This is a genomic window from Streptomyces sp. NPDC059255 (assembly GCF_042752355.1).
Taxonomy (GTDB): Bacteria; Actinomycetota; Actinomycetes; order Streptomycetales; family Streptomycetaceae; genus Streptomyces.
Genome location: NZ_JBHYZP010000006.1, coordinates 72,964 through 122,983 on the forward strand (window position 1 = coordinate 72,964; position 50,020 = coordinate 122,983).

The 50,020-nt window shown below is 70.9% G+C and carries 54 protein-coding genes and 4 tRNA genes (1 of these 58 cut by a window edge); 38 read left to right on the forward strand and 20 right to left on the reverse strand.

Annotation, left to right across the window (positions count from 1 at the left end; translation table 11 throughout):
- Positions 1-950: the 5' portion of a peptide MFS transporter gene (locus ACFXKG_RS10655; protein WP_384835474.1), read on the reverse strand. 556 nt of this gene lie to the left of the window's left edge; 950 of the gene's 1,506 nt are visible here — the first part of the coding sequence; the start codon lies at positions 948-950; the stop codon falls past the left edge of the window.
- Positions 951-1,105: 155 nt separating this feature from the next.
- On the opposite strand from ACFXKG_RS10655, the gene ACFXKG_RS10660 reads away from it, so the two are divergent.
- The 4 genes from ACFXKG_RS10660 to ACFXKG_RS10675 all read left to right on the forward strand — a co-directional run bounded on the left by ACFXKG_RS10660 (position 1,106) and on the right by ACFXKG_RS10675 (position 5,842).
- Positions 1,106-2,116: a polyprenyl synthetase family protein gene (locus tag ACFXKG_RS10660; protein WP_382894994.1), complete on the forward strand. Its 1,011-nt coding sequence runs from the start codon at positions 1,106-1,108 to the stop codon at positions 2,114-2,116.
- A gap of 344 nt (positions 2,117-2,460) precedes the next feature.
- Entirely contained in the window at positions 2,461-3,786 is a 1,326-nt protein-coding gene (locus ACFXKG_RS10665) for an outer membrane lipoprotein carrier protein LolA (protein WP_384835478.1), read from the forward strand.
- 141 nt (positions 3,787-3,927) lie between these two features.
- Positions 3,928-4,893, forward strand: a complete 966-nt coding sequence (locus ACFXKG_RS10670; RefSeq protein WP_384835481.1) for an ATP-binding cassette domain-containing protein — start codon at positions 3,928-3,930, stop codon at positions 4,891-4,893.
- On the forward strand, positions 4,880-5,842 hold the full coding sequence (locus tag ACFXKG_RS10675; RefSeq protein ID WP_384835484.1) for an ABC transporter permease: 963 nt from the start codon (positions 4,880-4,882) through the stop codon (positions 5,840-5,842). Before ACFXKG_RS10670 ends, ACFXKG_RS10675 begins: the two co-directional genes overlap by 14 nt.
- Before the next feature lie 126 nt (positions 5,843-5,968).
- Here the strand turns inward: ACFXKG_RS10675 and ACFXKG_RS10680 are convergent, their stop codons facing one another.
- Positions 5,969-6,991 carry a M28 family metallopeptidase gene (locus ACFXKG_RS10680; RefSeq protein WP_384835487.1) on the reverse strand — a complete coding sequence of 341 codons (1,023 nt, stop codon included), beginning with the start codon at positions 6,989-6,991 and terminating at the stop codon, positions 5,969-5,971.
- 230 nt (positions 6,992-7,221) lie between these two features.
- Complete coding sequence (locus ACFXKG_RS10685; RefSeq protein ID WP_384835490.1) at positions 7,222-8,217, reverse strand: helix-turn-helix transcriptional regulator; 996 nt, start codon at positions 8,215-8,217, stop codon at positions 7,222-7,224.
- Between the two features lie 161 nt (positions 8,218-8,378).
- Here ACFXKG_RS10685 and ACFXKG_RS10690 point away from each other — a divergent pair, with 161 nt between their 5' ends.
- Together ACFXKG_RS10690 and ACFXKG_RS10695 are read left to right on the forward strand one after the other, a co-directional pair.
- On the forward strand, positions 8,379-8,801 hold the full coding sequence (locus tag ACFXKG_RS10690) for a VOC family protein (protein ID WP_384835493.1): 423 nt from the start codon (positions 8,379-8,381) through the stop codon (positions 8,799-8,801).
- A 240-nt stretch (positions 8,802-9,041) separates the two neighbouring features.
- Complete coding sequence (locus ACFXKG_RS10695; protein WP_384835496.1) at positions 9,042-10,157, forward strand: winged helix DNA-binding domain-containing protein; 1,116 nt, start codon at positions 9,042-9,044, stop codon at positions 10,155-10,157.
- Between the two features lie 11 nt (positions 10,158-10,168).
- Here ACFXKG_RS10695 and ACFXKG_RS10700 read toward each other — a convergent pair whose 3' ends face one another.
- Both ACFXKG_RS10700 and ACFXKG_RS10705 read right to left on the reverse strand, forming a co-directional pair.
- Complete coding sequence (locus ACFXKG_RS10700) at positions 10,169-10,378, reverse strand: DUF397 domain-containing protein (RefSeq protein ID WP_384835499.1); 210 nt, start codon at positions 10,376-10,378, stop codon at positions 10,169-10,171.
- Positions 10,375-11,205, reverse strand: coding sequence for a Scr1 family TA system antitoxin-like transcriptional regulator (locus ACFXKG_RS10705; protein ID WP_384835502.1), 831 nt, complete (start codon positions 11,203-11,205; stop codon positions 10,375-10,377). Before ACFXKG_RS10705 ends, ACFXKG_RS10700 begins: the two co-directional genes overlap by 4 nt.
- A gap of 104 nt (positions 11,206-11,309) precedes the next feature.
- On the opposite strand from ACFXKG_RS10705, the gene ACFXKG_RS10710 reads away from it, so the two are divergent.
- From ACFXKG_RS10710 to ACFXKG_RS10720, 3 genes are read left to right on the forward strand one after another with little or no spacing between them, the layout of a single operon-like run.
- On the forward strand, positions 11,310-11,546 hold the full coding sequence (locus ACFXKG_RS10710; RefSeq protein WP_384835505.1) for a hypothetical protein: 237 nt from the start codon (positions 11,310-11,312) through the stop codon (positions 11,544-11,546).
- Complete coding sequence (locus ACFXKG_RS10715) at positions 11,543-11,779, forward strand: hypothetical protein (protein ID WP_384835508.1); 237 nt, start codon at positions 11,543-11,545, stop codon at positions 11,777-11,779. The genes ACFXKG_RS10710 and ACFXKG_RS10715 overlap by 4 nt, the downstream gene beginning before the upstream one ends.
- The gene (locus tag ACFXKG_RS10720) at positions 11,776-12,261 is read left to right on the forward strand and encodes a hypothetical protein (RefSeq protein ID WP_384835510.1); all 486 of its coding nucleotides are present in this window, start codon (positions 11,776-11,778) and stop codon (positions 12,259-12,261) included. The genes ACFXKG_RS10715 and ACFXKG_RS10720 overlap by 4 nt, the downstream gene beginning before the upstream one ends.
- A 41-nt stretch (positions 12,262-12,302) precedes the next feature.
- Here the strand turns inward: ACFXKG_RS10720 and ACFXKG_RS10725 are convergent, their stop codons facing one another.
- From ACFXKG_RS10725 to ACFXKG_RS10735, 3 genes are all read right to left on the reverse strand, one after another.
- On the reverse strand, positions 12,303-12,752 hold the full coding sequence (locus ACFXKG_RS10725; RefSeq protein WP_384835513.1) for a VOC family protein: 450 nt from the start codon (positions 12,750-12,752) through the stop codon (positions 12,303-12,305).
- A 51-nt stretch (positions 12,753-12,803) separates the two neighbouring features.
- Positions 12,804-13,835, reverse strand: a complete 1,032-nt coding sequence (gene rarD / locus ACFXKG_RS10730) for an EamA family transporter RarD (protein WP_384835924.1) — start codon at positions 13,833-13,835, stop codon at positions 12,804-12,806.
- A 137-nt stretch (positions 13,836-13,972) separates the two neighbouring features.
- Positions 13,973-14,833, reverse strand: a complete 861-nt coding sequence (locus ACFXKG_RS10735) for an SDR family oxidoreductase (protein ID WP_384835516.1) — start codon at positions 14,831-14,833, stop codon at positions 13,973-13,975.
- Positions 14,834-14,988: 155 nt separating this feature from the next.
- On the opposite strand from ACFXKG_RS10735, the gene ACFXKG_RS10740 reads away from it, so the two are divergent.
- Positions 14,989-15,327 carry a winged helix-turn-helix transcriptional regulator gene (locus ACFXKG_RS10740; protein ID WP_382895035.1) on the forward strand — a complete coding sequence of 113 codons (339 nt, stop codon included), beginning with the start codon at positions 14,989-14,991 and terminating at the stop codon, positions 15,325-15,327.
- Positions 15,328-15,381: 54 nt separating this feature from the next.
- On the opposite strand, the gene ACFXKG_RS10745 is transcribed toward ACFXKG_RS10740, so the two are convergent.
- The 5 genes from ACFXKG_RS10745 to ACFXKG_RS10765 all read right to left on the reverse strand — a co-directional run bounded on the left by ACFXKG_RS10745 (position 15,382) and on the right by ACFXKG_RS10765 (position 22,653).
- Entirely contained in the window at positions 15,382-16,455 is a 1,074-nt protein-coding gene (locus ACFXKG_RS10745) for a 2-oxoacid:ferredoxin oxidoreductase subunit beta (RefSeq protein WP_384835517.1), read from the reverse strand.
- The gene (locus tag ACFXKG_RS10750; protein ID WP_384835520.1) at positions 16,448-18,523 is read right to left on the reverse strand and encodes a 2-oxoacid:acceptor oxidoreductase subunit alpha; all 2,076 of its coding nucleotides are present in this window, start codon (positions 18,521-18,523) and stop codon (positions 16,448-16,450) included. Before ACFXKG_RS10750 ends, ACFXKG_RS10745 begins: the two co-directional genes overlap by 8 nt.
- A gap of 321 nt (positions 18,524-18,844) precedes the next feature.
- Positions 18,845-19,516: a response regulator gene (locus ACFXKG_RS10755; RefSeq protein WP_382899200.1), complete on the reverse strand. Its 672-nt coding sequence runs from the start codon at positions 19,514-19,516 to the stop codon at positions 18,845-18,847.
- 231 nt (positions 19,517-19,747) lie between these two features.
- Complete coding sequence (locus ACFXKG_RS10760) at positions 19,748-21,061, reverse strand: sensor histidine kinase (protein WP_384835524.1); 1,314 nt, start codon at positions 21,059-21,061, stop codon at positions 19,748-19,750.
- A 362-nt stretch (positions 21,062-21,423) separates the two neighbouring features.
- Complete coding sequence (locus ACFXKG_RS10765) at positions 21,424-22,653, reverse strand: sensor histidine kinase (protein ID WP_384835527.1); 1,230 nt, start codon at positions 22,651-22,653, stop codon at positions 21,424-21,426.
- A gap of 192 nt (positions 22,654-22,845) precedes the next feature.
- Here ACFXKG_RS10765 and ACFXKG_RS10770 point away from each other — a divergent pair, with 192 nt between their 5' ends.
- The 13 genes from ACFXKG_RS10770 (at position 22,846) to ACFXKG_RS10830 (ending at position 34,636) form a co-directional block, all read left to right on the forward strand.
- On the forward strand, positions 22,846-23,265 hold the full coding sequence (locus tag ACFXKG_RS10770) for an NADH-quinone oxidoreductase subunit A (protein WP_384835927.1): 420 nt from the start codon (positions 22,846-22,848) through the stop codon (positions 23,263-23,265).
- On the forward strand, positions 23,256-23,999 hold the full coding sequence (locus ACFXKG_RS10775; protein ID WP_384835530.1) for an NADH-quinone oxidoreductase subunit B: 744 nt from the start codon (positions 23,256-23,258) through the stop codon (positions 23,997-23,999). Before ACFXKG_RS10770 ends, ACFXKG_RS10775 begins: the two co-directional genes overlap by 10 nt.
- Positions 23,996-24,922, forward strand: a complete 927-nt coding sequence (locus tag ACFXKG_RS10780; RefSeq protein ID WP_384835533.1) for an NADH-quinone oxidoreductase subunit C — start codon at positions 23,996-23,998, stop codon at positions 24,920-24,922. Before ACFXKG_RS10775 ends, ACFXKG_RS10780 begins: the two co-directional genes overlap by 4 nt.
- Entirely contained in the window at positions 24,919-25,887 is a 969-nt protein-coding gene (locus ACFXKG_RS10785; RefSeq protein ID WP_365806947.1) for a complex I subunit 1 family protein, read from the forward strand. Before ACFXKG_RS10780 ends, ACFXKG_RS10785 begins: the two co-directional genes overlap by 4 nt.
- 2 nt (positions 25,888-25,889) lie before the next feature.
- Positions 25,890-26,441, forward strand: a complete 552-nt coding sequence (locus tag ACFXKG_RS10790) for a NuoI/complex I 23 kDa subunit family protein (protein WP_384835536.1) — start codon at positions 25,890-25,892, stop codon at positions 26,439-26,441.
- Positions 26,438-26,989: an NADH-quinone oxidoreductase subunit J gene (locus ACFXKG_RS10795; protein ID WP_384835539.1), complete on the forward strand. Its 552-nt coding sequence runs from the start codon at positions 26,438-26,440 to the stop codon at positions 26,987-26,989. Before ACFXKG_RS10790 ends, ACFXKG_RS10795 begins: the two co-directional genes overlap by 4 nt.
- Positions 26,989-27,357 (forward strand): NADH-quinone oxidoreductase subunit NuoK, encoded by a 369-nt coding sequence (gene nuoK, locus ACFXKG_RS10800; RefSeq protein ID WP_384835542.1) that lies wholly within the window; start codon positions 26,989-26,991, stop codon positions 27,355-27,357. The genes ACFXKG_RS10795 and nuoK overlap by 1 nt, the downstream gene beginning before the upstream one ends.
- Positions 27,354-29,357, forward strand: coding sequence for an NADH-quinone oxidoreductase subunit L (locus ACFXKG_RS10805; RefSeq protein WP_384835545.1), 2,004 nt, complete (start codon positions 27,354-27,356; stop codon positions 29,355-29,357). The genes nuoK and ACFXKG_RS10805 overlap by 4 nt, the downstream gene beginning before the upstream one ends.
- Positions 29,358-29,384: 27 nt before the next feature.
- Positions 29,385-31,025, forward strand: a complete 1,641-nt coding sequence (locus ACFXKG_RS10810) for a NuoM family protein (RefSeq protein WP_384835930.1) — start codon at positions 29,385-29,387, stop codon at positions 31,023-31,025.
- Positions 31,022-32,605, forward strand: coding sequence for an NADH-quinone oxidoreductase subunit N (locus ACFXKG_RS10815; protein WP_384835548.1), 1,584 nt, complete (start codon positions 31,022-31,024; stop codon positions 32,603-32,605). The genes ACFXKG_RS10810 and ACFXKG_RS10815 overlap by 4 nt, the downstream gene beginning before the upstream one ends.
- Before the next feature lie 227 nt (positions 32,606-32,832).
- A complete protein-coding gene (htpX, locus tag ACFXKG_RS10820) occupies positions 32,833-33,696 on the forward strand; it encodes a zinc metalloprotease HtpX (protein WP_365806960.1) in 864 nt (287 codons plus the stop codon).
- A complete protein-coding gene (locus ACFXKG_RS10825; RefSeq protein ID WP_365806962.1) occupies positions 33,693-34,085 on the forward strand; it encodes a YccF domain-containing protein in 393 nt (130 codons plus the stop codon). Before htpX ends, ACFXKG_RS10825 begins: the two co-directional genes overlap by 4 nt.
- 281 nt (positions 34,086-34,366) lie before the next feature.
- Positions 34,367-34,636, forward strand: coding sequence for a GlsB/YeaQ/YmgE family stress response membrane protein (locus ACFXKG_RS10830; protein ID WP_384835551.1), 270 nt, complete (start codon positions 34,367-34,369; stop codon positions 34,634-34,636).
- Here ACFXKG_RS10830 and ACFXKG_RS10835 read toward each other — a convergent pair.
- From ACFXKG_RS10835 to ACFXKG_RS10845, 3 genes are all read right to left on the reverse strand, one after another.
- Positions 34,622-35,362, reverse strand: a complete 741-nt coding sequence (locus ACFXKG_RS10835; protein ID WP_384835554.1) for an alpha-ketoglutarate-dependent dioxygenase AlkB family protein — start codon at positions 35,360-35,362, stop codon at positions 34,622-34,624. The genes ACFXKG_RS10830 and ACFXKG_RS10835 overlap by 15 nt on opposite strands.
- On the reverse strand, positions 35,359-35,880 hold the full coding sequence (locus tag ACFXKG_RS10840; RefSeq protein ID WP_384835557.1) for a methylated-DNA--[protein]-cysteine S-methyltransferase: 522 nt from the start codon (positions 35,878-35,880) through the stop codon (positions 35,359-35,361). Before ACFXKG_RS10840 ends, ACFXKG_RS10835 begins: the two co-directional genes overlap by 4 nt.
- Positions 35,881-36,019: 139 nt before the next feature.
- Positions 36,020-36,508 carry a YajQ family cyclic di-GMP-binding protein gene (locus ACFXKG_RS10845; protein ID WP_365806968.1) on the reverse strand — a complete coding sequence of 163 codons (489 nt, stop codon included), beginning with the start codon at positions 36,506-36,508 and terminating at the stop codon, positions 36,020-36,022.
- Between the two features lie 220 nt (positions 36,509-36,728).
- Between ACFXKG_RS10845 and ACFXKG_RS10850 the strand changes: the two genes are divergently transcribed.
- Positions 36,729-36,810: transfer RNA gene (locus ACFXKG_RS10850), tRNA-Tyr, on the forward strand.
- Between the two features lie 128 nt (positions 36,811-36,938).
- Here ACFXKG_RS10850 and ACFXKG_RS10855 read toward each other — a convergent pair.
- Positions 36,939-37,598 carry an SDR family oxidoreductase gene (locus ACFXKG_RS10855; protein WP_384835560.1) on the reverse strand — a complete coding sequence of 220 codons (660 nt, stop codon included), beginning with the start codon at positions 37,596-37,598 and terminating at the stop codon, positions 36,939-36,941.
- 67 nt (positions 37,599-37,665) lie between these two features.
- The gene (locus tag ACFXKG_RS10860; RefSeq protein ID WP_384835563.1) at positions 37,666-38,946 is read right to left on the reverse strand and encodes an amidohydrolase family protein; all 1,281 of its coding nucleotides are present in this window, start codon (positions 38,944-38,946) and stop codon (positions 37,666-37,668) included.
- A 258-nt stretch (positions 38,947-39,204) separates the two neighbouring features.
- Here ACFXKG_RS10860 and ACFXKG_RS10865 point away from each other — a divergent pair.
- The 6 genes from ACFXKG_RS10865 to ACFXKG_RS10890 all read left to right on the forward strand — a co-directional run bounded on the left by ACFXKG_RS10865 (position 39,205) and on the right by ACFXKG_RS10890 (position 41,888).
- Positions 39,205-39,277: transfer RNA gene (locus tag ACFXKG_RS10865), tRNA-Thr, on the forward strand.
- A 47-nt stretch (positions 39,278-39,324) separates the two neighbouring features.
- Positions 39,325-39,397: transfer RNA gene (locus tag ACFXKG_RS10870), tRNA-Met, on the forward strand.
- A 93-nt stretch (positions 39,398-39,490) separates the two neighbouring features.
- Entirely contained in the window at positions 39,491-39,655 is a 165-nt protein-coding gene (gene rpmG, locus ACFXKG_RS10875; RefSeq protein WP_003956487.1) for a 50S ribosomal protein L33, read from the forward strand.
- Between the two features lie 100 nt (positions 39,656-39,755).
- A complete protein-coding gene (locus ACFXKG_RS10880) occupies positions 39,756-40,208 on the forward strand; it encodes a MaoC family dehydratase N-terminal domain-containing protein (RefSeq protein WP_384835565.1) in 453 nt (150 codons plus the stop codon).
- A gap of 5 nt (positions 40,209-40,213) precedes the next feature.
- The gene (locus ACFXKG_RS10885) at positions 40,214-40,642 is read left to right on the forward strand and encodes a MaoC family dehydratase (RefSeq protein ID WP_384835568.1); all 429 of its coding nucleotides are present in this window, start codon (positions 40,214-40,216) and stop codon (positions 40,640-40,642) included.
- 190 nt (positions 40,643-40,832) lie between these two features.
- A complete protein-coding gene (locus ACFXKG_RS10890) occupies positions 40,833-41,888 on the forward strand; it encodes a UDP-N-acetylmuramate dehydrogenase (RefSeq protein WP_384835571.1) in 1,056 nt (351 codons plus the stop codon).
- A gap of 68 nt (positions 41,889-41,956) precedes the next feature.
- Here ACFXKG_RS10890 and ACFXKG_RS10895 read toward each other — a convergent pair whose 3' ends face one another.
- Both ACFXKG_RS10895 and ACFXKG_RS10900 read right to left on the reverse strand, forming a co-directional pair.
- Complete coding sequence (locus ACFXKG_RS10895; protein WP_384835574.1) at positions 41,957-42,988, reverse strand: adenosine deaminase; 1,032 nt, start codon at positions 42,986-42,988, stop codon at positions 41,957-41,959.
- A gap of 156 nt (positions 42,989-43,144) precedes the next feature.
- The gene (locus ACFXKG_RS10900; RefSeq protein ID WP_384835576.1) at positions 43,145-44,371 is read right to left on the reverse strand and encodes a pyridoxal phosphate-dependent aminotransferase; all 1,227 of its coding nucleotides are present in this window, start codon (positions 44,369-44,371) and stop codon (positions 43,145-43,147) included.
- Positions 44,372-44,667: 296 nt separating this feature from the next.
- Here ACFXKG_RS10900 and ACFXKG_RS10905 point away from each other — a divergent pair.
- The 8 genes from ACFXKG_RS10905 to rplL all read left to right on the forward strand — a co-directional run bounded on the left by ACFXKG_RS10905 (position 44,668) and on the right by rplL (position 49,862).
- Positions 44,668-44,740, forward strand: a tRNA-Trp gene (locus ACFXKG_RS10905).
- Between the two features lie 108 nt (positions 44,741-44,848).
- Positions 44,849-45,133 (forward strand): preprotein translocase subunit SecE, encoded by a 285-nt coding sequence (gene secE, locus ACFXKG_RS10910; RefSeq protein WP_365638679.1) that lies wholly within the window; start codon positions 44,849-44,851, stop codon positions 45,131-45,133.
- A 72-nt stretch (positions 45,134-45,205) separates the two neighbouring features.
- A complete protein-coding gene (nusG, locus tag ACFXKG_RS10915) occupies positions 45,206-46,075 on the forward strand; it encodes a transcription termination/antitermination protein NusG (RefSeq protein ID WP_384835580.1) in 870 nt (289 codons plus the stop codon).
- Between the two features lie 165 nt (positions 46,076-46,240).
- A complete protein-coding gene (gene rplK, locus ACFXKG_RS10920; RefSeq protein ID WP_030351419.1) occupies positions 46,241-46,675 on the forward strand; it encodes a 50S ribosomal protein L11 in 435 nt (144 codons plus the stop codon).
- Positions 46,676-46,758: 83 nt separating this feature from the next.
- Complete coding sequence (rplA, locus tag ACFXKG_RS10925; protein ID WP_384835584.1) at positions 46,759-47,481, forward strand: 50S ribosomal protein L1; 723 nt, start codon at positions 46,759-46,761, stop codon at positions 47,479-47,481.
- 152 nt (positions 47,482-47,633) lie between these two features.
- Positions 47,634-48,566, forward strand: a complete 933-nt coding sequence (locus ACFXKG_RS10930) for a hypothetical protein (protein WP_384835588.1) — start codon at positions 47,634-47,636, stop codon at positions 48,564-48,566.
- A gap of 247 nt (positions 48,567-48,813) precedes the next feature.
- On the forward strand, positions 48,814-49,374 hold the full coding sequence (gene rplJ, locus ACFXKG_RS10935) for a 50S ribosomal protein L10 (RefSeq protein ID WP_365806988.1): 561 nt from the start codon (positions 48,814-48,816) through the stop codon (positions 49,372-49,374).
- A gap of 104 nt (positions 49,375-49,478) precedes the next feature.
- On the forward strand, positions 49,479-49,862 hold the full coding sequence (rplL, locus tag ACFXKG_RS10940; protein WP_382888637.1) for a 50S ribosomal protein L7/L12: 384 nt from the start codon (positions 49,479-49,481) through the stop codon (positions 49,860-49,862).
- Positions 49,863-50,020 lie beyond the last annotated feature (158 nt).

Consider the following 50,020-nt stretch of genomic DNA (forward strand, 5'->3'; position numbering starts at 1 on the left):
GAGTACGCCTGGAAGAGGATGAAGTTGAAGAACACTGATGCCAGGAACAGCACGACATAGGGGCGGAGCCGGCCGCGTTCCTCCGCCGTCACGCGCGGGCTGCGGAACATCACCGCGAAGTAGACGACGGGGGAGATCACCGAGAGCACGGTGAGGATGTCGGCGAAGCGGGCGATGGTGAGCCAGCCGGCCAGCGCGAGCGCCACGGCCACCAGGGCCGTCACCACCGCGCCCACGATCATCAGCCGCCCGGCACGGCGCATCGCGGCAGGGGCCAGCGCGAACTCGGCGGCGTGTTTGCGCCCCGCGAGATGGCGTCTGCCCGCCACGTACTGGATCAGCCCGAGCGTCATCCCGACGGCGGCGGCGGAGAACGCCCAGTGCCAGCTCGCGTGGTCGCCGAGCCACCCGGTGACGAGCGGGCCGAGGAAGGCGCCGATGTTGATGGCCATGTAGTAGAGGGCGAAACCGGCGTCCCTGCGCTCGTCCTCCGTACGGTAGAGCTTGCCGACCATGGCGGAGACGTTCGGCTTGAGCAGCCCCGTACCCGCGCTGATCAGGCCGAGCCCCACCCAGGTCATGGCGGCCGTGGGGACCGCCATGGCGTAGTGGCCGACGGCGATCAGCACGCCGCCCCACAGGACCGCGCGGTACGAGCCCAGGATGCGGTCGGCGAGCCAGCCGCCGGCCACGGAGAGCAGGTAGACGAGGGTCCCGTACGCCGCGGAGACGGAGGCGGCGGCGCCGGGCGCCATCCCCAGGCCCCCGTCGTGGACGGTGGCGACGAAGTAGAGGACGAGGACCGCCTGCATGCCGAGGAACGAGAAGCGCTCCCAGACCTCCAGCCCCGAGAGGGTTCCCAGCCCGCGCGGGTGGCCGAGGAAGGCGCGGTCGTCGCGGGGCGGGGGTTGCTCGTCGTTCACTTCGGGGCCGGCCGCTGTTCCGGACAAAAGGTCCACTCCTGATCGAAAGGTCGATCCCGAACATACCGGCGAAGCCGGGAAGGCGCCCATGGTGATCGAAAGGCGACCGGATACGCTGACTTGAGTGATGGCAGCGACGCATCGACAATCCGTGTGATCGTCAGCAGACAGGAGTACCTCTCGTGACCGTCGTGGGGCCGTTCGGGCTGAGCGTGCGGGACCAGGCTCTTGAGGCCGATGTCCAGACCGGATTGGCGGCCGTCGAGGCCGGACTGCTCGAAGCCACCAAGAGCGAGGTGCCGTTCATCACGGAGGCCGCGCAGCACCTGGTGCGGGCCGGTGGCAAACGATTCCGGCCGTTGTTGGTCATGCTCGCGTCACAGTTCGGGGATCCGTACGCGCCCGGGGTCGTCCCGGCTGCCGTCGTCGTCGAGCTGACGCATCTGGCGACGCTCTACCACGACGACGTGATGGACGAGGCCGAGGTCCGCCGCGGTGTGGAGAGCGCGAACGCCCGGTGGGACAACTCGGTCGCCGTCCTCACGGGTGACTTCCTCTTCTCCCGCGCGTCACACATCCTGGCGGATCTGGGCCCCGAGGCCGTCCGTATCCAGGCGGAGGCGTTCGAACGGCTGGTGACGGGCCAGATCCTGGAGACCGCGGGCCCGCGCGAGGGCAGCGACCCGGTCAGTCACTACCTCGATGTCATCGGCGGCAAGACGGGCTCGCTGATCGCGGTGGCGGGGCGCTTCGGCGCGATGATGTCCGGCGCCGACGAGACGGTGGTCGACATCCTCACCCAGTACGGGGAGCGGCTCGGCATCGCCTTCCAGCTCGCCGACGACTTCCTCGACATCGCCAGCGACTCCCACGAGTCCGGCAAGACGCCCGGCACGGACCTGCGCGAGGGCATCCCGACGCTCCCGGTGCTGCTGCTGCGCGCCCAGGCGCAGGAGCACGGCAGGCCGGAGGACCTGGCCCTGGTCGAGCTGCTGGACGGCGATCTGGCGGACGACGAGCGCCTCGCCGAGGCCCTGCGGCTGCTGCGCGCCCATCCGGCACTGGAGCAGGCGCGACTGGACACGGTGCGGTACGCGGAGGACGCGCGCGGGACCCTGGCCCCGCTGCCGGAGTGCTACGCGAAGTCGGCGCTGCTGGAGCTCTGCGACGCGGTGGTCCACCGGGCCGGGTGACCGCCGGTCATCGGGCCGGGTGACCGCCGGTCACTCTTCCGGGGCCTGTGCGGGCCGGGTGACGGCCGGTCACTTCTCCGGGGCCTGTGCGGGCCGGGCGTGGTCACTCGCCCGGCTCAGCCGTCCCTCTTCCGTCGCACCGTCCCCTACGGGACAGGGCCAGGCATCTCATCCGTATGTCATCCCAGAGCAGTACGGGAAGTTGCGCCCCGGGTCTGACGCTTCGGCGGCCCCGATTTGGTCATATGGACAACACCACTCCTGACCAATTCGGGTGAGAATGGCGGCGAGGGGTGGACAAGTGCAACGGACGGATGGCCGCCGACCACGGAGGTAGGGCACACATGGCACCGAACGACAGCGCACCGGCGACCGAGGAGGACAGGGAGCCCGGCGCCCTCCGCCGCAAGGCGGCACGTTACGCGCTCCCCGTCGCGGTGGCGGGGGTGGCCGCGGCGACCATCGGACTCGTCCCGGCGCTCGCCGCGACCGGTGATCCGGAACTGCCGAAGATCAGCGCGCAGCAGCTCATCGAGAAGATCGCCGCGTCGGACACGGAGCAGCTCTCCGGCACGGTGAAGATCACCACGGACCTCGGGATCCCGGGCCTGGACAAGCTGGGCGACCTGGCGGGCTCGTTCGCCCCCGACGCCAAGGACCAGGGCGGCGGCTCGGAGACGGCGGACCCGGGCACCAGGCTGACGGAGCTGGCCACCGGCTCGCACACCCTGCGGGTGGCGACGGACGGCCCCGACAAGCAGCGGCTGTCGATCCTCGACGACACCGCCGAGTACAGCCTGATCCACAACGGCGGCGAGGTGTGGGCGTACGACAGCGGCTCCAACGCCGCCTACCACGCCACCGCGCCGAAGGACGCGCAGCACGGCGAGGGCGCCGCGAAGGGCGGCCACGGTTCCGCGGGCAAGGACAAGGGTGCGCCGGAGGGCGCACCGGCCACCCCCAAGGACTTCGCCGAGCAGGCGCTGAAGGCCGCCGGGGACACCACCTCGGTGACCGTCGGCGGGACCGCGCGGGTGGCCGACCGGGACGCGTACCAGCTGGTGATCAAGCCCAAGCAGAGCGGCTCCACGGTCGGCTCCATCACGATCGCCGTGGACGCGAAGACGGGCACGCCGCTCAAGTTCACGCTGGCGCCGAGCAGCGGCGGCAAGGCCGTGGTCGACGTCGGCTTCACGAAGGTCGACTTCGCCAAGCCCGCCGCCGGGACCTTCGACTTCACGCCGCCCAAGGGCGCGAAGGTGACGGAGCAGGGCGACGCCGGCAAGGCGGACGGCGCGGACGCCTCCCACGGGGCGGACAAGGGGCTGCCCGGTGCGCCCGGTGCCCTCGGCGAGCTGGGCGCGCTCGGCGGCGGCTCCGACGACGCCAAGGTCATCGGCAAGGGCTGGAACGCGGTGTACGTCCTGACGTCACCCGAGGGTGGCGCGGGCGCCGGCGAGGACGCGAAGGGCGGCTCCGCCGACTCCGGCTCGGAGGCGCAGGCGCAGCAGTTCATGGACGCGCTCGGCGACAAGGTCACCGGGAAGTTCGGCTCGGGGACGGTCTTCGAGACCCGTATCGTCAACGCCCTGATGACCGACGACGGCAAGGTGTACGTCGGCGCGGTCACCAAGGACGCGCTGGTCAAGGCGGCCGACCAGGCCAAGTGACGCCGTAGTGGACCGCCCCGCCGCGTGAACCGCGCGGCGGGGCGGAACGCTGACCGGGGCCGGTCCGTTCTCGGGAGGGCGCCACGGTGCGGGAGGGCGTCGCGGCGGTAGGGCCCGCCGGAGAAAGGGAGGGGGACGGGGATGACAGCGGTTCCGGTGCCCGCGACGGTCATCGAGACGCGCGGCCTGACCAAGCGTTACCGCGGCGGTCAGCTCGCCGTCGACCATCTCGACCTGACGGTGCCCGTCGGCAGCGTCTTCGGCTTCCTCGGGCCCAACGGCTCGGGCAAGACCACCACCATCCGGATGCTGATGGGCCTGATCGAGCCCACGGCCGGCTCGGCCACGCTCCTCGGCCACCGGATGCCCCGCGCCGCGCGCACGGTGCTGCCCCAGGTGGGGGCGTTGATCGAGGGGCCCGCGCTGTACGGGCACCTGAGCGGCCGGGACAATCTCGTCCGGTACGACTCCGCCGACCCGACGGCCGATCCCCGGACCCGCGCCGCGCGGGTCACCGCCGCGCTGGAGCGGGTCGGGCTGACGGCGGCGGCGGGCAAGAGGGCGAAGGCGTACTCCCTCGGGATGAAGCAGCGGCTCGGGCTGGCCTCGGCGCTGCTGCGGCCGCGCGCCCTGCTGGTGCTGGACGAGCCGACCAACGGGCTCGACCCGCAGGGCATGCGGGAGATCAGGACGCTGGTGCGGGAGCTGGCCGCGGACGGCACGACGGTCTTCCTCTCCTCGCACCTCCTCGACGAGATCGAACAGGTCTGCAGCCATGTCGCCGTGATGACCCAGGGGAAGCTGATCACCCAGGGGACGGTCGCCGAGCTGGCCGCCGGGACCCGGGGCAGACTCGCCGTCACGACCCCCGACCCGGGCGAGGCGGCCCGGGTGCTGAAGGAGCACGGGGTCACGGACGTGGTGGTGACGGGCGACCGGGTCACGGGTGAGCTTCCGGTGGGCGAGGCGGAGCCGGTGGACCCCGCGGATCTGAACGCCGCGCTGGTCGGCGCGGGGGTGCGGGTCCGCGCCTTCGGCCAGGAGCGCGTCTCGCTGGAGGACGCCTTTGTCGCGCTGACGGGGGAGGGCTTCGATGTCGCGGGCTGAAGTGGACGCGGGTGCGGGTGCGGCCTCGGGTGTCGGTACGGGGCCGGAGTCGGGTACGGGGCGGGGGAGCGGACCGGGCGGTGCGGCCGGGGCGCCGGGTGCCGAGGTCCGGGGGCGACGGCTGCTGTGGACGTTCGGGCTGCTCCGCTCCGAGCTGACGGTCACCTTCCGGCGCTGGCGGACCCTCGCCCTGCTCGGGGTGCTCGCCGCCGTCCCCGCCCTCATCGGCATCGCGGTGAAGATCGAGACGGGCGGCGGAGGGGGCGGGGGCGGCCACGGCCCCGCCTTCGTCGGGCAGGTCACCAACAACGGGCTCTTCCTGGTCTTCGCCGCGCTCGCCGCGACGCTGCCGGTCTTCCTCCCGATGGCGGTCGGCGTCATAGCCGGCGACGCGATCGCGGGCGAGGCCAACGGCGGGACGCTGCGCTATCTGCTCGTCGCGCCGGCGGGGCGTACCCGGCTGCTGCTGGTCAAGTACGCCTCCACCCTGGCGTTCTGCCTGGTCGCCACGGTGGTCGTGGCCGTCTCCGCGCTCGCCGTCGGCGCACTGCTCTTCCCGCTCGGTGACGTCACCACGATCTCCGGCGTCCGGATCTCCTTCGGCGACGGGGTGGCGCGGGCCGGGCTGATCGCCCTGGTCGTGGCCGCCTCGCTGATCGGGTTCGCGGCGCTCGGGCTCTTCATATCGACCCTGACCAACAGCGGGATCGCGGCGATGGCGGCGACGGTCGGGCTGCTGATCACGGTGCAGATCCTGGACGCGATCCCGCAGCTCCACGCCGTACAGCCGTATCTCTTCTCGCACCACTGGCTGTCCTTCGCGGACCTGCTGCGCGAGCCCGTCCTCTGGGACGGCATCACCGAGAACCTGGGGCTCCAGGCGCTGTACGCGGCGGTGTTCGGCTCGGCCGCGTGGGCGCGCCTCACGACGCGGGACATCACGACCTGAGGCCGCCGGGCGCCGGGCCCTGGGCCCCGGGCCCCGGAGCTCGCGAGGCCTCTCCCGTACGCGCGTACGGGAGAGGCGAGCCGCGACGTGGAAGGAGCGGCGGGGGCGCGGAGGTGGGGCGAAGGGCTACGCGGCGCCGGACAGCGTCCAGACCGCGTAGGCGACGGCGTCGCTGTTGCGGTCGAGCGCGGTGTCGTTGATGTTCGACAGGCTGTCGCACGAGCGGTGGTAGCAGGTGTCGAAGGCGCGGCCCGAGGTGCCGCCCCACTTCTGTGCCTGCGCGGCGGTCTTGATGTAGTCGGCGCCGCTGAAGAGGCCACCGACCGGTATGCCCACGTTCTTGAACGGGGCGTGGTCGGAGCGGCCGTCGCCCTCGGTCTCGATCTCCGTGGCGATGCCGAGGCCCGCGTAGTAGTTCTTGAACGTCTGCTCGATCGTCGGATCGTCGTCGTAGACGAAGTAGCCCGGGTTCGGGCTGCCGATCATGTCGAAGTTCAAGTAGCCGTTGATCTTCGCGCGCTCGGCGGTCGGCAGGTTGTTCACGTAGTACCGCGACCCGACGAGCCCCAGCTCCTCCGCGCCCCACCAGGCGAACCGGAGGTGCTTCGTCGGCTTCAGTTGCGCGCGGGAGACGGCGAGCGCGGTCTCCAGGATCGCGGCCGAGCCGGAGCCGTTGTCGTTCATCCCGGCGCCCGCGGTCACGGAGTCGAGGTGCGAGCCGGCCATGATCACCTGGTTGGCGTTGCCGCCCGGCCAGTCGGCGATCAGGTTGTAGCCGGTGGCGCCGCCGGACGTGAACTGCTGCACGGAGGTGGTGAACCCGGCGGCGTCCAGCTTGCCCTTCACGTAGTTCAGCGAGGCGAGATAGCCGGCGCGGCCATGGGCGCGGTTGCCGCCGTTGGCGGCGGCGATCGACGAGAGCTGGGTGAGGTGCGCCTTGACGTTGGCGAGGGGGATGTCGGGCGCGGCGAGCACGGCGGCCGAGGCGGCCGGTGCCTGCGCCGACTGGGCGGGCGCGGCGGCACCGAGCAGCCCGACGAGGGCCAGCCCGGTGGCCGCGGCCGTCGCCGCGGCGGTGGTTCTGCGGGCGGGTATTCGACCGGCCGTGGAGCTGGTCGAGCGGCGCATTCCAGGAACGGAGAGCTTCATGTGGGGGCTCCGGATTCCGAACGGGACGAGACGAGGACGGAACGTGCGGGACGCCCCACGGCGTCGGTGGCGTGGGGCGCTGAAGCTGCTGGAGCGTGCTGGAGCTGTGGAAGCTGTTGGTGCGCAGTGCGTGCTGAATGGTGGGGGAGAGCTTGACTCCCCGTCAAGAGCGAAGACCGGTCAGAAGTGTTCGCTGAACGGACACGTCCGTCGGGCTCATCCGGACGGACTCATCCGGCCGAACTCATGCGTGCGGCCCGGGCGTAACGGGCGGCGAGCTCCGCGCACGCCGCGGCCAGTTGGGGCGGGCCGATGACGTCGACATCGGTGTCGAAGCGGCCGATGGCGGCGGCGAGCCCGCTCCATGACCAGGAGCCGAGGGTGAGCCGGCAGCGCCGGGGGCCGAGTTCCTCGACGATCCCGTCCTGGGCGAAGGGCACGACCTCGGCGGCCGGCAGGTGGAGGATGACATCGCCCCGGCAGGGCCAGTCGGTGGTGGTGCCGTCGTTGCCGCGGAACCGGCTGGTGACGAAGGTGGAGACATCGCCGCCGGGAAGCTCGCGCGGGGTGAAGCGGGGGCCGGTGGGTGTCCGGGGCCGGATGCGGTCCACGCGGAAGGTACGCCAGTCCTCGCGGTGGAGGTCCCAGGCCACGAGATACCAGCGATGACGCCAGGTGACCAGGTGGTGGGGGTGTACGCGGCGCGCTGCGCCGGCCTCGGCGACGCTCGGCCCCGGGGCGTAGTCGAAGCGCAGCTCCTCGCGGGCGTGGATGACACGGCTCAGCTCCATCAGGACCTGGGCGTCGACCTGGGAGGCGTCGTCGGCGGCGGGCGGTCGCACGGCGGTCACCCGCAGCAGGTCGATGCGGTGACGCAGGCGGGGCGGCATGACCTGGCGGAGGGTGGTCAGGGCGCGGGCGGCGTCCTCGGCGACGGTGGTGCCGGCGGTGCCGGCGGCAGCAGTCTGCAGCGCGACGGCCAGGGCGACGGCCTGCCCGTCGTCGAACAGCATCGGCGGCAGATGCGTGCCGGCCTCCAGGCGGTAGCCACCGGCCGGTCCCTTGACGGTGGTGATCGGGTAGCCGAGATCGCGCAGCCGGTCGATGTCACGGCGCACGGTGCGCGAGGTGATGTCGAGACGCCCGGCGAGATCCTCGCCGGTCCAGTCACGGTGCGTCTGGAGCAGCGAGAGCAGCACGAGCAGCCGGGAGGACGTCTTGTTCATGGCGCCCATTCTTCCCGCAGTAGAGGACACAACCTGTCCGCTACCCCTGTCATCGTGGCGTACGTAGCCGCTCGGGAGGCATCGCTCCCGGTCGCGGCAGCCGCCGCCGGAGCTTTGGACGGTCGGCGGCGCATTCACCGCATCGAGGCAAGGAGCAGCTCATGTCCGTCACGACCACCACTCACCTGAACTTCCGGGGCGCCGCGCGTGAGGCACTGGACTTCTACCGGTCCGTCTTCGGCGGACGTACCGCCGCCATCACCTACAAGGACGCGGGCGCCGTCCGGAACGAGAGCGAGGCCGACTGGGTGATGTGGGGCGAGGTGGCCGGCGACAACGGCTTCCACGTCATGGCGTACGACGTGCCCTCGTCACTGCCCTGGAACCAGGGCGAGAACCCGTTCTTCGTCTCCGTGCGGGCCGACGACACCGAGGAGGTCAGCACCCTGTGGGGCAGGCTGGCCGAGGGCGCGACCGTCGTGCGTCCGCTGGAGCCCGCGCAGTGGTCGCCGCTGTACGGCATGCTCACCGACCGCTTCGGTGTCACCTGGGTCTTGGACGTCACCGCTCCGTACAACGGCTGACACCCGTGGACAACGGCTGACACCCCCTGGGCGCAGGCCCGCGCCCGTCCGGGCCGCCGTACGCCCCACGGGCGGGGGCCCGGACCGGCGCGGGCCCGGACACGTGACGAAGCGGAAGGAACGGAGCCACCATGCGGACGCGGAAAATGGGCCGGACCGGCATCGACGTCACCTCCGCCATCATCGGACCCGGACCGCGCCGACGGCCCTCCCACGCACGAACGGCGGCCTGATAACGCCATGCCTGAGCACGCCACGACCGTCCTCGACACCCGAGCCCTCAACCGCGCCACCCTCGCCCGCCAGCACCTGCTCACGCGCGCCGACTCCTCCGTGACGGAGGCGGTGGCCCACCTGTGCGGCCTCCAGGCGCAGGAGCCCCAGGAACCCTTCACCGGGCTGTGGTCCCGCCTGTCCGGCTTCGCACCCGGGCAACTGGACGACGCGCTGACCGGCCGCACCATGGTGCGCACCCACCTGATGCGCCGCACCGTCCACCTCGTCACCGCCGCCGACGCGCTCGCCTGGCGGGCCCGTCACGACACCATGCTGCGCGGGCGGGTCCTCGGCACCTACCGCCGCGAGCTGGCCGGCATCGACCTGGACGAGGTCGCCGCCGCCGGCCGCGCGGTCATGTCCGACCAGCAGCCCCGCACCATGAGCGAACTCGTACGGGCCCTCGAAGACCGCTGGCCCGGCCCACCACGCCGGGCCCTGGGCGAACTGCTCGTCGCGGCCCTCGTCCCGATGGTCCAACTCCCGCCCCGGGGCCTCTGGCAGCAGAGCGCCGGCGTACGCAACCTGCCGATGGCCACCTGGCTGGAACGGGACATCGACCCCCTGCCCGCCGACGCCGCCGATCCTGTCGGGCAGCAGTTGCTACGCCGCTACCTCACCGCCTACGGCCCCGCCGCCGGCGCGGACCTCCGCGCCTGGTGCGGCCTCGCCGGTCTTCCCGCCGCCGTCAAGGCCGCCCGGGCCCGGGACGAACTCGTCGTCTTCCGCGACGAACGCGGGCGCGAACTGCTCGACCTGCCCGACGCACCCCGCCCCGACCCGGACACCCCGGCGCCGGTCCGCTTCCTCCCGGCCTTCGACAACGCCATCCTCGGCTACCACGACCGCAGCCGCATCATCGACACCGCCCACCTCGGCCTCTCCGTGGCGGGGCACCGCACGGTCCTGGTCGACGGACGCGTCACCGCGACCTGGACCGTACGGGACCACCGACTCCACGTCAGCCCGCTGCGCCCCCTCACGGCCCCGGAAGAAGACGCCGTCCACGCCGAGGCCTGGGACCTGGCCGCTTTCCTGGACGGTGACATCGAGGGCGTCCAACTCGACGCCGGGAGCTGAGCGGGGACGGTTCAGACCGTGGGGAAGGCGTCCTGCTGAACACCGCCGACGAATGCCGCCCATGCGCCGGGGGCGAGGGTGAGGGTGGGGCCGTGGGGGGTCTTGGAGTCGCGGAGGGGGACGATGTTGTGCGGGGCGGCGAGGTTGGTGGCGACTTCCACGCAGGCGCCACCGTTCTCGCTGTACGAGGACTTGAACCAACGCGGGGATTCGGTGGTCACGGGGTGTCCTTTCGGAGCTGCTCAATCATGTCCACGGATGTTGCCTGGGAGAGCGCTTCGGCCTGCAATTGATGGTAGGCCGTCAACAGGGGGACCACGGAGCTGCTTTCCCGTTCGAGCCGCCCCCGTTGGGCCGACTCCGCATAGGAGACGAGTGAGCGGTTCTGCATCGTCAGGATGTAGAGAGGAAGGCTGAGCGGGCGGCGGTCACCCATGCTGAACGGGGCCACTTGGAGCACGGTGTTCGGCAGGGCGGCGAACTCGACGAGCCGGTCCAACTGCTGCCTCATTGTGGCGGAGTCACCGACCGGCCGCCTCAGGCAGCTTTCGTCGAGCACGACGAAGACGAGCGGTGACGGCGTGCGAAGAAGTGCCATCTGTCGCTCCGCCACGAGCGCGACTCGTTCTTCTCCCTGCTCAGGTGTGATCGAACCCCGCTCGACAGTACGCGTGGTGAGCGCCGAGGCGTACCCCGGTGTTTGGAGTATCCCTGGGATGACGCCGACTTCGTAGAGCCTGATCTCCGCCGCTCGCGCTTCATGCGTGACGTACTCCGGGAACCCCTCCAGAAGCGCCGTGTACCGAACAGCCCGGCTCTGACGTTCAAGCCGGTCTCCCGTGCCGAACACCCGGTCGGCGGTTGCCGCGAAGCGGGGAGTTGGAGGGCGGCGACCAGTTTCAACGGCTGAAATGTGCGTCCCGGAGCACCTCAGCCGTTCCGCCAACTCGTCCTGAGTCCAGCCGCGTTCGTCTCGTAACGTTCGCAGACGCTGGCCGAACGCCGCCGCCGGTGATTTTTCGGGATCCAGTTCCTTGCGGTTCACCATGCCTGCACCCAACTATCTGGACAATCCTCGCAAGTTGAAGACATCCTGACCCTACGCCACGCTGACCGCTCTGGGTAGTGGATTCGCTACGGAGAGGAACGGCCATGTCTGGTGAGCGCGTACCCGCCAAGCCGCAGAAGCCCTCAGAGGTCTCGTCGAACAGGTCACCGGTCGCTCCGTACCCGCCGGCCGATCTCGCCCCGGTGCCCGGTTGCGAGGTGTGCGACTGGTGGGACAGGCGACGGAGCAACGCCCGTCGCGGGATCGGTGCGGTCACCGTGATGGAGTGCGCCCGGCAGATCGCGGCGCACCCGCACCGCCGAGCGGGAGACGCGGCGTGATCCCGGGCGTCGAACTCCGTGTGGGAATGGCGGTGTTCGACCGGAGGGCGGACATGCCGGGGGTCATCCGCTCCTTCGCCGGGCCGGTGGTCTGGCTGGTCCGGCCTTCGGGGCACACCTGGCCGGCCACGCTGATCGCGGTCCGGCCGGCGACCGTACGGGAACGGGCTCAGCTCCGTGCCCTGGCCAAGCTGCACCGGATGCAGCGGCCTCCGGCCCGGCGGCGGGCATGAGTGCCGCGCGTCTCTACAACGTGACCGTGGTCTGCGAGGGCCCGGTCAACGGGACGTGGGTACGCGTCGTCCTCGCCGCCCGGCAGGCAACGTCCCCCGACTTCGCCCTGACCTTCCTGCGCCGTCAGGCCCGGCGTATCGCGGACGGCCTCGACCCCGACCCGCGTTCCGGATGGATCCCTGCGGGCACGCTCGAACCGGCGGGAACCCGGGTTCCGGACGCGCCCGCCGAACTCCGCTCGTGGTGCCGCGACCCCGGAGCGCAGAGAGCGGCCCGGGACCAGCTCGTCGCGGGCGGGGAGTTCGCTCTCAGCGCCGTTGATCACAGCGGGCACTACCTGTTCAAGGTGCTGCCCATGCCCGCCTACGCACCAGGCCCGGCGCCGCGCCCCGACCACCGGAGGCACGGGAAGCCCCGGTGGCTCGACTGTCTTCGGCTCCGGTTCCGCCGATGGAGGGTGCGGGTTCGGACCGAGGGGTGACGGTGGGTCCGGTCGGGTGGGGCGGAATGTCGGGTCCGGGCCTAGTGCACGCAGAACTCCCCGCCCTCCGGGTCGGCCATGACGATCCACTCCCCGCCCGGCTCCCGCACCCGGCGCAGCACCGTCGCACCCAGCCCCGTCAGGCGCTCGGCCTCCGCGTCGCGCTCGCCGGGCGCGGCGTGCACGTCGAGGTGGAGGCGGTTCTTGCCGGTCTTGGGTTCCGGCACGCGCTGGAAGAGGATGCGGCGGCCGAGCCCCGTGCCGGTGCGCTCGTCGTAGGGGTCGTCCGGGTGGCGTACGGCGATCAGGTCCCGCCAGGCGCGCCGCCCGTGCGCGGTCAGGACGTCAGCCTCCGAAGCATGGCCGAGGGCCAGCAACTCCTCGATCAACGCGCTGTTGTCCTCGACGAGATACCCGAGGGTGGCCGCCCAGAAGTCCGCCTGCGCGTGCGGATCGGCCGCGTCGGCGACAAGTTTCCAGTGCAGAGTCATGCGGCCACTTATATACGCGGGGTCTGACAACGCCCCCGCCCCGCACGCGCCTCAGGGCCGGCGTTCCGCCTCGCCTGCCGCCGGCTCCGGGGTGAGCGACGGGGTGGTGGTCAGGGGCATGACCGGAGGGGTGACCGACGGCGCCGGTGCCTGCGCCTTCTCCCGGGCGAGCGCGGCCAGCCGGACCGCCTCCGCCCGCGTCCTGCGGGCCGTCCGCAGCGCGTCCCAGGTCAGGATCGTCAGCGCCAGCCACACCAGGGAGAAGCCCGCCCAGCGCTCGGCCGGCATCGCCTCGTGGAAGTAGAAGATGCCCAGCAGGAACTGGAAGACCGGCGCCAGGTACTGGAGCAGCCCCAGCGTCGACAGCGGTACGCGGATCGCCGCCGCGCCGAAGCAGATCAGCGGGATCGCGGTGACGAGCCCGGTGGACGCCAGCAGCGCGAAATGACCGGGCCCCTCCGAGCCGGCGGTGGCCGAGCCGGCCGCGCTCAGCCACACCAGATAGCCGAGGGCGGGCAGGAACAGCACCGCGGTCTCCGCCGCCAGCGACTCCAGGCCGCCGATGTTGATCTTCTTCTTGGCCAGGCCGTACGTCGCGAACGAGAAGGCGAGGATCAGCGAGATCCACGGCGGCCGCCCGGATCCCACGGCGAGCACCACCACCGCCGCGAAGCCGATGGAGACCGCCGTCCACTGGGCCGGGCGCAGCCGCTCCTTGAGCAGCAGGACGCCCATGGCGATGGTCACCAGCGGGTTGATGAAGTACCCCAGGGACGCCTCGACCACCTGGCCCGCGTTGACCGCCCAGATGTAGACACCCCAGTTGACGGTGATCGTCGCGGCGGCCACGGTGATCAGCCCCAGCTTGCGGGGCTGCCGCAGCAGTCCGGGTATCCAGGCCCAGCGGCGCAGCGCCAGCAGGGCAACGGCCACGACGGCCAGCGACCAGACCATCCGGTGGGCGAGGATCTCCATCGCCCCGGCCGGCTGGAGGAGCGGCCAGAACAACGGGACCAGCCCCCACATCCCGTAGGCGCCGATCCCGTACAGCAGTCCCGCCCGCTGTTCGCTCTCCGACTTCACTGGCCCCTCCCCGCCCCACACCTGCCCCGCGCCCGCCCCGCGCACGTCCCTGAAGAAGGTAGCGGGCAGCGGGCGCGGTGTCATGTCCGTATTGGCATACGGTCATGACGCTCCGAGGGGGAGAGGGCGGCGGGGCGTCAGGCCTTGAGCGCCTCGGCGACCGCGTCGGCGAGCGGCGTGGTCGGCCGGCCCGCGAGCCGGGCCAGCTCGCCCGACGTGCCGGCGAGGAGCCCGCGCCCGATCGCGCCGTCCACGTCGACGAGGATCGCGGCGAACGGCTCGGGCAGCCCGGCGCCGGTCAGGATCCCCAGCATGACGTCGGCGGGCACGTTGTTGTACGCGATGGTCCGGCCGGTCTGGCGCGACAGCTCGGCCGCGTACTCGGCGAAGGACCACGTCGTGTCGCCGCTCAGCTCGTACACCTTGTTCAGGTGACCGTCGCCGGTCAGTACGGCGGCGTCGGCGGCGGCGTAGTCCGCGCGGGTCGCGGCGGAGAGCCGGCCCTCGCCCGCGGCGGCGACGACGGCGTTGTGCTCCAGCACGGGCGCCAGGTTCTCGGTGTAGTTCTCCGTGTACCAGCCGTGGCGCAGGAAGGTGTACGGCAGCCCCGAGTCGAGGATCAGCTGCTCGGTCACCTTGTGCTCGGCGGCCAGGTCGAAGTCGGCGTCGGGCCCGCCGAGGACACCGGTGTACGCGAGCTGGGCCACGCCCGCCGCCTTCGCGGCCTCGATGACGGCGGTGTGCTGGGCCACGCGCTTGCCGACCTCGCTGCCGGAGATCAGCAGCACCCGGTCGCCGGCCCGGAAGGCGCCCTTCAGGGTCTCGGGGTCGTCGTAGTCGGCGACCCGCAGCTCGACCCCGCTCGCCACCAGGCCCGCGGCCTTCTCCTTGTTCCGTACGACGGCGGCGATCCCGTCGGCCGGGACGTCCGCGGCCAGCAGGGCCTCGACGACCAGACGGCCGAGGTGTCCGGTGGCTCCGGTGACAACGATGCTCATGGGGGGTCTCCAGTTCGTGCGGGTCACTGTGCGGTGTTGCGCGTGTTCCGTGCTCTGGCACTCACCCTACGGACTGCACTAACTCTGAGAAAGTACCCACTTTGAAGTAAGGTACTGGTGTGGAAGTAAGTGAAGGGCCCGACGTCAATCAGCAGATGTGCCCCTCCCGGCTGATCCTTGAGCACGTGACCAGCCGCTGGGGCGTACTCGTCCTCGCCGCCCTGCTGGAGCGCTCGTACCGCTTCAGCGAACTGCGGCGCGAGATCGGCGGTGTCAGCGAGAAGATGCTCGCGCAGACCCTCCAGACCCTGGAGCGCGACGGCTTCGTCCACCGCGACGCCAAGCCCGTCATCCCGCCCCGCGTCGACTACACGCTGACCGCGCTCGGGCAGGAGGCCGCCGAGCAGGTGTGGGGGCTGGCGCGCTGGACGGAGCGGCGCGCCGAGCAGGTGCTCAAGGCGCGCCAGGTGTACGACGAGGCCCGGCTCCCCTAGTCCGTACAGGTCGTACCAGGAGATCCGGGCCTCGTGACGAGGGCGTCCGCGGCGTCAGCCGACGACCGTCCAGGTGTCGCCGCCTGCGAGCATGGCGCCGAGGTCGCCCTTGCCGTGTTGTTCGACGGCTGTGTCGAGTTGGTCGGTCATGAGGGTGTCGTAGACGGGGCGTTCGATGCTGCGGAGGACTCCGATGGGGGTGTGGTGGAGTGTGTCGGCGTCGGCGAGGCGGGAGAGTGCGAAGGCGGTGGTGGGGCTGGTGGCGTGGGCGTCGTGGACGAGGATCTGTGACTCGTTGTCCGGGGTGACGGGCACGACCTGGAGGTCGCCGGTGGCCTGGTCGCGGATGACGCCCTTCGCGCCGTCGGTGCCGAAGCGGATGGGCTGCCCGTGTTCCAGCCGGATCACCGCTTCTGCGGCCTGGTCTTTGTCCTTGAGGACTTCGAAGGCGCCGTCGTTGAAGATGTTGCAGTTCTGGTAGATCTCCACCAGTGCCGTGCCGGGGTGGTCGGCGGCTTGTCTCAGCACCTGGGTGAGGTGCTTGCGGTCCGAGTCGACGGTGCGGGCCACGAACGACGCCTCCGCGCCGATGGCCAGCGACACCGGGTTGAAGGGTGCGTCGAGGGAGCCCATCGGGGTCGACTTGGTGATTTTGCCGACTTCGGAGGTGGGGGAGTACTGGCCTTTGGTCAGTCCGTAGATCCGGTTGTTGAACAGCAGGATTTTGAGGTTGACGTTGCGGCGCAGGGCGTGGATGAGGTGGTTGCCGCCGATGGAGAGGGCGTCGCCGTCGCCGGTGACGACCCAGACGGAGAGGTCGCGGCGGGAGGTGGCCAGGCCGGTGGCGATGGCGGGGGCGCGGCCGTGGATGGAGTGCATCCCGTAGGTGTTCATGTAGTAGGGGAAGCGGGAGGAGCAGCCGATGCCGGAGACGAAGACGATGTTCTCCTTGGCCAGGCCGAGTTCGGGCATGAAGCCCTGGACGGCGGCCAGGACGGCGTAGTCGCCGCAGCCGGGGCACCAGCGCACTTCCTGGTCGGACTTGAAGTCCTTCATGGACTGCTTGGCCGTGGCTTTGGGGACCAGGTTCAGCAGTTCGCCGGCGCCGGCGAGCGTCGTGTCAGGCATCGATGGCCTCCTTGAGGGCCGTGGCGAGCTGCTCCGCTTTGAAGGGCATGCCGTTGACCTGGTTGTAGGAGTGGGCGTCGACCAGGTATTTCGCCCTGAGCAGGGTGGCGAGCTGGCCGAGGTTCATCTCCGGGACCACGACTTTGTCGTACCGGGCGAGGATCTCGCCGAGGTTGCGGGGGAAGGGGTTGAGGTGACGCAGGTGGGCCTGGGCGATCGGCGCGCCTGTCTTGCGCAGGCGGCGGACGGCGGCGGTGATCGGCCCGTAGGTGGAGCCCCATCCCAGGACGAGGGTGCGGGCGTTGTCGGGGTCGTCGACGTCGAGGTCGGGGACGTGGATGCCGTCGATCTTGGCCTGGCGGGTGCGGACCATGAAGTCGTGGTTGGCGGGGTCGTAGGAGATGTTGCCGGTGCCGTCCTGTTTCTCGATGCCGCCGATGCGGTGTTCGAGGCCGGGGGTGCCGGGCACGGCCCAGGGGCGGGCCAGGGTCTGCGGGTCGCGCTTGTAGGGCCAGAACACTTCGGTGCCGTCGGCAAGTTCGTGGTTGGGGCCGGTCGCGAACCGCACCCGCAGATCAGGCAGCTCATCGGGTTCGGGGATGCGCCAGGGTTCGGAGCCGTTGGCGAGGTAGCCGTCCGAGAGGAGGAAGACCGGTGTGCGGTAGACCAGCGCGATGCGTGCCGCCTCCAGGGCGGCGTCGAAGCAGTCGGCGGGGGTGCGGGGCGCGACGACGGGGACGGGGGCCTCGCCGTTGCGCCCGTACATCGCCTGCAGCAGATCCGCCTGCTCCGTCTTGGTGGGCAGGCCGGTGGAAGGGCCGCCGCGCTGGATGGCCACGACCAGCAGCGGCAGCTCCAGGGAGACCGCCAGGCCGATCGTCTCCGACTTCAATGCCACACCGGGGCCCGAGGTGGTGGTCACGGCGAGTGATCCGCCGAAGGCCGCGCCGAGGGCCGCGCCGATGGCGGCGATCTCGTCCTCGGCCTGGAAGGTGCGGACGCCGAAGTTCTTGTGGCGGGACAGTTCGTGGAGGATGTCGGAGGCGGGGGTGATGGGGTAGGAGCCGAGGTAGAGGGGGAGTTCGGCCTGGTGGCCTGCGGCGATGAGGCCGTAGGACAGGGCGAGGTTTCCGGAGATGTTGCGGTAGGTGCCGGGTGGGAACGCAGAGCTGGCGGGGGCGACTTCGTAGCTGACGGCGAAGTCCTCGGTGGTCTCGCCGAAGTTCCAGCCGGCGCGGAACGCGGCCACGTTGGCTTCGGCGATCTGGGGCTTCTTCGCGAATTTGGCGCGAAGGAATCGCTCGGTGCCCTCGGTCGGCCGGTGGTACATCCAGGACAGGAGGCCGAGCGCGAACATGTTCTTCGAACGCTCCGCTTCCTTGCGGGAGAGTCCGAACTCTTTGAGGGCCTCGATCGTCAGCGTTGTCAGCGGTACCGGGTGGACGTGGTAGCCGTCGAGGGAGCCGTCCTCCAGGGGGGAGGTGTGGTAGCCGACCTTGGCCATGGGGCGTTTGGTGAACTCGTCGGTGTTGACGATGATTTCCGCGCCGCGTGGTACGTCGCCGATGTTGGCCTTCAACGCCGCCGGGTTCATGGCGACGAGGACGTTGGGTGCGTCGCCGGGGGTGAGGATGTCGTGGTCGGCGAAGTGGAGCTGGAAGGAGGAGACGCCGGGGAGGGTTCCGGCGGGTGCTCTGATCTCGGCGGGGAAGTTCGGCAGGGTCGACAGGTCGTTGCCGAAGGACGCGGTCTCGGAGGTGAACCGGTCACCCGTGAGCTGCATCCCGTCACCGGAGTCACCCGCGAAACGAATGATCACCCGCTCCAGACGACGGACTTCCTTGTCGCCGGTGCTCTCTCCCGTGCTCTCCACGGCGCCTGCGTCGGCGTTCTCCCCGGCGTTCCCGCCGGTGCGCTCTTCGGCCTGGGAGCCGGCATCCGGGACGGCCGGGCTGTTGCCCGGCCGTCCCGGAGAGCCCGAAGGGCCTGAAGAAGCTGAATCGCTCGGATCGCTCGCGTCGTTGGCCTCATCGGCGTGCTCGGCTGGGCTACTGACCTGGCTGGTCACTGAACTGGACCTCCCTCGAGGCGGCGGCTCGGGACTGACCGGCCGCCCGGCAGTCCCGGATAACCACCCTACGTCGGTAAGGGTCGCCTTCCTTGGACCGGCCATATGGTGGACGCTCTTTTGAGACGCCACGGCATACCAATTTGTCGCTTTTGTTGTAGTTCTGCGGCTCCGGAATCCTTCGGAGGGAGCCGTTCCGCTCTCGTTCTTTGGGTGTAGGGCTTCCGACCTAAGGCCCGTCCCCGAACGCCGGATTCAAGCCACGATCGGCTCGGCTCCGTACCCGTTCAGTTCCGTACCCGTTCGGCTCCGCCCGTTCCGTCAGTTGCGCAGATACGTCAGCACGGCCAGAACCCGGCGGTGATCCCCGTCACTCGGGGAGAGCCCCAGCTTCAGGAAGATGTTGCTCACATGCTTCTCGACCGCGCCGTCGCTCACGACGAGCTGCTTGGCGACCGCCGAGTTCGTCCGCCCCTCGGCCATCAGCCCGAGCACCTCGCGCTCCCGCGGGGTCAGCCCGGCCAGCACGTCCTGCTTCCGGCTCCGGCCCAGCAGCTGTGCCACCACCTCGGGGTCGAGGGCGGTGCCGCCCCTGGCGACCCGCACCACGGCGTCCACGAACTCCCGGACCTCGGCCACCCGGTCCTTGAGCAGATAGCCGACGCCCGAGCTGCTGCCGGCCAGCAGCTCGGTGGCGTACTGCTCCTCGACGTACTGCGACAGCACCAGCACGCCCACCCCCGGATGGTCCCGGCGCAGCCGCACGGCCGCCCGTACCCCCTCGTCCGTGTGGGTCGGCGGCATCCGTACGTCCGCCACCACCACGTCCGGCAGCTCGTTCCCGTCCGCCAGCTCGCGGATGGTTTTGAGCAGCGCTTCCGCGTCCCCGACGCCCGCGACCACGTCGTGCCCGCGGTCGGTCAGCAGTCGGGTCAGCCCCTCCCGGAGCAGCACCGAGTCCTCGGCGATGACCACCCGCACCCTGTCCTCCACGACCTTCAGCCCCCATGTCGAAGTGTGTCCGCCCCTGTGCCCTCCAGCATCCCAGTATTCGGATGGCGCCGCCCCCACCTGCCCCGAATTCCGCCCGGCAGGGGGCACGGCGCGCGTATGCCCCCGGAAGCCGGAGCCTCCCGGGGGGCGTACGCACCCGTGCTGTGCCGGGTACGGCCCGTGCTGTGACGGGGACGAGTAGGGGTACGGGTACGAGTGGGGCGGGCCGGGTCAGCCGCGCCAGGGCAGTTCCGCCGTGATCGTGGTCGGCCCGCCGGCCGGGGAGTCGACGACCAGGACGCCGTCGACCGCGTCCAGCCGCTCCGTCAGCCCGGCGAGCCCGCTGCCCGATGTCGCGTCCGCCCCGCCCACGCCGTCGTCCCGTACCTGGAGCATCAGCCGGTCCTGCGTCTGCCAGACGTCCACGGCGGCCCGCCGGGCCCGGGAGTGCTTGCTGATGTTCTGGAGCAGTTCGGAGACGGTGAAGTACGCGATGCCCTCGATCGCCGGCGCGGGCCTGGCCGACAGGTCGACCTCCACGGTCACCGGGACCGTGCAGCGGGACGCGACGGCGGAGAGCGCCGCGTCGAGACCCCGGTCGGTGAGGACGGCCGGATGGATGCCGCGCGCCAGGTCCCGCAGCTCCTGAAGGGCCGTCTTCACCTCGCCGTGCGCCTCGTCCACCATGCGGGCCGCGGCCTTCGGGTCCTCCGCCAGCTTCTCCTTCGCCAGCCCCAGATCCATCGCGAGGGCGACGAGGCGGGCCTGCGCGCCGTCGTGCAGGTCGCGTTCGATACGGCGCAGGTCGGCGGCGGCGGTGTCCACGACCACCCCGCGGTCCGACTCCAGCTCGGAGACCCGGCTGGCCAGCAGTGACGGGCCGAGCAGACCGATGACCAGGATCCGGTCCACGAAGGTCAGCCCGCGGACCAGCCAGGGGGAGATCAGCACCAGCAGGAACCCGAGCACGCTGGTGACGGCTATTTCGAACGGGGTGTCGAGGTAGAAGCCGTTGCCGTCGCCGTCGCTGTAGAGGGCGATGCCCGGCTGGTTCGTGTTGTCGGCGAGCGTCCACTGCCACAGCGGATAGAGGAAGAGCGCCCAGCTCACGCACCAGAACGTCACGGAGACGATGAACGCGAACAGCGCCCACGGCATGTGCAGCAGCGCGTAGAGCAGATGGCGCCAGGACACCCCGCTCTTCAGGACCGCGCCGACCCAGGACAGCAGCCCGCTCTTGCGGCCCCTGGCCGGCGCGGGCTCCGCCACGTCGAGGCCCAGCAGCGCCCGCGCGCGGGCCCGCTCCAGCATGCCGAAGGCGCGGCAGCCGGCCAGCGAGGCGGCCAGCACGGGGATGCCGAGGAAGGTGACGAGCAGCCCGGCACCGGCGGCGGTCATGGTCACCGCGTAGCAGAAGAGCGCGAGGCTGATCGGCAGGCTCAGCAGCAGATAACCGAACTCGCGCCACATGCGGCCCTCGACGGGGGCACGCAGAGTGTGGGGGAGAACGTGGGAGCGTGACCGCGATCCGTAGTCGATGGCCATCTGAGGTGTCCGTTCTGCGAGTCGGTGGGCCGGTGGGTGGTCGGTGAGCCGGTGAGCCGGGTGAGCCGGTGTGAGCTGATGAGCGGGTGTGTCCGCGAGGCGGTGCGGCGGTGGGTCTACGGGGCGGTGAGTGTGCGGGGCGGTGGGGCCCCGGGTCGGGCAGGTACTCCATGCTCCCGGCGCTCCGGCCGCCCCACCATGAGGCCGGTATCCCTCTTCGCTCTGGGGTTTTCCCCACCCCGGCGGTGACCCCGGCATCCCGGGCGGGAGTCCGGGTGGGATGCCGGGCAAGGGGCCGCGGGGGCCCGGGCGGCGAGTTCGCGCGTATCGGCGGAGGCCCCTGCTAGGCGCGGAGGCCCCTGCTACTCCCGGTCCCGCCACGGCAGTTCCGCGGTGACGACCGTCGGGCCGCCCACCGGGGAGTCGAGCACGAAGACCCCGTCGACCGCGCCGAGCCGCTCGGCCAGCCCGGACATCCCCGTACCGCCGTCCAGCCGGGCGCCGCCGCGTCCGTCGTCCCGTACCTGGAGCAGCAGCCATTCGTCCGTGCGCCACACGTCGACCGAGGCCGAGCGCGCCCCGCTGTGCTTGCTGATGTTCTGGAGCAGCTCGGAGACGGTGAAGTACGCGATGCCCTCGATCGCCTCGGCGGGCCGTTCGCGCAGATCGACGGTGACCTTCACCGGGACCGTGCAGCGCGACGCGACGGACGACAGCGCCGCGTCGAGGCCCCGGTCGGTGAGGACGGCGGGGTGGATGCCGCGCGCCAGGTCCCGTAGCTCCTGGAGGGCGAGCTTCACCTCGCCGTGCGCCTCGTCCACCATGCCGGCCGCCGCCTCCGGGTCCTCCAGCAGCTTCTCCTTGGCGAGGCCGAGCCCCATCGCGAGGGCGACGAGGCGGGCCTGCGCGCCGTCGTGCAGGTCGCGTTCGATACGGCGCAGGTCGGCGGCGGCGGTGTCCACGACCACCCCGCGGTCCGACTCCAGCTCCGCGATCCGCCGCTCCAGCTCGTCGGAGGGCGAGAGCAGCCCCCGCACCATGGCCCGGTCGGCGTTGGCGAGCCCGCGCACGACGAAGGGCAGGACCGGCCAGAGCACGAGGAGCCCCACCAGCGTGACGCCGAACGTCAGCACCCCCCAGGGCAGCCGGATGAACCCGTACAGCAGGGTCCGCCAGGCCACCGGGTCCTTCAGCCGGTCCCACACCCACCCGAACCAGGAATCGGGAGCGCCGCGCCCCGCGCCGCGCCCCTGCCCCTTCCTGCGGCGCTTGCGGGCCCGCGAGCCGTGCAGGGGGCTCGGCTCGTCGACCCGCACGCCCAGCAGCGCGCGCGCCCGCGCCCGCTCCGCCCGGCCGAGCAGCCGCGCCCCGGTCAGCCCGGCGACCAGCCACGGCAGCCCGATGACGGTCACCGAGAGGCCCACACCGGTGGCCATCGTGAACGTGGCGTAGAGAAAACCGGCCAGGGCCAGCGGCAGATTGCTCAGGAGATGGGCGATCTCCTTCCAGGTGTGCCGGTCGTACGCGAAGCGGACCGGTGGCGGCCGGTCGTCGTCGGGGAGGCCGCCGTGGGCGGTCGGGCTCGCGGTCATGAGCACCAAGCGTGCCCGGGGCGGAGGCGGGGCGCCATGGGGTGGCTGGGTGGGCTCCGGGTAGGGATAACCCCACTAGGTGAGACGCGGCTGCTTACCAGTTCTTTAACAGGGCCTAGACTCCCGTGCGTACAGATCACGGATCGTCGAAGACATCGGCGATCGAGTCGATGAGTCGTTACAAGGCCAGGGATACGAGGCCGGGGAGAAGGGGCGGACGTGTCGCAACCGACCGTTCTCGCGTCGGACTACTTCCAGAGCTATTCGGTCGTCGGGCTGCTCGCGGTCGTCGGTGTGGTGTTCGTCGCCGTCGCCTTCGGAGCGGGCCGGTTGCTGCGGCCGGTGGTGCCGACGCCGGAGAAACTGCTCACGTACGAATGCGGAGTGGACCCGGTGGGCGAGGGCTGGGCCCACACGCAGGTCCGCTACTACGTGTACGCGTTCCTCTATGTGATCTTCGCGGTCGACTCGATCTTCCTGTTCCCGTGGGCGACGGTGTTCGCCGCGCCCGGGTACGGCGCCACGACACTGGTCGAGATGTTCGTCTTCCTCGGCTTCCTGGCCGTGGGACTGCTCTACGCATGGAAGAAGGGCGTCCTGGAATGGACGTGACCCGTCCCGGAACGGACGTGACCCCCTCCGCGGCTGCCGCAGCCTCCGGTTCGGCCTCCGCGCCCGTACCGCTGCCGGAGCCCAAGCGCCTCGGGGTGCTCTCCCGGCTGGCGCCCGAGCCGATGAAGGTCGTCCTCAACTGGGGCCGCCGCTACAGCCTCTGGGTCTTCAACTTCGGGCTCGCCTGCTGCGCGATCGAGTTCATCGCCGCTTCCATGGCCCGGCACGACTTCATCCGGCTCGGCGTGATCCCCTTCGCGCCGGGGCCGCGCCAGGCGGATCTGATGGTGGTCTCCGGCACGGTCACGGACAAGATGGCCCCCGCCGTCAAGCGGCTGTACGAGCAGATGCCCGAGCCCAAGTACGTGATCTCCTTCGGCGCCTGCTCCAACTGCGGCGGCCCCTACTGGGACTCCTACTCCGTGACCAAGGGCGTCGACCAGATCATCCCGGTCGACGTCTACGTACCGGGCTGCCCGCCGCGCCCGGAGGCGCTGCTCCAGGGCATTCTGAAGCTCCAGGAGAAGATCGCCCGCGAATCGCTCCGGGAGCGGTACGCGACGGGCGGCAGCCCCTCCACCGCCGCACTGCGCAGCGGCCTGGTGCCGCCCCCGCCACTCCCCGGCACGGACACGAGTACGGGGACGGATACGGGCACGGGCACGGATTCGGGCACGGGCACGGATTCGGGCAGGGGCACGGATTCGGGCAGGGCGGGGGAGTCCGCGTCGTGACCGCCTCCGACCAGACGTCCGCCGCCGCCGCGTACGACCGGCTGCCCGACGCCGCCGCCGAGATCTTCGGCGAGGGGGCCACGGCCGAGCTGACGTACGACCTGCTCACGGTCGACGTGCCCGCCGCGTCCTGGCTCGACGCCCTCGAAACCGCCCGGTCCACCCTCGGGTGCACTTACTTCGACTGGCTGAGCGCCGTCGACGAACCGGGCACCGGCTTCCGGGTCTGCGCGCATGTCGCCGCCGTCGGCCCCGGCAGGGTCCGCCGCCTGCTCGTCCGTACGACCGTTCCGCACGAGGCGGCCGTCCTGCCCACCGCCGTCGGGGTCTACGCGGGCGCGGGCTGGCACGAACGGGAGACGCACGAGATGTTCGGCGTCACCTTCACCGGCCACCCGAACCTCGCGCCGCTCCTGCTCCCCGAGGAGTTCGAGGGGCACCCGCTGCGCAAGGACTTCGTCCTCGCGTCCCGCGTCGCGAAGGCGTGGCCGGGCGCCAAAGAGCCGGGCGAGTCCGAGCACGGTGGCCCCAAGCGCCGCCAGATGCTCCCGCCGGGTGTTCCCGACCCGAACGAATGGGGCCCCCTGAAGGGCCAGCTCCCGCCGGCCCCGGCCCGCCCCGCGCGCGGCGCCCGTGCCGGAGGGGGGCCCGGAGCCCGCGCCGGAGCCGGGGCCGCCGGCGGTGACCGCCCGGCCCGCCGGGCGCGGAGCGTCTCCGAGGGCTCCACCTCCCAGCGCCCCGAACCCACTGCCCCGGCCGGCCCGGACGCGCCCTGGCGTCGCCCGGCCCCGGCCACGGACGAACCGAATCCCGAGCCGGAAACGAAACCCCAGCCGGAGCCCCGGCCACAACCGCAGCCGGAACAGCCCGAGCCCGCCCCCAAACCCGAGCGTCAGGACCAGGAACCGGAAGGAGACGCGTGAACGACGTACTCGACGTCGCCCTCCGACTGCTCGTCGTCTTCGCCGTGTTCATGGTCGTCCCCCTCGTGGTCGGCCAGACCGAACACAAGGTGATGGCCCATATGCAGGGCCGCCTCGGCCCCATGCACGCGGGTGGCTTCCACGGCTGGGCCCAGCTCGTCGCGGACGGGGTGAAGTTCGCGCAGAAGGAGGACGTCGTCCCGGCCGACGCCGACCGCCGGGTCTTCCAGCTCGCCCCGGCCGTCGCGCTCCTCCCGTACCTCCTCGTCGTCCTCGTGATCCCGGTCGGTCCCGGCGAGGGCGCGGTCGGCCAGGTCGTCGACGCGGGCATCTTCTTCGTGCTCGCCGTGATGGGCATCGGCGTGCTCGGCTCGCTCATGGCGGGCTGGGCCTCGGCCAACAAGTTCTCCCTCCTCGGGGGGCTGCGCACCGCCGCCCAGCTCCTCGCGTACGAACTGCCGATGCTGCTCGCCGCCGCGTCCGTCGCGATGGCCGCCGGCACCGTCTCCCTGCCCGGCATCCTCGACGCCTTCGAGTGGTGGTGGCTGCCCTGGCAGATCGTCGGCGCGCTGGTCTTCTTCACCGCGGGCCTCGCGGAACTCCAGCGGCCTCCGTTCGACATGCCGGTCGCCGACTCCGAGATCATCTTCGGCGCCTACACCGAGTACACCGGGCTGCGCTTCGCTCTCTTCCTGCTCGCCGAGTACGCGGGCATCGTCGTCCTGTGCGGGCTGACCACCGTCCTCTTCCTCGGCGGCTGGCACGGTCCGCTCGGCGCCGACGGACTCGGCTGGGTCTGGACGCTCCTCAAGACCGCCGTCCTCGCCTTCGTCGTGATCTGGCTGCGGGTCAGCTACCCGCGGCTGCGCGAGGACCAGCTCCAGAAACTCGCCTGGACCGTCCTCATCCCGCTCGCTCTCGCGCAGATCGCGCTCACCGGCATCGTGAAGGTGGCGATCAGCTAACCATGTCCCCGATCCCCGGATCCGGCCTGGCCAAGGGCCTCGCCGTCACCCTGCGGACGATGACGAAGAAGACCGTCACCGCGCAGTACCCCGAGACACAGCCCGAACTCCCGCCCCGTACCCGGGGCGTGATCGGCCTGTTCGAGGAGAACTGCACGGTCTGCATGCTCTGCGCCCGTGAGTGCCCCGACTGGTGCATCTACATCGACTCCCACAAGGAGACGGTCCCCGCCGCGGCCCCCGGGGGCCGCGAGCGCAGCCGTAACGTCCTCGACCGCTTCGCCATCGACTTCGCGCTCTGCATGTACTGCGGAATCTGTATCGAGGTCTGTCCTTTCGACGCGCTGTTCTGGTCACCGGAGTTCGAGTACGCGGAGACGGACATCCGCGAACTCACCCACGAACGGGACAAGCTCCGCGAGTGGATGTGGACGGTGCCGGCGCCCCCCGCGCTCGACCCCGCCGCCGAGGAGCCCAAGGAACTCGGCGCCGCCCGCAAGACCGCGGAGAAGCTCGCCGCGGCGGCCCAGCAGGAGCGGGAGGCAGGGGAGTGAGCCCCGCCCTGACCGCCGCGGCCGGCGGCCACGCGTTCCTGTCACCGTCCGGCGTCGAGATCGCCTTCGTCCTCGTCGGCCTGGTCACCCTCGGCGCGGCCCTGATCACCGTCACCACCAAGCAGCTGGTGCACGCCGCCCTCTGGCTGGTCGTCGCGCTCGGCGGCCTGGCCGTCGAGTACCTCCTGCTGACGGCGGAGTTCATCGCCTGGGTGCAGGTCCTGATCTATCTCGGTTCCGTGGTGGTCCTCCTTCTCTTCGGGCTGATGCTCACCAAGGCGCCCATCGGCCGCTCCCCGGACGCCGATTCGGGCAACCGCCCGCTCGCGCTCGCGGTGGCCTCCGTCGCCGCCGTCTGTCTGGTCTGGGTCGTCGTCGACGCGTTCCGTACGACCTGGATCGACCTGCGGGGCCCCGCCCAGGGCTCCACCGAGGTCACGGGAGCGTTCCTGTTCCGGAACTGGGTGCTGCCCTTCGAGGCGCTCTCCGTGCTCCTGCTGGCCGCCCTCGTCGGTGCGATCGTCCTGTCCCGCAAGGAGCGGCGCTGATGCATCTCGCCTATCCCGCCGTGCTCGCGGCCCTCCTGTTCTGTGTCGGCCTGTACGGGGTGCTCGCGCGCCGCAACGCGATCCTCGTCCTGATGTCCGTCGAGCTGATGCTCAACGCCGTCAACCTCAACCTCGTGGCCTTCGACGTCTGGCTCCGCGACGCCCTGCACACCGGTCAGGCGCTCACCCTCTTCGTCATCGCCATCGCCGCCGCGGAGATCGGCATCGGCCTGGCCATCGTGCTGATGGTGTACCGCAACCGCGGCACCTCGGACATCGACCGGCTCCGCGACACCGCCGAGGGCCCCGACGGGACCACCACCCCGGCGCAGCAGGCTCCGACGCAGAAGACTGAGGCCACCGCGTGACCACCACGACCCTCGCCGTCCTCGTCCCCGTCCTGCCGTTCCTGGGCGCCGTCGCCGGGCTGCTGCTCGGCCGTACCGCACCCGGGTTCGTCCGCCCCCTGGCCGTCCTGCCGACCCTGGCCGCCGCCGCGCTCGCGGTGGCCGTGGCCGTACACCAGGGCGGTGGCGCGGGCAGCGGCAAGGCGCCCCTGGAAGCCGCGACGCAGCTCACCCCCACCGGCTCGGTCCCCATCGACCTCGCCCTGTACATCGACGGCTTCGCGGCCCTGGTCGCCGTCCTCGTCGGCGTCGTCGCGTCGTGCGTGCAGATCTACTCGACGGGCTATCTGCGCGGTGACGCGCGCTACCCCTCGTACGCCGCTCTGGTCTCACTCTTCACCTCCGCGATGCTGCTCGTCGTATACTCGGGCGACCTGATGGTGCTGCTGGTCGGCTGGGAGATCATGGGCATCTGCTCGTACTTCCTCGTCGGCCACTACTGGGAGACGCCCGAGGCACGCGCCGCCTCCCTCAAGGCGTTCCTGGTCACCAAGCTCGGCGACGTCCCCTTCCTGATCGGTCTGTTCGCGCTCGCCACCGACGCCGGCACGTTCCGCATCACCGGCATCCTGCGGACCGTCGCCGACGGCGGCCTCGACCACCCCACCCTCGTCGCACTGCTCCTGCTCGCCGGGGTGGCGGGCAAGTCCGCGCAGTTCCCCCTGCACACCTGGCTGCCCGACGCGATGGCGGGCCCCACGCCCGTCTCCGCGCTGATCCACGCCGCCACCATGGTCGCGGCCGGCATCTACTTCATCGCCCGGCTCCTCCCGGTCTTCGCCGCCTCGGAGGCGGCGCTCGTCGTCCTGGCCGTGATGGCCGCGGTCACCATGGTCGGCTCGGCGCTCGCCGCCCTCGCCCAGGACGACATCAAGCGGGTCCTCGCCTACTCGACCATCGGTCAGCTCGGCTACATGTCGGGCGCCCTGGCCGTGGGCGACCGGAGCGCGGCCGTCTTCCACCTCGTCTCGCACGGCGCGTTCAAGGCCCTCCTCTTCCTCGGCGCCGGCGTCGTCATCCACGCCGCCGGCACCAACTCGCTGGCCACCATGTCCCGGATGCGCGGCCTGCCCCGGCGCATCCCCGACGCGTACTGGACGATGACCGTCGCCCTGCTCGCGCTCGCCGCGATCCCTCCCTTCGCCGGTTTCTTCTCCAAGGAATCCGTCCTGGTCGCCGCCGAGCACGCCGCCCTCGACGAGTCCGCCGCCCCCGGCGCCGCGGGCTGGACGGTGCTCGCCGCCGGGCTCCTCACCGCCCTCCTCACCGCCGCGTACGCCACCCGCCTCTGGCTGCTCACCTTCCGCGGCCACGGTGCCGAGGCGCCCGACCACGGCAGGCAGCCCGTGTCCATGAGCGCGGTCCTGTGGGTGCTGGCCCTGCCCTCCCTCGGATTCGGTCTGACCGTCGGTTATCTCGCCGAGTGGTTCGACGGCCACAGCCTCGCCCCGAACCTCACCACCTCCGTCCTGGGCACCGGCGCCGGGCTCGTCGGCGGACTGATCACCTACGGCTGCTGGCGCCACACCACGGCGCTCGCCGCCCGTACACCGATGGGTGCCGTCACCGCGCACCCCCACACCGAGCCCGCGCTCACCGAGGCGGAAGCCATCGAGACCCACACCGCCACCTACGGCTCGATCTCGGCGGCCGACGACCCGGCCGACCCCGGACGGCTGCTGCTGGGCCCGCTCCACCGCCACGCCGCCTCCGGCTTCCACCTCGACGCCGTCTACCACCACCTGTTCGTACGCCCCGTCCTGGCCGCCGCCGAGCTGGTCCGCTTCCTCGACCGCGAGGTCGTCGACACCTACGTGCGCGGTGCGGGCACCGGCACGCGGTGGCTGGGTACCGCCGTGCGCCGCGCGCAGACCGGCAATGTGCAGACCTACCTCGGCGCCCTGCTGGCCGGGTCCGTCGTCCTGGCGATCGCCGCCGTACTCGTCGCCGCCGGAGCGTGAGCCGTGATCGATATCAGTGAGTCCGTGATGCAGTTCCTTCTCGCGTTGATCATCGTCGGACCGCTCGTCGGCGCTGTCGCGGCCCTGCTCCCGGCGCCGCCCGGGCTCCGGGGCACCAGCCCCGACCAGGCCGTCCTGCGCCACGGCGTGACCGTCACCGGCGCGGTCCTCATCGCCGCGATCGTCCTCGCGCTCGGCTTCGACCACGACCAGCCGTCGAGGATGCAGGCCACCACGGACATCAGCTGGATCGCGGCACTGGACGTGCGGATCCACCTCGGCGTCGACGGCATCTCACTCCCCCTTCTGGTCCTGACCGCGCTGCTGACCTTCCTCTGCGCGCTCTACAGCTACTTCAAGATGCCTCAGGGCCCCTCGCCCAAGGCATTCGTCGCCCTGCTGCTCGTGCTCGAATCCGGCACGCTGGCGACCTTCGCCGTCCTCGATCTGATCCTGTTCTTCCTGGCCTTCGAGATGGTGCTCATCCCGATGTACTTCCTCATCGCCCGCTGGGGCGGCTCGGAAGGCGTCACCGGCGGCCGGCAGGCCGCCGCCTGGAAGTTCATCCTCTACACACTGCTCGGATCCGTCGTCATGCTGCTCGGGCTGCTCCTGATCGGGCTCAGCGCGGGCACATTCGACATGATGGCACTCGCCACTGACAACGGGTCAGGACTCAGCACATCCGTGCAGGTCACCGCCGTTCTGGCGATCGGTCTCGGGCTCGCCGTGAAGACGCCGATGTGGCCACTGCACAGCTGGCTGCCGGACGCCCACACCGCCGCGCCGACCGTCGGCTCCGTACTCCTCGCCGGCGTACTGCTCAAGATGGGTACGTACGGATTCGTCCGGATCGTCCTGCCGATCGCCCCCGAGGGCATGCGGGTCTTCGCCCCCTACCTCGCGGCCCTGGCGGTCGTCGGCATCATCTACGGCTCCCTCGCCTGCCTCGCCCTGGCCAAGGAAGGCGCGGGCGGCGACCTCAAACGCCTGATCGCCTACTCCTCCGTCGGCCACATGGGCTTCGTCCTGCTCGGCATCGCCACGATGACGCCGACCGGCGTGAACGGCGCACTCTTCGCCAACATCGCCCACGGCCTCGTCACCGGCCTGCTCTTCTTCCTGGTCGGCGCCCTCAAGGACCGGTACGGCACCGCCGACCTCGACACCCTCGCCGGGGCGACCGGCGCCGCGCTGTACGGCCGCGCCCCCCGCCTCGGCGGCCTGTTCGCCTTCGCCGCGGTCGCCTCCCTCGGGCTGCCGGGCCTCGCCGGGTTCTGGGGCGAGATGCTCGCCCTGTTCGGCGCGTTCGACCCCGCGGAGGGGCTGAGCCGCCCCGCCTTCCTCACCTTCATGGCCGTCGCCGGGTTCGGCACCCTGCTGACCGCCGCGTATCTGCTGATCGTCGTACGCCGCGTCTGCATGGGCGTGCCCCCCGACGGCCATGGCCACGGACCGGGCACGCACGGAGCCCCGGGCACCCCGGGCGGACCGGGCGTGCCCGCGGTGCCCGGGGGCGCGCCGGGCTTCGCCGACGTACAGACCTACGAGATCGCCGCCTGGACCCCGCTCGTCGCGCTGACCGTGCTCGCCGGTCTCTGGCCCGCGGTCCTCCTCGGCCTCACCGACCCCGCCGTGCAGCAGCTCCTCGCAGGAGGCAAGTCGTGACCGTGGCCGCCGAGAGTGCCGGGGCCGCCGGCCTCGTCCAGTCCATCGACTGGCTCGCGATCGCGCCGCCCACCCTCACGGCGGTGGTCGCCCTGATCATCCTGGTCGCCGACCTCTTCGTACCGGAGCACCGCAAGCCGCTCCTCGGCGGCCTCGCGATCGCCGGTCTCGCCGCCGCGCTCGGCACCCTCCTGCCGCTGCGCTCCGGTGACCGCGCCACGTTCTGCCTCACCACCGCCCCGGACGTGTGCAGCTACACCGCGGACCACTTCGCGCTCGTCATCCAGCTCCTGGTGCTCGGCGGGGCGCTGCTCACCGCGCTGCTCTCGTACCACGACACACGCCGGCTGCCCGCGGGCGAGTTCTGGTTCCTGCTGCTCGCCTCGGCGGCCGGTGCGGCCCTGCTGCCCGCCGCCCGCGACCTGGCCACCCTCGTCGTCGCGCTCGAAGTCGCCTCCCTGCCGGCCTTCGCGCTGGTCGGGCTCCGCCGCGGCGACCGGCTCTCCTCCGAGGCCGCGCTGAAGTTCTTCCTCTCCTCGGTCACCGCGACCGCCGTGATGCTGCTCGGCGTCAGCTTCGTGTACGCGGCCACCGGCACCCTGCACCTCACCGAGATCGCCACGAGGCTGGACGACGTGCCGGGACAGCTCGGCACCCTCGCCGAGGCAGGTGTCGCCCTCACCCTCGTCGGCTTCGCCTTCAAGACGGCCGCGGCGCCATTCCACTTCTGGGTGCCCGACACGTATGTGGGCGCGCCGCTGCCCATCGCCGCCTATCTGTCGGTCGTCGGCAAGGCCGTCGGGTTCTCCGGCCTCATCCTGGTGACGGTCGTCGCGTTCCCCTCGTACCACGCCGTCTGGGGGCCGGCCCTCGCCGTCCTCGCCGCGTTGACGATGACGCTCGGCAATGTGGCCGCTCTCCGGCAGTCCGCCACGCGCGCGTGGAGCGCCGTACGGCTGCTGGCCTGGTCGTCCGTGGCCCAGGCGGGCTACCTCCTGGTGCCGATCGCCGCCGCCGCGTACGGCGGGGACGGCGGAAGCGGTACGGACGGCGGCGCGGACCGGATCGGGTCCACCGTCGCGTACGCCCTGATGTACGCGGTCGTCAACCTCGGCGCGTTCGCCGTCGTCGCGCTCGTCGCCCGTACGAAGCCGCTGAACCGTCTCTCCGACTACCAGGGCCTCTACGCCCACCGGCCACTCGCCGCGCTCGCGATGGGCTTCTTCCTGCTCTGCCTGGCCGGGCTGCCGCCGGGCATCATCGGCCTCTTCGCCAAGGTCACCGTCTTCTCCACGGCGGTCGACGCCGGACTCGGCTGGCTCGCGGTCGTCATGGCCCTCAACGTGGTCGTGGCGCTCTACTACTACCTCCAGTGGACCGCGGTTCTCTTCCGCTCCCCGGAGGAGCGCGCGGAAAGCGCCGACACCCCTCCCGGAGCGGTGACCGCCGACGCCGAGTCGGCGGCCCTGACCCCGGCGCCCGCCCTCACGGTGGCCATCGTGCTGACGGCCGTCGCCGGCATCGCCCTTTCGGGCGCACCACAACTGGTGCTGCGTTTCGCCGGAGTCAGCCTCTTCTGAAGGCGGCGCCTCCGCGCGACCCCACCGGCCCGAGGCCGCGACCACACCGGCCCGCAGGGCGGGGCCGGTGCGCGTGCCACGACCACCCGGACGGCGTACGCCCCCGTCCGGGCGCTCAGGGAACCCCGACCGCCCGCCTGGCGTTGACCAGTACGGAAGGGTCCACTGGAGAGGTGGGCAGCACCAGGCAAAAGGGTTCCCCTGCCACATGACTTGGAGGGCGTACCGTGCACCGCCGGCACAACGGGCTCAGGACCGCCGTACTCCTCGGGGGACTGTCCGCACTCATCATCGCGATCGGCAGTTTCTTCGGCAGTACGGGTCTGATCGTCGCGCTCGTCGTGGCGGTCGGCACCAACGCGTACGCGTACTGGAACAGCGACAAGCTGGCTCTACGCGCGATGCGGGCCCGCCCCGTCAGCGAATTCGAGGCGCCGCAGCTCTACCGCATCGTCCGCGAGCTGTCGACGGCCGCACGCCAGCCCATGCCGCGCCTGTACATCTCGCCCACCCAGGCACCCAACGCGTTCGCCACCGGCCGCAACCCGCGCAACGCCGCGGTCTGCTGCACCGACGGGATCCTGCAGATCCTGGACGAGCGGGAGCTGCGCGGCGTCCTCGGCCACGAGCTGAGCCATGTCTACAACCGCGACATCCTGATCTCGTCGGTCGCCGGGGCACTCGCGTCCGTCGTGATGTTCCTTGTGAACTTCGCCTGGCTCATCCCCGTAGGGCGCTCGGACGACGACGACGGCCCGGGCATCTTCGGCATGCTCCTGATCATGATCCTGGGGCCGCTCGCGGCCTCGGTCATCCAGCTCGCGGTGAGCCGTTCACGGGAGTACGAGGCGGACGCGTCCGGCGCCCAGCTCACGGGCGACCCGCTCGCTCTGGCGAGCGCGCTGCGTAAGCTGGAAAGCGGAACGAAACAACTACCGCTGCCGGCCGAGCCGCGCATCGAGACAGCCAGCCACATGATGATCGCGAACCCCTTCCGTCCTGGCCAGGGATTCTCGAAACTGTTCTCCACGCACCCGCCGATGGCGGAACGCATCGCCCGACTAGAACAGATGGCAGGTCCTCGAGCATGAAGACAATCCTGAACATTATCTGGCTCGTACTGAGCGGATTCTGGCTCTTCCTCGGGTACATGCTGGCCGGTGTCCTGCTGTGCATCACGATCATCGGCATACCCTTCGGAGTGGCCGCCTTCCGTATCGGTGTCTACGCCCTGTGGCCCTTCGGCTACACCGCGGTCGACCGCCACGACGCGGGCGCGCCCTCGTGCGTCGGCAACGTCCTGTGGCTGGTCCTCGCGGGCTGGTGGCTCGCCCTCGGTCACATCGTCACCGGCATCGCACAGTGCGTCACGATCATCGGCATCCCACTGGGCCTGGCCAACTTCAAGCTGATCCCGCTCTCCCTGATGCCGCTCGGCAAGGAGATCGTCTCGACGGACCAGCCCTTCGTCTCCCGCTGACGGAGCCACCACGGCCACAAAGGCCATCACAGCCGAGACAGCCACCACAGCCGCGATCCCGGGAGCCTTCGGGGCTCCCGGGACACACGTGTGCGCCGGGCGCACTCCCCGGCGCTGTTACCGAACGCGGACGTATGCCCTGGTGAACGCGGGGTAGTTGATCATTCAGCATCAGGGCCCGGCCGGTTGTGTCGTCTGCCGCAGGCCCCTGATCAACGCAACCACGCCCCGCCCCAGCGGCGTCATTGAGGGCGATACCGCAAGAAAGGCAGGTTCAGGGCATGGGTGTCATCAGCTGGATCATTCTCGGACTACTGGCCGGCGCCGCCGCCAAGATTCTGCTTCCCGGACGGGACCCGGGCGGACTCATCGGCACGACCCTCATCGGGATCGCGGGAGCCTTCACCGGCGGCTGGATCTCGGCGACCTGGCTCGACCGGCCGATCAGCAACGACTTCTACGACGGAGCCACCTGGATCGCCGCCATCGGTGGCGCGCTCGTCCTGCTGATCGTGTACCGGATCCTCTTCGGCCACTCACGCTCCCGCTGACCCCGCCGGCGCCGTCAGGCCCGTCTCGCGCAGGGTGATGTTGAGCCGGCCACCGCTCATCCCCGTCCCGGGACCGGCCGTCCCCGGATACACCTTGGGCACGCCGTGGTACGCGAAGCGGGACTCTCCTCCGAAGACGAAGAGGTCACCGGAGGAGAGCCGCACATCCGTGTACGGGCGGCCCCGCCCCTCCGGATTACCGAAGCGGAAGACGCAACTGTCCCCGATGCTCAGGGAGACCACCGGCGCGGCGGACCTCTCGTCCTTGTCCTGGTGCATCCCCATCCGCGCGTCGCCGTCGTAGAAGTTGATCAGCGCCGTGTCCGGGGCGTACGCCGTGGCGGCCGCCGGATCGCCGTACGCCTCCACAAGCGCCGCGCGCCCCAACTCGGCCAGCCACCCGGGGAACTCCGCGACCCGGGCGCCGTTCACATCACCCGCGTTCCGCGTGTACCGGTACGGCTGCCAGTGCCAGCCCACACACACCGTCTGTACGGACATCACCCCGCCGTTCGGCAGCACCGTGTGCCGGATCGGCACCGGCCCCCGCGCCCAGCCCCGGCAGACCTCCACCAGCTCCCGCTGGCGCCCGGCCGGCAACCACCCCGGCACATGCACGGCCCCGGGCGCCACCACGGCTCGCCCCTCGCCCGCCGCGACCGGCTCCGGGAACAACGCGTCGCCGTCTCCCGCCGCGCCGCGTCCCCCCGCCGGGCCGGCGCTCATGACGCCAGCGCGCCCTCCAGCCGGAGGAGCCGCTCCTTGCGCTCCAGTCCGGCCGCGTACCCCCGCAGCGCCCCGTCCGCGCCGATCACGCGGTGACACGGCCGTACGACGAGCAGCGGGTTGCGCCCGATCGCCGTCCCCACGGCCCGCACCCCCGCGCCGGACGCGCCGACCCGCGCCGCGATCTGCCCGTACGTCACCGTCACGCCGTACGGGATGGTGTCCACCGCCGCCCAGACCCGGCGCTGGAACTCCGTGCCCCCGGCCGCGTACTCGATGTCGAACTCCGTCAGCGCGCCCTCGAAATACGCCCCGAGCCGCTCCGCGATCCCGGCGAACGCCCCCGGCGCCCGGACCCAGCCTTCCCGCACGACCGCCGCGCCCTTCTGGCCCGGCAGGGAGAGCGAGGAGAGTGCCACACCGTCCCGCGCCGTGGCGGACTCCGCGCCGGCCAGGAGCACTTCACCCAGCGGGCTGTCCACGGTGGCGTACAAGGTGGTCCTCAAGGTGACTGTCATCACTCGCTCCTCTCCGAGCGGTGCGTTCCCCACCCGCCCGCCCGTGCTCAGTGACCAGTCTGCGTCCCTGGGAACCGCGAAGCTGGCGGAATTCGGACACCGCACCCACCGCCCGGGCGCGGTCCCCGAACCGCCTTCCTCAGCGGTAGTTCACGAACTGGAGGGCGAAGTCGAAGTCCTGCCCCTTCAGCAGCGCGATCACGGTCTGGAGGTCGTCCCGGCTCTTCGAGCTGACCCGCAGCTCGTCGCCCTGCACCTGGGCCTTGATGCCCTTGGGACCCTCATCACGGATGATCTTCGCGACCTTCTTGGCGTTGTCCTGGGAGATGCCCTCCTCGATCGACGCGAAGATCTTGTACTCCTTGCCGGACAACTGCGGCTCGCCCGCGTCCAGCGCCTTCAGCGAGATGCCACGCTTGATCAGCTTGGACTGGAAGACGTCGAGGATCGCGCTGACCCGCTCCTCCGAGTTGGCCTGCATCAGGATCTTCTCGCCGGACCAGCCGATCGAGGCCCCCACGTTCTTGAAGTCGTAGCGCTGCGAGATCTCCTTCGCGGCCTGGTTGAGGGCGTTGTCGATCTCCTGCCGCTCGACCTTCGAGACGATGTCGAAACTGGAGTCGGCCATGTCCTGTGGCTCCTTGTATCGGTCTGCCTGTATGGATGCTTGGGCCGTGCCGGACGCCCCGGACGCCGACGGCCGTTCGCCGTAAAGCCTAGTCACCCGGGAACGCTCCGAGCGCGGAACAATCCGGTGGCGGAGCACCCCCGGGCATCGGGTATCGTTTACGTCGTTGCCAAGGAGCACCGGCCCGAAAAGGCCAGCTCGGACGGTAATGACATCCCATGGCGGTGTGCCCGAGTGGCCAATGGGAGCGGACTGTAAATCCGCCGGCTTAGCCTTCCCAGGTTCGAATCCTGGCGCCGCCACGCGATCGAGATGGCCCCTTCCGCACGGAGACGTGCGGAAGGGGCCATTCGCATGAGGACGGCCGCCCGTTCGCGGCCGCCCCCCACTGGTGGTCAGCCGTCGTTCGTGGCTGCCGCCCCGCCCGTGGTCAGCCGCCGTTCGCCGCCGCGTCCACCGCGTCCGCCACCGGGACCGCCCCGCCGATCAGCTCCAGGGTCAGACCCGCCGTGCCCGGCGTCTCCAGCAGCGCCGCCAGCACCGCCGCCACGTCGTCGCGCGGCACCGCGCCCCGCCCCGTCGACTCCGCCAGCGCGACCAGCCCCGTACCGGCGTCGTCCGTCAGCGCGCCCGGCCGCAGGATCGTCCAGTCAAGGCCCGGCCTCGACCGTACGGAGACGTCCGCCGCGCCCTTGGCGCGCTGGTACGCGTCGAAGACCTCGTCGCCCGCGTGGTCGGGGTCCGCGCCCATCGACGAGACGACCAGGTGGCGGCGGACGCCCGCGCGCTCCGCCGCGTCCGCGAAGAGCACCGCCGCGCCGAGATCCACCGTCTTCTTGCGGGCCGCGCCGCTGCCGCCGCCCGCGCCCGCCGCGAACACCGCCGCGTCCGCGCCCGTCAGCACCGCCGCCACCGCCTCCACCGAGGCCGACTCCAGGTCCAGTACGACCGGTTCGGCGCCCGCGTCCCGCAACTCCGCCGCCTGACCCGGGTCGCGGATGATGCCCGCCACCCCGTGTCCGCGCGCGGCGAGCAGACGCTCCAGCCGCAACGCGATCTGACCATGTCCTCCGGCAATCACGATTCGCATGGTCACGACCGTACGCCGGGACGCCGCGTCCCGCGCAGGGGTGCGGCCGCCGGCCGGCCGCCGTGCCTCACGGGCCCGCGCCCGACCGTCCCTGGCGCGGCAGCTCCGGCAGCTCGGACAGCGCCCCCGCGGCCGAGTCGCAGTACTCCCGTACCGCACTGGTCCGCGCCACCACCCGCCCCCGGTGGATCACGATCCTGCTGTACGCGAGCGACAGCACCCCCTCGATCCGCTCCCCGCGCACCGCCAGCAGCTCCGCCGGGAAGCCCGCCTCCACCCGCACCTCCGGCAGCCCCATCGCGGCCCGCGCCACCCGGCTCACCGCGCCGTACGCGTCCGCCGCCCGTACCCCGCCCTGCGAGGCCAGCAGATACGCGGCCTCCAGTGGATCGCCGCGCCCCACCGGGTTCGACACGTCCCGCAGCGCCCCGCCGCCCGCCGCCAGCCGTACGCCCGCCGCCCGCAGCAGCCGTACGGGGGCCACCCCGCGCGCCCCGCCCACGGGCTCCGTACCGCGCCGCTCCACGCCCCCGCAGCCGCCCTGCGGCAGGCAGACCACGGTCACTCCGGCCGCCGCCAGCTGGTCCGCCGCCCGCGCCGCCACCTCGGCGGGCAGCGTGGCCAGCCCCGCGCACGGCCCGAGCGTCACCCCGGCCGGCACGCCGCCCGCCAGCGCCGCGAGCCGCGCGATCCTGGCCGGCTCCGTGCCCTGCGTGTGCAGATCGACGGGGCAGCCGTGCTCCGCCGCGATCTCCAGCACCGCCTCCACGTACCCGGCCGGATCGGGGTCGAGGTCAGGGCAGCCGCCCACCACCCCCGCGCCCATCTTCACCGCGTCGCGCAGCATGGCGAGCCCGTCGGCGCCCGCGAGCCCGGTCAGCAGCCGGGGCACCGCGACGGCGGTCAGATCGGCGAGCCCGCGCAGCGAGCGGCGCGCCTGGAGCACCGCGGCGAGCCGGCCCAGCTCCTGCGCGTCCCCGATCCGTACATGGGAACGCAGCGCGGTCGCCCCGTGCCCGAGCTGGAGGAGCGTGGCCTCGGTGGCCCGGCGCTGCACATCCTCGGAGGTGTACGGGACGGGCCCCTCGGCGGCGAGGTCGGCGCTGAGCGCGGTGTCGCTGTGGGCGTGCGGCTCGGCCGGGGCCGGGAGCAGCAGATAGCCGCCGAGGTCCACGCGCGCGGCGCCGGTGCCCGGCGGGAGGCTGCCCGCGGTGCCCACGGCCTCGATCCGGCCCGCGCCGATCCGTACGTCGACGGTCCGGCCGTCGGCGAGCCGGGCGCCGCAGAGCACGAGCGCGGTGGTGTCGGCCGTGGCCCCGTCGGGCGGCTGCGGCGGGCTGTCGGGCATCGGGCTCCTGGGGGAGGTGTTCCGCGCGGTGTGCAAGGTCACGGAGCGTGTGCCGAGCCTAGGGGCGCCCGGGCCGGGCTTCACGGAGGAGCGGAATAGTCGTACCGGCGAGCCCGTGGCAGGACGCAGGGCCCGCGCCGGAACCGTGCCGGGGCGGTGCCGGAAGTGGCGTGTGACACGGGGCGCGACAGCTGGGGCGACGGGCCACGAAACGGATTTGGGCGATCGGCGGGCGACCGTGTAATGTCTTCATCGCTCGCCCCAATAGCTCAGTCGGTAGAGCGTCTCCATGGTAAGGAGAAGGTCTACGGTTCGATTCCGTATTGGGGCTCAGATGTTCGGTGATCCTCGCCTCCGGGCGAGGAGATCCAGCATCGAAGCGGTGTAGCTCAGTCGGTAGAGCAAGCGGCTCATAATCGCTGTGTCACCGGTTCAAGTCCGGTCACCGCTACACAAAAGTAGCCGATTGTGGGGTCGGTCCTTCGATCGGCTACTCTTTTATGCGTTCATCCTTTCATCCGTTGTCCGTCCAAGGAGCACTCACGTGGCTGCCACCGACGTCCGCCCGAAGATCACGCTGGCCTGCGTGGAGTGCAAGGAGCGGAACTACATCACCAAGAAGAACCGGCGTAACAACCCGGACCGTCTTGAGATGAAGAAGCACTGCCCGCGCTGCAACTCGCACACCGCGCACCGCGAAACGCGCTGAATCAGGCTCGTATGCGAGGCCGTCCCCGGTTGGGGACGGCCTCGCGTCGTTTGCTGTGGTCACTTACATCGGTCACTTACATCAGGGAGGGAGCGAGTCAGTGGCGCTCGATCAGTCCTTCGTGGGGCGGAGCTATCCGCCCACCGCGCCGTACGAGGTCGGCCGGGAGAAGATCCGTGAGTTCGCCGAGGCGGTGGGCGACACCAATCCGGCGTACACCGACCCGGAGGCCGCCAAGGCGCTGGGGCACACCGATCTGATCGCGCCGCCGACCTTCGTGTTCGCGATCACGTTCAAGGCCGCGGGCGAGGTCATCGCCGATCCGCAGCTCGGTCTCGACTACAGCCGCGTGGTCCACGGCGACCAGAAGTTCACGTACTCCCGCCCGGTGCGCGCGGGGGACCGGCTGACGGTCACCTCCACCATCGAGGCGATCAAGTCGCTCGCCGGGAACGACATCATCGACGTGCGCGGCGACGTGCACGACGAGGCCGGCGAGCATGTCGTGACCGCCTGGACCAAGCTGGTGGCACGCGCCGCCGAGGGGGCGTGAGACCGATGACCGCGAAGATCGGTTACGACGACGTCGAGGTCGGTACGGAGCTGCCGCCGCTGAGCATGCCCGTCACCCGGGCGACGCTGGTGCGGTACGCGGGCGCCTCCGGGGACTTCAACCCGATCCACTGGAACGAGAAGTTCGCGAAGGAGGTCGGCCTCCCCGACGTCATCGCCCACGGCATGTTCACCATGGCCGAGGCGATCCGCGTGGTGACCGACTGGGCGGGCGACCCGGGTGCCGTCGTCGAGTACGGCGTCCGCTTCACCCGGCCCGTCGTCGTCCCCAACGACGACACGGGCGCGCTGGTCGAGGTCAGCGCGAAGGTCGCCGCGAAGCTGGAGGACGGCCGGGTCCGGGTGGATCTGACGGCGACGAGCGCGGGACAGAAGGTGCTGGGCATGGCCCGCGCCGTCGTCCGCCTCGCCTGATCCGACGCACCACCGGGCCTCCCGGCCCCGCCGGTAAGGGGCGCCCGCAATGGCGGGCGCCCCTTACGCATGCCCGCCCAGGGCTCCGGCTCGCGCCCGCCCGTGCCGGTTCACGCCCCCGGCTCCTGCCCGTTCACGGCCCGCCCCGGGCTCCGGTCCGGTGCGGGGCCACGGCCGTACTCTTGTCCCCGTGCACGAACTCCGCGATGCTCCCCTCGCCCCCCTGACCACCTTCCGCCTCGGCGGCCCCGCCACCCGCCTCGTGACGGCGGTCACCGACGACGAGGTGATCGCCGCCGTGCGGGAGGCGGACGACGCGGGCACCCCGCTCCTGATCATCGGCGGCGGCAGCAATCTGGTCATCGGCGACCGGGGTTTCGACGGCACCGCCCTGCGCATCGCGACCAAGGGCTTCACGCTCGACGGCACGGCGTTGGAACTGGCCGCCGGCGAGGTGTGGACCGACGCCGTCGCCCGGACCGTCGAGGCGGGCCTCGCGGGCGTCGAATGCCTCGCCGGCATCCCGGGCTCGGCCGGCGCCACCCCGATCCAGAACGTCGGCGCGTACGGCCAGGAGGTCTCCACGACCATCACGGAGGTCGTCGCGTACGACCGCGCCGCCCGCGGGACCGTGACGCTCACCGGCGCCGAGTGCGGCTTCTCGTACCGCCACAGCCGCTTCAAGCAGCACCCCGGGCGCTGGGTCGTGCTGCGGGTCCGCTTCGGGCTGGAGGACGCGGGCGGGCTCTCCGCCCCCCTCAAGTACGCCGAGACCGCCCGCGCCCTCGGCGTCGAACCCGGCGACCGGGTCCCCGCCACCACCGCCCGGGACACCGTCCTCAAGCTGCGGGCCGGAAAGGGCATGGTGCTCGACCCGGAGGACCACGACACCTGGTCCGCGGGGTCCTTCTTCACCAACCCGATCCTCACCGACGCGCAGTACGCGGAGTTCGTGGCGCGCGTCCGGGCCCGGCTCGGCGACGACGTGACACCCCCCGGCTTCCCGGAGGGGGAGGGGCGCACGAAGACCTCGGCGGCCTGGCTGATCGACCGCGCCGGCTTCACCAAGGGGTACGGCACGGGCCCGGCCCGCATCTCCACCAAGCACACCCTCGCCCTCACCAACCGGGGCGCCGCGCGCACGGAGGACCTGCTCGCCCTCGCGCGCGAGGTGGTCGCGGGGGTGCAGGACACCTTCGGGATCACCCTGGTCAACGAGCCGGTGACGGTGGGCGTCAGCCTCTGAGGTCCCCGAAACCGCGGAGCCTCAGAGTCTCCGAGGCTTCCTGAGTCTCCGAAGCCTCCGCGGACCGGTCAGGCGGCCAGCCAGGCGTCGATCCCGGCCAGCAGCTTCTCCCGCACCGCGGGCGGCGCCGCGGACCCCCGTACCGACTGGCGGGCCAGCTCGGCCAGCTCCGCGTCGGTGAAGCTCTGGTGCAGCCGCGCCAGTTCGTACTGCGCCGCCAGCCGGGAACCGAAGAGCAGCGGGTCGTCCGCGCCGAGCGCCATCGGGACCCCGGCGTCGAAGAGCGCCCGCAGGGGGACGTCCTCGGGCTTCTCGTAGACGCCCAGCGCGACGTTCGAGGCGGGGCAGACCTCGCAGGTCACGCCCCGCTCCGCGAGCTTGCGCAGCAGCCGGGGGTCCTCCGCGGCGCGGACGCCGTGCCCGATCCTGGAGGCCCGCAGATCGTCCAGGCAGTCCCGTACGGACGCGGGCCCCGTCAGCTCGCCGCCGTGCGGCGCGGCCAGCAGCCCGCCGTCCCTGGCGATCGCGAACGCCCGGTCGAAGTCCCTGGCCATGCCGCGCCGCTCGTCGTTGGAGAGCCCGAACCCGACGACGCCCCGGTCCGCGTACCGCACCGCGAGCCGGGCCAGCGTCCGTGCCTCCAGCGGGTGCTTCATGCGGTTCGCCGCGACCAGCACGCGCATCCCGAGCCCGGTCTCCCGCGACGCGGAGTCCACGGCGTCCAGGATGACCTCCAGCGCCGGGATCAGCCCGCCGAGGTGCGGGGCGTACGAGGTGGGGTCGACCTGGATCTCCAGCCAGCCGGAGCCGTCCCGCACGTCCTCCTCGGCGGCCTCGCGCACCAGCCGCTGGATGTCCTCGGGCGTCCGCAGACAGGACCGGGCGATGTCGTACAGCCGCTGGAAGCGGAACCAGCCGCGTTCGTCGGTGGCGCGCAGTTTCGGGGGTTCGCCGCCGGTCAGCGCGTCGGGGAGATGGACGCCGTACTTGTCGGCGAGCTCCAGCAGCGTCGAGGGCCGCATCGAGCCGGTGAAGTGCAGGTGCAGATGAGCCTTGGGCAGCAGGCTGAGGTCCCTGGGGCGGGGGGTGGTGCTCTCCATCCATAGATCCTGCCGTACGGAAAGAGGACCGGCAGCCACTTTCGCCGATCGAGATCTTGCCCGAACACAGATCCGGAATCGGGAACGGGTCCCCGGCCGGTGGCCGGGGACCCGTCGAGTCGCTGGTGGGAGCGGGTGGGGCGAGCGGGCGAGCCGTCAGTCCCTGGCCTCGGCCAGCAGCTTCTGGACGCGCCCGATGCCCTCGGCGAGATCCTCGTCACCGAGCGCGTAGGAGAGCCGCAGATACCCGGGCGTGCCGAACGCCTCGCCCGGGACGACCGCGACCTCGACCTCGTCCAGGATCAGCGCGGCCAGCTCGACGGAGGACTGCGGGCGGGTGCCGCGGATCTCCTTGCCGAGCAGGGCCTTCACCGACGGGTAGACGTAGAACGCGCCCTCGGGCTCCGGGCAGACCACGCCGTCGATCTCGTTGAGCATCCGGACGATCGTCCGGCGGCGCCGGTCGAAGGCGGTCCGCATCTCGGCGACCGCCTCCAGGTCGCCGGAGACGGCGGCCAGGGCGGCGGCCTGCGCGACGTTGGAGACGTTGGACGTGGCGTGCGACTGGAGGTTGGTCGCGGCCTTGACGACGTCCTTGGGGCCGATGAGCCAGCCGACCCGCCAGCCGGTCATGGCGTACGTCTTGGCCACGCCGTTGACCACGATGCACTTGTCGCGCAGCTCGGGGACGACGGCCGGCAGCGAGGTGAAGACGGCGTCCCCGTAGACGAGGTGCTCGTAGATCTCGTCGGTCAGCACCCACAGGCCGTGCTCGACGGCCCAGCGGCCGATGGCCTCGGTGTCCGCGGCGCTGTAGACGGCGCCCGTCGGGTTGGACGGCGAGACGAAGAGCACGACCTTCGTACGCTCCGTGCGGGCGGCCTCCAACTGCTCGACGGAGACGCGGTAGCCCGTGGTCTCGTCGGCCACGACCTCTACCGGGACACCGCCGGCCAGCCGGATCGACTCGGGGTACGTCGTCCAGTACGGCGCGGGGACGATGACCTCGTCGCCCGGGTCCAGGATGGCGGCGAAGGCCTCGTAGATCGCCTGCTTGCCGCCGTTGGTCACGAGGATCTGCGACGCGTCGATCTCGTAACCGGAGTCACGCAGCGTCTTCGCGGCGATGGCGGCCTTCAGCTCGGGGAGCCCGCCCGCCGGCGTGTAGCGGTGGAACCGGGGGTTGCGGCAGGCCTCGACCGCGGCGTCGACGATGTAGCCGGGGGTCGGGAAGTCGGGCTCGCCGGCGCCGAAGCCGATCACCGGACGCCCGGCGGCCTTCAGGGCCTTGGCCTTGGCGTCCACGGCGAGGGTCGCGGACTCGGAGATCGCGCCGATACGGGTGGAGACCCGGCGCTCGGTGGGAGGGGTTGCAGCGCTCATGCGGCCCATGGTCCCAGACCGGATACCTCCACGACACATACGTTTCGCTCTGCGAACAAACGGAGGATGGCTCTGCGAACAAGAAGGAGGATGGCTCTGCGAACAGGAAGGGGATGGCTCCGCGAACAAACGGAGGATGGCTCTGCGAACCAACAGTGGACGGCCGGGTCCCGGGGAAGCTGTTCGACGCATGGCTCATCACCACGTACACTCACTCGTCGTTGGCCTTCATCACCGAAGCCGCACCGGGCACTCCGTGCATCCGGTCGGATGCGGTAGGTTGAGGGAGAACGCAAAGGGTCGTAGCTCAATTGGTAGAGCACTGGTCTCCAAAACCAGCGGTTGGGGGTTCAAGTCCCTCCGGCCCTGCTACACACACCTTCGCCAGGATGTGTGCGCATGTACGTTCATTCAACGCATCGCCGTGCGGCTCCCCCGGGCGCGGCACGGTCACGACCCGGAATCAGGTGAGAGAGAGTGGCGGACGCCGTGGGCTCCATCGACAAGCCTGATGCCGACGATGAGTCCGCCGAGTCGAAGAAGCCCCGCAAGGGCGGAAAGCGCGGCAAGAAGGGCCCCCTGGGCCGTCTCGCGCTCTTCTACCGACAGATCGTCGCCGAGCTGCGCAAGGTCGTCTGGCCGACTCGTAACCAGCTGACGACGTACACCACCGTGGTGATTGTCTTCGTGGTCGTCATGATCGGTCTGGTGACCGTGGTTGACTATGGCTTCCAGCAAGCAATCAAGTACGTCTTCGGCTGATCCCGCGAAGGGCGCCCGGTGCGGCGCCCCTTTCGCGTGTTCCAGCCATTGAGCCAGGAAGAAGCAGCCACCGTGTCTGACCCGAAACTGAACGACGCCAGCGAGTCGGTGGAGTCCCGGAAGGACCAGACCGACATCGTCGAGGCGGCGGACGCTGTCGAGGCGGACCAGGCCGAAGCAGCTGACATCGCCGCCGGCGAGCCGGCCGAAAAGGCCGCGCTGCACGTCGAGGACGAGAGCGAAGGGTCCGCCGAGGACGCCGCGGACGCGGCCGCCGACGATGCCGAGGACGAGGACGAGACGGAAGCTGTGGCGGAAGCCCCGGCCGACCCGGTCGCCGCCCTGCGTGACGAACTCCGCGGGCTGCCCGGCGAGTGGTACGTGATCCACACCTACGCGGGCTACGAGAAGCGCGTGAAGGCCAACCTGGAGCAGCGCGCCGTCTCGCTCAACGTCGAGGAATTCATCTACCAGGCTGAAGTCCCCGAGGAAGAGATCGTCCAGATCAAGAACGGCGAGCGCAAGAACGTTCGCCAGAACAAGCTTCCCGGGTACGTCCTGGTCCGCATGGACCTGACCAACGAGTCCTGGGGTGTCGTCCGCAACACCCCCGGCGTCACCGGCTTCGTGGGCAACGCCTACGACCCGTACCCGCTGACCCTCGACGAGATCGTCAAGATGCTCGCCCCGGAGGCCGAGGAGAAGGCCGCCCGCGAGGCCGCCGAGGCCGAGGGCAAGCCCGCGCCGTCCCGCAGGGTCGAGGTCCAGGTGCTGGACTTCGAGGTCGGCGACTCCGTCACCGTCACGGACGGCCCCTTCGCCACCCTCCAGGCGACGATCAACGAGATCAACGCCGACTCGAAGAAGGTCAAGGGCCTGGTGGAGATCTTCGGCCGCGAGACCCCGGTCGAGCTGAGCTTCGACCAGATCCAGAAGAACTGACCCTTCTTCCGGAACACCTGCTTCCGACAGGTCAGACAGGTTTCGTACCTGTCTGACCTGTCGGTTTTTGGCCGTACGGCTATACCCGTTATCGTTGTGCGGTATGCCTCCATCCGGATGACCGGACGGCGGGCTGAAAACTCTCAACTGGACCCGGAGAGAGCAATGCCTCCCAAGAAGAAGAAGGTCACGGGGCTCATCAAGCTCCAGATCAGTGCCGGCGCGGCCAACCCGGCTCCGCCGGTCGGCCCCGCGCTGGGCCAGCACGGCGTCAACATCATGGAGTTCTGCAAGGCCTACAACGCCGCGACCGAGTCGCAGCGTGGGATGGTCGTGCCGGTGGAGATCACGGTCTACGAGGACCGCTCCTTCACCTTCATCACCAAGACTCCGCCGGCCGCCAAGCTGATCCTCAAGGCCGCTGGTGTGGACAAGGGCTCCGGCGAGCCGCACGTCAAGAAGGTCGCGAAGCTCACCCGCGACCAGGTGCGCGAGATCGCCACGACCAAGATGCCCGACCTGAACGCCAACGACCTGGACGCCGCCGAGAAGATCATCGCCGGCACCGCCCGCTCCATGGGCGTCACGGTCGAGGGCTGACCCAGCCGGGCACATCCCCAGTGGAAGGGCCGAGCGCGGCCCGCACCACGAACTCCACACCTGAAGAAACACCAGGAGAAGAAGTGAAGCGCAGCAAGGCTCTCCGCGGCGCGGACGCGAAGGTCGACCGGGAGCGTCTGTACGCCCCGCTCGAAGCCGTCCGTATCGCCAAGGACACCACCGCCACCAAGTTCGACGGCACCGTCGAGGTGGCCATGCGGCTGGGCGTCGACCCGCGCAAGGCCGACCAGATGGTCCGTGGCACCGTGAACCTTCCGCACGGCACCGGCAAGACCGCCCGGGTCCTGGTCTTCGCGACCGGTGACCGTGCCGAGGCCGCGCGTGCCGCGGGCGCCGACATCGTCGGCGCCGACGAACTGATCGACGAGGTCTCGAAGGGCCGTCTGGACTTCGACGCCGTCGTCGCCACCCCGGACCTCATGGGCAAGGTCGGCCGCCTCGGCCGCGTCCTCGGCCCGCGTGGTCTGATGCCGAACCCGAAGACCGGCACGGTCACCCCCGATGTCACCAAGGCTGTGAACGACATCAAGGGCGGAAAGATCGAGTTCCGCGTCGACAAGCACTCGAACCTGCACTTCATCATCGGCAAGGTCTCCTTCGACGAGACGAAGCTGGTCGAGAACTACGCCGCGGCGCTGGAGGAGATCCTCCGTCTCAAGCCGTCCGCCGCCAAGGGCCGCTACATCAAGAAGGCCACCCTGGCCACCACGATGGGCCCCGGCATCCCGCTGGACGCCAACCGCACCCGTAACCTCCTCGTCGAGGAGGACCCGGCCGCCGTCTGATCCGACGGTGGCCACGGGCCGCACCGCACACGCGAAAGCCGGGCCCCGCACCTCTCCGGAGGTGCGGGGCCCGGCTTTCGGGGTACGAGGGTGTGTCAGACCTGTGCGCTACGGTTCGGGACAGTTGTACGTACGAAACAGGGGTGGGGATCATGAACATATCCGTATGGAGGCGCGGGGGCGTCTGCCTGACCGCGGTGGCCGTCATGGCCGGTGTCGCGGGGTGTCAGGGCGGCGATACGGAGAAGAAGAGCGCCCCGGCGGCCGAGAAGGCGCCGGCGAAGTCGAGCGCCACCGAGGTCATCACCGCGGCCTACCAGAAGACCTCCGAGGCGAAGTCCGCCAAGGTCCGCATGACGATGACGATGCCGGAGTCCGCGGGCATGGTCGAGGGCGACATGGAGATGTCCGGGGTCATGGGCTGGGGCCCGACCGTGATGGACATGACCGTGAAGGGCGCCGCGCTGAGCGCCGAGAACGCGGGTCTCGAGAACACCCGGATGATCTGGGTCGACAACGTCCTGTACGTGGACGCGGGCGCCGAGGCGGCCAAGGAGATGGACGGCAAGCGCTGGATGAAGCTCGACATGGCCGCCGCGGCCGAAGCGTCGGGGGACAAGGCGCTGGAGAAGCAGATGACGAGCGGCCTGGAGAACATGAACCAGGACCCGGCGCAGCAGCTCGCCCTGCTGCTGGACTCGCCGCAGCTCAAGCACGTCGGCTCCGAGAAGGTGGACGGGGTCCCGGCCGAGCACTACAAGGGCACGCTGACCCTCGACGAGATGATGAAGTCCGACGGCGCGCTCGGTGTGCTGGACGAGAAGGAACGCCAGGACATGATCGACTCGATGAAGAAGTCGGGCATGGAGGGGTACGACACCGAGGTCTGGGTCAACGAGGACGACTACCCGGTCCAGATGAACATCGGCATGAAGACCTCCCAGGGCCTGGTGAAGGTTTCCGCGCACTACTCGGACTACGGGGCGAAGACGCAGGTCGAGGCCCCGTCGGCCGGTGAGACCTTCGACCTCGCCGAGATGATGGCGGGACTGGCGGACGAGGGCGCCGGCGGCGCCGCAAGCTGATTTGCCGTACCGCACAAAACTCACGTACTCTTCCCCAGAAGCCAAAGACCGCTGGTCGTTGCCGTGTCCTCGTAAGAGGGTGCGGCGGCCGAAGGATCCGCTAGCTGCGGACGACCCGCGCAGGTGACTGTGGAGAGCTCCCGGATCCCATTCGGTCGAGCTACGCCCCGTGCGCCTGCGCCGGGGCGTTTCGTTTTGCCCAGCCCCTTCTGAGCGGTCCTCATCACCCGGAAGGAGGCCGACGCTCATGGCAAGGCCCGACAAGGCTGCCGCGGTAGCCGAGCTGGCGGATCAGTTCCGCAGCTCGAACGCCGCTGTGCTGACCGAGTACCGGGGTCTCACCGTGGCGCAGCTCAAGGAGCTGCGCCGTTCTCTCGGTGAGAACGCCCAGTACGCCGTGGTGAAGAACACGCTGACCAAGATCGCGGCCAACGAGGCCGGGATCAACGCGCTGGACGACCTCTTCGCGGGTCCGACAGCGGTTGCCTTCGTCACCGGTGACCCGGTGGAGTCGGCGAAGGGTCTTCGTGACTTCGCCAAGGACAACCCGAATCTCGTCATCAAGGGCGGCGTCCTTGACGGCAAGGCGCTCAGCGCCGACGAGATCAAGAAGCTCGCGGACCTCGAGTCCCGTGAGGTTCTGCTTTCCAAGCTGGCCGGTGCCATGAAGGGCAAGCAGTCGCAGGCTGCCGCTCTCTTCCAGGCGCTCCCGTCGAAGTTCGTCCGCACCGCGGAGGCTCTTCGTGCCCAGAAGGAAGAGCAGGACGGTGCCGGTACGCCGGCCCCCGTCGAGGCCGACTCCGAGTAATCACGCTCGGTCCCGGGTGATCACACCCGGTCGGTCACAGCGGGCCGGTACGCCCGCGGAACTGTACATACGGCACCAGCCGAATTAGTGGAAGGACCGCCATCATGGCGAAGCTCACCCAGGACGAGCTGCTCGCGCAGTTCGAGGACATGACCCTCATCGAGCTCTCCGGCTTCGTGAAGGCCTTCGAGGAGAAGTTCGACGTCACGGCCGCCGCCCCGGTCGCCGCTGCCGCCGCCGGTGGCGCCGCTGTCGCCGCCGCGGAGGAAGAGGTCCAGGACGAGTTCGACGTCATCCTCACGGGTGCCGGCGAGAAGAAGATCCAGGTCATCAAGGTCGTGCGCGAGCTGACCTCCCTGGGCCTCAAGGAGGCCAAGGACCTCGTGGACGGCGCCCCCAAGCCCGTCGTCGAGAAGGTCGCCAAGGAGGCCGCCGAGAAGGCTGCCGAGTCCCTCAAGGCCGCCGGCGCCTCCGTCGAGGTCAAGTGACCCCGTACGGGTCCGTCACCGGCCGCTGAGAGGCCCGCGAGGGCTTTCGGGGGCACGGGGACAGTCCCGGCGCCGTAGGGCACCCCGTTGGTGGGGGCCCACCGCGCGGCGTTGGCAATAATGGCGTTCAACCACTAGGGTGGTATCCCGTAGCCGGT

Coding starts and splice junctions, on each gene's coding strand:
- ACFXKG_RS10690 (WP_384835493.1), top strand. CDS start 8,379: ATGTCCGTCACGACCACCACTCACCTGAACTTCCGGGGCGCCGCGCGT.
- ACFXKG_RS10670 (WP_384835481.1), top strand. CDS start 3,928: ATGACAGCGGTTCCGGTGCCCGCGACGGTCATCGAGACGCGCGGCCTG.
- ACFXKG_RS10835 (WP_384835554.1), bottom strand. CDS start 35,362: ATGAGCGCCGGCCCGGCGGGGGGACGCGGCGCGGCGGGAGACGGCGAC.
- ACFXKG_RS10930 (WP_384835588.1), top strand. CDS start 47,634: ATGAACATATCCGTATGGAGGCGCGGGGGCGTCTGCCTGACCGCGGTG.
- ACFXKG_RS10840 (WP_384835557.1), bottom strand. CDS start 35,880: ATGACAGTCACCTTGAGGACCACCTTGTACGCCACCGTGGACAGCCCG.
- ACFXKG_RS10745 (WP_384835517.1), bottom strand. CDS start 16,455: ATGCCTGACACGACGCTCGCCGGCGCCGGCGAACTGCTGAACCTGGTC.
- ACFXKG_RS10760 (WP_384835524.1), bottom strand. CDS start 21,061: ATGGCCATCGACTACGGATCGCGGTCACGCTCCCACGTTCTCCCCCAC.
- ACFXKG_RS10845 (WP_365806968.1), bottom strand. CDS start 36,508: ATGGCCGACTCCAGTTTCGACATCGTCTCGAAGGTCGAGCGGCAGGAG.
- rplJ (WP_365806988.1), top strand. CDS start 48,814: ATGGCAAGGCCCGACAAGGCTGCCGCGGTAGCCGAGCTGGCGGATCAG.
- ACFXKG_RS10725 (WP_384835513.1), bottom strand. CDS start 12,752: ATGACTCTGCACTGGAAACTTGTCGCCGACGCGGCCGATCCGCACGCG.
- ACFXKG_RS10720 (WP_384835510.1), top strand. CDS start 11,776: ATGAGTGCCGCGCGTCTCTACAACGTGACCGTGGTCTGCGAGGGCCCG.
- ACFXKG_RS10790 (WP_384835536.1), top strand. CDS start 25,890: ATGTCCCCGATCCCCGGATCCGGCCTGGCCAAGGGCCTCGCCGTCACC.
- ACFXKG_RS10695 (WP_384835496.1), top strand. CDS start 9,042: ATGCCTGAGCACGCCACGACCGTCCTCGACACCCGAGCCCTCAACCGC.
- ACFXKG_RS10860 (WP_384835563.1), bottom strand. CDS start 38,946: ATGCCCGACAGCCCGCCGCAGCCGCCCGACGGGGCCACGGCCGACACC.
- ACFXKG_RS10775 (WP_384835530.1), top strand. CDS start 23,256: ATGGACGTGACCCGTCCCGGAACGGACGTGACCCCCTCCGCGGCTGCC.
- ACFXKG_RS10885 (WP_384835568.1), top strand. CDS start 40,214: ATGACCGCGAAGATCGGTTACGACGACGTCGAGGTCGGTACGGAGCTG.
- ACFXKG_RS10895 (WP_384835574.1), bottom strand. CDS start 42,988: ATGGAGAGCACCACCCCCCGCCCCAGGGACCTCAGCCTGCTGCCCAAG.
- ACFXKG_RS10765 (WP_384835527.1), bottom strand. CDS start 22,653: ATGACCGCGAGCCCGACCGCCCACGGCGGCCTCCCCGACGACGACCGG.
- ACFXKG_RS10810 (WP_384835930.1), top strand. CDS start 29,385: ATGCAGTTCCTTCTCGCGTTGATCATCGTCGGACCGCTCGTCGGCGCT.
- ACFXKG_RS10900 (WP_384835576.1), bottom strand. CDS start 44,371: ATGAGCGCTGCAACCCCTCCCACCGAGCGCCGGGTCTCCACCCGTATC.
- rplK (WP_030351419.1), top strand. CDS start 46,241: ATGCCTCCCAAGAAGAAGAAGGTCACGGGGCTCATCAAGCTCCAGATC.
- nuoK (WP_384835542.1), top strand. CDS start 26,989: ATGCATCTCGCCTATCCCGCCGTGCTCGCGGCCCTCCTGTTCTGTGTC.
- ACFXKG_RS10855 (WP_384835560.1), bottom strand. CDS start 37,598: ATGCGAATCGTGATTGCCGGAGGACATGGTCAGATCGCGTTGCGGCTG.
- ACFXKG_RS10825 (WP_365806962.1), top strand. CDS start 33,693: ATGAAGACAATCCTGAACATTATCTGGCTCGTACTGAGCGGATTCTGG.
- ACFXKG_RS10735 (WP_384835516.1), bottom strand. CDS start 14,833: ATGAGCATCGTTGTCACCGGAGCCACCGGACACCTCGGCCGTCTGGTC.
- ACFXKG_RS10675 (WP_384835484.1), top strand. CDS start 4,880: ATGTCGCGGGCTGAAGTGGACGCGGGTGCGGGTGCGGCCTCGGGTGTC.
- ACFXKG_RS10680 (WP_384835487.1), bottom strand. CDS start 6,991: ATGAAGCTCTCCGTTCCTGGAATGCGCCGCTCGACCAGCTCCACGGCC.
- ACFXKG_RS10710 (WP_384835505.1), top strand. CDS start 11,310: ATGTCTGGTGAGCGCGTACCCGCCAAGCCGCAGAAGCCCTCAGAGGTC.
- ACFXKG_RS10830 (WP_384835551.1), top strand. CDS start 34,367: ATGGGTGTCATCAGCTGGATCATTCTCGGACTACTGGCCGGCGCCGCC.
- rplL (WP_382888637.1), top strand. CDS start 49,479: ATGGCGAAGCTCACCCAGGACGAGCTGCTCGCGCAGTTCGAGGACATG.
- ACFXKG_RS10740 (WP_382895035.1), top strand. CDS start 14,989: ATGTGCCCCTCCCGGCTGATCCTTGAGCACGTGACCAGCCGCTGGGGC.
- ACFXKG_RS10685 (WP_384835490.1), bottom strand. CDS start 8,217: ATGAACAAGACGTCCTCCCGGCTGCTCGTGCTGCTCTCGCTGCTCCAG.
- ACFXKG_RS10665 (WP_384835478.1), top strand. CDS start 2,461: ATGGCACCGAACGACAGCGCACCGGCGACCGAGGAGGACAGGGAGCCC.
- ACFXKG_RS10705 (WP_384835502.1), bottom strand. CDS start 11,205: ATGGTGAACCGCAAGGAACTGGATCCCGAAAAATCACCGGCGGCGGCG.